Annotated in this window: 52 protein-coding genes (1 of these 52 cut by a window edge); 21 read left to right on the forward strand and 31 right to left on the reverse strand. The window is 71.7% G+C overall.

Translation table 11 applies throughout. The features are described 5' to 3' along the window. Positions 1–530, reverse strand: a 530-nt coding sequence (locus ACWEPL_RS46355) for an endo-1,4-beta-xylanase (RefSeq protein WP_452439996.1), incomplete at its 3' end; no start/stop codon positions are given. A 686-nt stretch (positions 531–1,216) separates the two neighbouring features. On the opposite strand from ACWEPL_RS46355, the gene ACWEPL_RS46360 reads away from it, so the two are divergent. From ACWEPL_RS46360 to ACWEPL_RS46370, 3 genes are all read left to right on the forward strand, one after another. Continuing rightward, positions 1,217–1,390, forward strand: coding sequence for a hypothetical protein (locus tag ACWEPL_RS46360; protein ID WP_363967140.1), 174 nt, complete (start codon positions 1,217–1,219; stop codon positions 1,388–1,390). A 99-nt stretch (positions 1,391–1,489) separates the two neighbouring features. Beyond that, positions 1,490–2,017, forward strand: a complete 528-nt coding sequence (locus ACWEPL_RS46365) for a TlpA family protein disulfide reductase (protein WP_350736651.1) — start codon at positions 1,490–1,492, stop codon at positions 2,015–2,017. After that, positions 2,014–3,897: an ABC transporter ATP-binding protein gene (locus ACWEPL_RS46370; protein WP_452439997.1), complete on the forward strand. Its 1,884-nt coding sequence runs from the start codon at positions 2,014–2,016 to the stop codon at positions 3,895–3,897. The genes ACWEPL_RS46365 and ACWEPL_RS46370 overlap by 4 nt, the downstream gene beginning before the upstream one ends. On the opposite strand, the gene ACWEPL_RS46375 is transcribed toward ACWEPL_RS46370, so the two are convergent. From ACWEPL_RS46375 to ACWEPL_RS46410, 8 genes are all read right to left on the reverse strand, one after another. Continuing rightward, positions 3,822–4,301: a S26 family signal peptidase gene (locus ACWEPL_RS46375; protein WP_452439998.1), complete on the reverse strand. Its 480-nt coding sequence runs from the start codon at positions 4,299–4,301 to the stop codon at positions 3,822–3,824. The two genes, ACWEPL_RS46370 and ACWEPL_RS46375, sit on opposite strands and share 76 nt — an antisense overlap. A gap of 161 nt (positions 4,302–4,462) precedes the next feature. Beyond that, entirely contained in the window at positions 4,463–5,209 is a 747-nt protein-coding gene (locus tag ACWEPL_RS46380; protein WP_363967134.1) for a sulfite exporter TauE/SafE family protein, read from the reverse strand. Positions 5,210–5,339: 130 nt separating this feature from the next. Continuing rightward, positions 5,340–6,236 (reverse strand): alpha/beta fold hydrolase, encoded by an 897-nt coding sequence (locus tag ACWEPL_RS46385; protein WP_452439999.1) that lies wholly within the window; start codon positions 6,234–6,236, stop codon positions 5,340–5,342. Beyond that, complete coding sequence (locus ACWEPL_RS46390; RefSeq protein WP_452440000.1) at positions 6,233–7,204, reverse strand: branched-chain amino acid ABC transporter permease; 972 nt, start codon at positions 7,202–7,204, stop codon at positions 6,233–6,235. Before ACWEPL_RS46390 ends, ACWEPL_RS46385 begins: the two co-directional genes overlap by 4 nt. Next, positions 7,201–8,061 (reverse strand): branched-chain amino acid ABC transporter permease, encoded by an 861-nt coding sequence (locus ACWEPL_RS46395; RefSeq protein ID WP_452440002.1) that lies wholly within the window; start codon positions 8,059–8,061, stop codon positions 7,201–7,203. The genes ACWEPL_RS46390 and ACWEPL_RS46395 overlap by 4 nt, the downstream gene beginning before the upstream one ends. Next, positions 8,058–8,717 (reverse strand): ABC transporter ATP-binding protein, encoded by a 660-nt coding sequence (locus ACWEPL_RS46400; protein WP_363967128.1) that lies wholly within the window; start codon positions 8,715–8,717, stop codon positions 8,058–8,060. Before ACWEPL_RS46400 ends, ACWEPL_RS46395 begins: the two co-directional genes overlap by 4 nt. Continuing rightward, positions 8,714–9,469, reverse strand: coding sequence for an ABC transporter ATP-binding protein (locus ACWEPL_RS46405; RefSeq protein ID WP_363967126.1), 756 nt, complete (start codon positions 9,467–9,469; stop codon positions 8,714–8,716). Before ACWEPL_RS46405 ends, ACWEPL_RS46400 begins: the two co-directional genes overlap by 4 nt. Positions 9,470–9,472: 3 nt before the next feature. After that, on the reverse strand, positions 9,473–10,654 hold the full coding sequence (locus ACWEPL_RS46410; RefSeq protein ID WP_363967124.1) for an ABC transporter substrate-binding protein: 1,182 nt from the start codon (positions 10,652–10,654) through the stop codon (positions 9,473–9,475). 104 nt (positions 10,655–10,758) lie between these two features. Between ACWEPL_RS46410 and ACWEPL_RS46415 the strand changes: the two genes are divergently transcribed. From ACWEPL_RS46415 to ACWEPL_RS46425, 3 genes are all read left to right on the forward strand, one after another. Further along, a complete protein-coding gene (locus tag ACWEPL_RS46415; protein WP_452440004.1) occupies positions 10,759–11,550 on the forward strand; it encodes a PaaX family transcriptional regulator in 792 nt (263 codons plus the stop codon). Between the two features lie 96 nt (positions 11,551–11,646). Then, positions 11,647–13,086, forward strand: a complete 1,440-nt coding sequence (locus ACWEPL_RS46420) for an acyl-CoA synthetase (RefSeq protein WP_452440006.1) — start codon at positions 11,647–11,649, stop codon at positions 13,084–13,086. A gap of 6 nt (positions 13,087–13,092) precedes the next feature. Continuing rightward, positions 13,093–14,205, forward strand: a complete 1,113-nt coding sequence (locus ACWEPL_RS46425) for a 5-methyltetrahydropteroyltriglutamate--homocysteine S-methyltransferase (RefSeq protein ID WP_452440007.1) — start codon at positions 13,093–13,095, stop codon at positions 14,203–14,205. Here ACWEPL_RS46425 and ACWEPL_RS46430 read toward each other — a convergent pair. Then, the gene (locus ACWEPL_RS46430; RefSeq protein ID WP_452440008.1) at positions 14,202–15,512 is read right to left on the reverse strand and encodes a Gfo/Idh/MocA family protein; all 1,311 of its coding nucleotides are present in this window, start codon (positions 15,510–15,512) and stop codon (positions 14,202–14,204) included. The two genes, ACWEPL_RS46425 and ACWEPL_RS46430, sit on opposite strands and share 4 nt — an antisense overlap. A gap of 72 nt (positions 15,513–15,584) precedes the next feature. Here ACWEPL_RS46430 and ACWEPL_RS46435 point away from each other — a divergent pair, with 72 nt between their 5' ends. From ACWEPL_RS46435 to ACWEPL_RS46450, 4 genes are all read left to right on the forward strand, one after another. Beyond that, complete coding sequence (locus ACWEPL_RS46435) at positions 15,585–16,712, forward strand: ROK family transcriptional regulator (RefSeq protein ID WP_452440009.1); 1,128 nt, start codon at positions 15,585–15,587, stop codon at positions 16,710–16,712. A 72-nt stretch (positions 16,713–16,784) separates the two neighbouring features. Next, positions 16,785–18,038, forward strand: a complete 1,254-nt coding sequence (locus ACWEPL_RS46440) for an ABC transporter substrate-binding protein (protein ID WP_355201428.1) — start codon at positions 16,785–16,787, stop codon at positions 18,036–18,038. Between the two features lies 1 nt (position 18,039). Then, positions 18,040–18,987: a carbohydrate ABC transporter permease gene (locus tag ACWEPL_RS46445; RefSeq protein WP_364259474.1), complete on the forward strand. Its 948-nt coding sequence runs from the start codon at positions 18,040–18,042 to the stop codon at positions 18,985–18,987. Next, a complete protein-coding gene (locus tag ACWEPL_RS46450) occupies positions 18,980–19,798 on the forward strand; it encodes a carbohydrate ABC transporter permease (RefSeq protein ID WP_350736700.1) in 819 nt (272 codons plus the stop codon). The genes ACWEPL_RS46445 and ACWEPL_RS46450 overlap by 8 nt, the downstream gene beginning before the upstream one ends. Before the next feature lie 57 nt (positions 19,799–19,855). Here ACWEPL_RS46450 and ACWEPL_RS46455 read toward each other — a convergent pair whose 3' ends face one another. From ACWEPL_RS46455 to ACWEPL_RS46470, 4 genes are all read right to left on the reverse strand, one after another. Further along, positions 19,856–21,178, reverse strand: coding sequence for a glycoside hydrolase family 30 protein (locus ACWEPL_RS46455; protein WP_452440010.1), 1,323 nt, complete (start codon positions 21,176–21,178; stop codon positions 19,856–19,858). Positions 21,179–21,330: 152 nt separating this feature from the next. Beyond that, positions 21,331–22,269, reverse strand: coding sequence for a thermonuclease family protein (locus ACWEPL_RS46460; protein ID WP_452440011.1), 939 nt, complete (start codon positions 22,267–22,269; stop codon positions 21,331–21,333). Positions 22,270–22,342: 73 nt separating this feature from the next. After that, positions 22,343–22,780, reverse strand: a complete 438-nt coding sequence (locus ACWEPL_RS46465; protein ID WP_350736709.1) for a VOC family protein — start codon at positions 22,778–22,780, stop codon at positions 22,343–22,345. 1 nt (position 22,781) lies between these two features. After that, positions 22,782–23,354 carry a DinB family protein gene (locus tag ACWEPL_RS46470; RefSeq protein ID WP_452440012.1) on the reverse strand — a complete coding sequence of 191 codons (573 nt, stop codon included), beginning with the start codon at positions 23,352–23,354 and terminating at the stop codon, positions 22,782–22,784. Positions 23,355–23,415: 61 nt separating this feature from the next. Between ACWEPL_RS46470 and ACWEPL_RS46475 the strand changes: the two genes are divergently transcribed. Further along, a complete protein-coding gene (locus ACWEPL_RS46475) occupies positions 23,416–24,387 on the forward strand; it encodes a helix-turn-helix transcriptional regulator (RefSeq protein ID WP_452440013.1) in 972 nt (323 codons plus the stop codon). Here ACWEPL_RS46475 and ACWEPL_RS46480 read toward each other — a convergent pair. The 9 genes from ACWEPL_RS46480 to ACWEPL_RS46520 all read right to left on the reverse strand — a co-directional run bounded on the left by ACWEPL_RS46480 (position 24,384) and on the right by ACWEPL_RS46520 (position 34,200). Next, complete coding sequence (locus tag ACWEPL_RS46480) at positions 24,384–24,992, reverse strand: GOLPH3/VPS74 family protein (protein WP_363967100.1); 609 nt, start codon at positions 24,990–24,992, stop codon at positions 24,384–24,386. The genes ACWEPL_RS46475 and ACWEPL_RS46480 overlap by 4 nt on opposite strands. Positions 24,993–25,008: 16 nt before the next feature. Further along, positions 25,009–26,388, reverse strand: coding sequence for an APC family permease (locus ACWEPL_RS46485; protein ID WP_355201412.1), 1,380 nt, complete (start codon positions 26,386–26,388; stop codon positions 25,009–25,011). Positions 26,389–26,512: 124 nt separating this feature from the next. Then, the gene (locus ACWEPL_RS46490; protein ID WP_355201410.1) at positions 26,513–27,238 is read right to left on the reverse strand and encodes a TetR/AcrR family transcriptional regulator; all 726 of its coding nucleotides are present in this window, start codon (positions 27,236–27,238) and stop codon (positions 26,513–26,515) included. Positions 27,239–27,280: 42 nt separating this feature from the next. Continuing rightward, on the reverse strand, positions 27,281–28,780 hold the full coding sequence (locus ACWEPL_RS46495; RefSeq protein ID WP_452440014.1) for a multicopper oxidase family protein: 1,500 nt from the start codon (positions 28,778–28,780) through the stop codon (positions 27,281–27,283). Between the two features lie 78 nt (positions 28,781–28,858). Beyond that, positions 28,859–30,229 carry a sulfatase-like hydrolase/transferase gene (locus ACWEPL_RS46500; protein ID WP_350736728.1) on the reverse strand — a complete coding sequence of 457 codons (1,371 nt, stop codon included), beginning with the start codon at positions 30,227–30,229 and terminating at the stop codon, positions 28,859–28,861. Positions 30,230–30,239: 10 nt separating this feature from the next. Beyond that, on the reverse strand, positions 30,240–31,046 hold the full coding sequence (locus ACWEPL_RS46505) for a carbohydrate ABC transporter permease (protein ID WP_363967094.1): 807 nt from the start codon (positions 31,044–31,046) through the stop codon (positions 30,240–30,242). Next, positions 31,046–31,921, reverse strand: coding sequence for a carbohydrate ABC transporter permease (locus ACWEPL_RS46510; RefSeq protein ID WP_363967092.1), 876 nt, complete (start codon positions 31,919–31,921; stop codon positions 31,046–31,048). The genes ACWEPL_RS46505 and ACWEPL_RS46510 overlap by 1 nt, the downstream gene beginning before the upstream one ends. Continuing rightward, a complete protein-coding gene (locus ACWEPL_RS46515) occupies positions 31,918–33,183 on the reverse strand; it encodes a sugar ABC transporter substrate-binding protein (protein WP_452440016.1) in 1,266 nt (421 codons plus the stop codon). The genes ACWEPL_RS46510 and ACWEPL_RS46515 overlap by 4 nt, the downstream gene beginning before the upstream one ends. A 15-nt stretch (positions 33,184–33,198) precedes the next feature. Continuing rightward, positions 33,199–34,200: a LacI family DNA-binding transcriptional regulator gene (locus ACWEPL_RS46520; RefSeq protein ID WP_449907865.1), complete on the reverse strand. Its 1,002-nt coding sequence runs from the start codon at positions 34,198–34,200 to the stop codon at positions 33,199–33,201. A 229-nt stretch (positions 34,201–34,429) separates the two neighbouring features. On the opposite strand from ACWEPL_RS46520, the gene ACWEPL_RS46525 reads away from it, so the two are divergent. The 3 genes from ACWEPL_RS46525 to ACWEPL_RS46535 all read left to right on the forward strand — a co-directional run bounded on the left by ACWEPL_RS46525 (position 34,430) and on the right by ACWEPL_RS46535 (position 39,783). Next, positions 34,430–37,891, forward strand: coding sequence for a serine/threonine-protein kinase (locus tag ACWEPL_RS46525; RefSeq protein ID WP_452440017.1), 3,462 nt, complete (start codon positions 34,430–34,432; stop codon positions 37,889–37,891). A 12-nt stretch (positions 37,892–37,903) separates the two neighbouring features. Beyond that, positions 37,904–38,848, forward strand: a complete 945-nt coding sequence (locus ACWEPL_RS46530) for a hypothetical protein (protein ID WP_452440019.1) — start codon at positions 37,904–37,906, stop codon at positions 38,846–38,848. A gap of 77 nt (positions 38,849–38,925) precedes the next feature. Continuing rightward, positions 38,926–39,783 (forward strand): aldo/keto reductase, encoded by an 858-nt coding sequence (locus ACWEPL_RS46535; RefSeq protein WP_452440020.1) that lies wholly within the window; start codon positions 38,926–38,928, stop codon positions 39,781–39,783. Between the two features lie 50 nt (positions 39,784–39,833). On the opposite strand, the gene ACWEPL_RS46540 is transcribed toward ACWEPL_RS46535, so the two are convergent. The 3 genes from ACWEPL_RS46540 to ACWEPL_RS46550 all read right to left on the reverse strand — a co-directional run bounded on the left by ACWEPL_RS46540 (position 39,834) and on the right by ACWEPL_RS46550 (position 44,095). Next, positions 39,834–41,777 (reverse strand): glycosyl hydrolase family 18 protein, encoded by a 1,944-nt coding sequence (locus ACWEPL_RS46540; protein WP_452440021.1) that lies wholly within the window; start codon positions 41,775–41,777, stop codon positions 39,834–39,836. Positions 41,778–41,885: 108 nt separating this feature from the next. Further along, on the reverse strand, positions 41,886–42,617 hold the full coding sequence (locus ACWEPL_RS46545; RefSeq protein ID WP_363967079.1) for an aspartate/glutamate racemase family protein: 732 nt from the start codon (positions 42,615–42,617) through the stop codon (positions 41,886–41,888). After that, the gene (locus ACWEPL_RS46550) at positions 42,614–44,095 is read right to left on the reverse strand and encodes an NCS1 family nucleobase:cation symporter-1 (RefSeq protein ID WP_452440022.1); all 1,482 of its coding nucleotides are present in this window, start codon (positions 44,093–44,095) and stop codon (positions 42,614–42,616) included. The genes ACWEPL_RS46545 and ACWEPL_RS46550 overlap by 4 nt, the downstream gene beginning before the upstream one ends. A 124-nt stretch (positions 44,096–44,219) precedes the next feature. On the opposite strand from ACWEPL_RS46550, the gene ACWEPL_RS46555 reads away from it, so the two are divergent. Continuing rightward, the gene (locus tag ACWEPL_RS46555) at positions 44,220–44,819 is read left to right on the forward strand and encodes a helix-turn-helix domain-containing protein (RefSeq protein WP_363967075.1); all 600 of its coding nucleotides are present in this window, start codon (positions 44,220–44,222) and stop codon (positions 44,817–44,819) included. Between the two features lie 3 nt (positions 44,820–44,822). On the opposite strand, the gene ACWEPL_RS46560 is transcribed toward ACWEPL_RS46555, so the two are convergent. The 4 genes from ACWEPL_RS46560 to ACWEPL_RS46575 form a co-directional block, all read right to left on the reverse strand. After that, the gene (locus tag ACWEPL_RS46560; RefSeq protein ID WP_452440023.1) at positions 44,823–45,779 is read right to left on the reverse strand and encodes a VOC family protein; all 957 of its coding nucleotides are present in this window, start codon (positions 45,777–45,779) and stop codon (positions 44,823–44,825) included. Between the two features lie 106 nt (positions 45,780–45,885). Further along, positions 45,886–47,004: a 4-oxalomesaconate tautomerase gene (locus ACWEPL_RS46565; RefSeq protein ID WP_452440024.1), complete on the reverse strand. Its 1,119-nt coding sequence runs from the start codon at positions 47,002–47,004 to the stop codon at positions 45,886–45,888. Between the two features lie 5 nt (positions 47,005–47,009). Then, positions 47,010–47,708: a 4-carboxy-4-hydroxy-2-oxoadipate aldolase/oxaloacetate decarboxylase gene (locus tag ACWEPL_RS46570; protein WP_452440025.1), complete on the reverse strand. Its 699-nt coding sequence runs from the start codon at positions 47,706–47,708 to the stop codon at positions 47,010–47,012. After that, positions 47,705–48,442, reverse strand: a complete 738-nt coding sequence (locus ACWEPL_RS46575; RefSeq protein WP_452440026.1) for a PIG-L deacetylase family protein — start codon at positions 48,440–48,442, stop codon at positions 47,705–47,707. The genes ACWEPL_RS46570 and ACWEPL_RS46575 overlap by 4 nt, the downstream gene beginning before the upstream one ends. A 112-nt stretch (positions 48,443–48,554) precedes the next feature. Between ACWEPL_RS46575 and ACWEPL_RS46580 the strand changes: the two genes are divergently transcribed. After that, positions 48,555–49,358, forward strand: a complete 804-nt coding sequence (locus tag ACWEPL_RS46580; RefSeq protein WP_452440027.1) for a DUF1932 domain-containing protein — start codon at positions 48,555–48,557, stop codon at positions 49,356–49,358. Between the two features lie 203 nt (positions 49,359–49,561). On the opposite strand, the gene ACWEPL_RS46585 is transcribed toward ACWEPL_RS46580, so the two are convergent. Beyond that, positions 49,562–50,200, reverse strand: coding sequence for a GntR family transcriptional regulator (locus tag ACWEPL_RS46585; protein ID WP_350736787.1), 639 nt, complete (start codon positions 50,198–50,200; stop codon positions 49,562–49,564). A gap of 209 nt (positions 50,201–50,409) precedes the next feature. Between ACWEPL_RS46585 and ACWEPL_RS46590 the strand changes: the two genes are divergently transcribed. The 5 genes in view from ACWEPL_RS46590 to ACWEPL_RS46610 are tightly spaced (at most 12 nt apart) and all read left to right on the forward strand, a layout consistent with a single transcriptional unit that may run on beyond the window. Beyond that, positions 50,410–50,901: a hypothetical protein gene (locus ACWEPL_RS46590; RefSeq protein ID WP_363967063.1), complete on the forward strand. Its 492-nt coding sequence runs from the start codon at positions 50,410–50,412 to the stop codon at positions 50,899–50,901. Further along, positions 50,901–52,283, forward strand: coding sequence for a hypothetical protein (locus tag ACWEPL_RS46595; protein WP_452440028.1), 1,383 nt, complete (start codon positions 50,901–50,903; stop codon positions 52,281–52,283). The genes ACWEPL_RS46590 and ACWEPL_RS46595 overlap by 1 nt, the downstream gene beginning before the upstream one ends. After that, the gene (locus tag ACWEPL_RS46600; RefSeq protein ID WP_452440030.1) at positions 52,280–53,623 is read left to right on the forward strand and encodes a VWA domain-containing protein; all 1,344 of its coding nucleotides are present in this window, start codon (positions 52,280–52,282) and stop codon (positions 53,621–53,623) included. Before ACWEPL_RS46595 ends, ACWEPL_RS46600 begins: the two co-directional genes overlap by 4 nt. Positions 53,624–53,635: 12 nt before the next feature. Next, positions 53,636–54,751 (forward strand): ATP-binding protein, encoded by a 1,116-nt coding sequence (locus tag ACWEPL_RS46605; RefSeq protein ID WP_363967057.1) that lies wholly within the window; start codon positions 53,636–53,638, stop codon positions 54,749–54,751. Further along, positions 54,748–55,867, forward strand: partial view of a DUF5682 family protein gene (locus ACWEPL_RS46610; protein ID WP_452440031.1) — the 5' portion only. Its footprint extends 1,613 nt past the window's final position; the window shows 1,120 of its 2,733 coding nt (coding positions 1–1,120); the start codon lies at positions 54,748–54,750; the stop codon falls past the right edge of the window. Before ACWEPL_RS46605 ends, ACWEPL_RS46610 begins: the two co-directional genes overlap by 4 nt.

A 55,867-nucleotide genomic window follows, 5' to 3' on the forward strand; every position in this document is an offset into this window, starting at 1 on the left:
CCGCCTCCGCTGTCGGAGTAGGCCTCGTTGACCACGTCCCAGGCGTAGATCTTGCCCTTGTAGTGGGCCATGACGCCGTTGATGTGGTCGATCATGGCCTGGCGCAGCGTGCTGCCGGACAGGGACTGCATCCAGCCGGGCTGCTGGGAGTGCCAGGCCAGGGTGTGGCCGCGGACCCGCTTGCCGTTCTGCACGGCCCAGTTGTAGACGCGGTCGCCGTTGGTGAAGTTGAACTGGCCCCGGTTCGGCTCGGTGGCGTCGATCTTCATCTCGTTCTCGGCCGTCACCATGTTGAACTCGCGGGCGGCGATGGTGGTGTACTGCGAGTCGCCGAGCCTGCCCGCGCTGATGGCGGCGCCGAAGTACCGGCCGCTCTGCGCGGCGGCCGCGCCGAGCGTGCTCGCCGCCGCACCGGCCGGCGTGATCGGTACGGTCACCGCGGTGACCACGGCGATAGCGCCGACGGCGGCGGCGATCAGAACCCGCGGGCGCCTGAGGGGCCGCGGCGGAAGTTTGGCTGTGTCGCCCATGACTGAGTGCTCCAGACTGAATCACGGAAAAGCGGACACGCGGGGTCATCCCCACGCGATCGACGCCGCGTCCCGTGATCGGGGAACGCACACCACCAGGGCATCGTGAACGCGGTCCTCGCCGCGCACCACCACATGGCGGGAGGAAGCCTTCTCGGACACCCAGTCTGGAAACCGCTCCGAAAGTTGTCAAGTAACGGCGAAAGTTTCAGAGTGGCGCTCTCGCCGTCACGTCAGGCGTCCCCTGATAACGCCTGATGAGCCGCACGCGCGTCCGTCGCCCCGCCGCGGGCGCGAGGTGCCCTCCTTGACGTCGCCTCTTCGTCTCGTATTGGCTCGACCTGCCACCACAGCCATCTGACAGAGAAGGAAACGCGACAGGGAAGAAGACATGTGAGCGCTAACAGCCGGCCCGGGGCCACCACCCGGCGGCCATGGCGCGGGGCGGTCCGGCGGACAGACACCACGTCCCTGGAGCCGCCCCTCTCGGAGAGTCGCCGATGAGGAGGTACGCCGAGGCAAGGCGCCGCCGTAATATCCAGCGCCTGGTCACCTGGCCAAGTGGGCTCTGTCAAGATCCTGAACCGCCGAACGATGTTCCGGAGTGTCGGCCAATCTCTCTATTAACACGGTGCTCTTGCTGGGTGACGGTGAGCGCGTAAAGATCCCCATGCAAGGAGGTCGCCATGATCCGCGCACTCAACAAGCTGGGAGACCGCCTCCTCGACAAGTTCCTGCCGTCGGCCAACGCTTCGGCCGCGTGCTGGACCGACTGGTGCTGCCAGGGCAAGTTCTGCCGGACCTGCTGCTACCACGACTCCACCGGCACGACCAGCTGCGGCAGCTTCGACTACTGCTGACGCCCTACCGACAGCCCCCAGGACAGTGCGGGCCGACACCGGGCCGGCACCGTCCTGGTGGGTTTTCCGTGCTTCGCCGCCCACCCCTGAGGAGCTCGCATGCCGTATCTCGTGGCCGCCGTCGTCGTTGTCGGATTGCTGTGCCTGGTGGATCTGGTGCTGACCCTGGCGGTGATCCGCCGGCTGCGCGTGCACACGCTGCGGCTGGCCGAGCTGGCGCCGACGGGTGCCCCGATGGTGCAGCCGGGAACGACGCTCGGCGATTTCAGCGCGACCGCCCTCGGCGGCGAGACCGTGTCGCGCGCGTTCTTCTCGGGGCCCTCCGTGGTGGCGGTGTTCTCCACCGAATGCGCGTCCTGCCACGAGCGGCTGCCGGAGTTCGCGTCCTACCTGGCCGACACCCGTCCCGAACGCGTGCTGGCCGTGGTCACGGGCGACCCCGACGAGGCCCGGCTGTTCACCGGTGAGCTGACCTCGGCCACCGTCGTGGTCGAGCCGATGGGCGGCCCGGTGAGCAGGGCGTTGCAGGTCTCCCGGTTCCCCAGCTTCTACCTGGTCGACGGGGACGGGGTGGTCGTCGCGGCCGACACCGCCCCGGGCAGGCTGCCGGCGGCCACGCGCCGATGACCTCTCCTGCCGGGCACGGCGGCGCCACGCCGCGACGGCGCTTTCGCGCGGCCGCGGCGTCGGCCTGGCGGGCGCACCCGGCCGCCGTCCTGGCATCCGGGATCACGGTGCTGCTCATGGGCCTGGTCCCGGTGGTCACCGCGTGGCTGACCAAGCTCGTGCTCGACGGGCTGGCGGCCGGGGCGGGCCTTGCCGAGCTGCTCCCGTACGGCGTGGCTCTCGGCGTGACCGGCCTGGCGGGCGCGGCCCTGCCCGCGGCCGCGGAGTACGCCCAGGAGCAGCTGCGCCGCGCGCTCCAGGTGCTGATCCAGGACCGGCTCTTCCAGGCCGTCAACGCACACCCGGGGCTGAGCCGATTCGAGAACCCGGCCTTCCACGACCGGGTACGGCTGGCGCAGGACGCCGGCCAGAACGCGCCGCAGCGGATCGTCCGCTCCTCCCTGGGCATCGCCCAGGGAGCCGTCACCCTCGCCGGGTTCACCGCGGCGCTGGCCGTGCTGGCGCCGGGGATGATCCTCGTCGTGGCGCTCTCCGCGCTCCCCTCGGTCCGCGCCCAGCTCGACCTGTCCCGGCGCCGCGCCGGGATGATGTGGGGCGTCAGCTCGAGGACCCGGCGGCAGATCTTCTTCGCCGGCCTGCTCACCAGCCCCGACGCGGCCAAGGAGATCCGGCTGTTCGGCCTCGGCGACTTCCTGCGCGCCAGGATGCTGGGCGAGCTGCGCGCGGTCAACGCCGCCGAGCAGGGGCTCGCCCGCAGGACACTGCGTACCCAGGGGACGCTGTCGCTGCTCGGGGCGGCCGTCGCCGCGCTCGGCCTGCTCTGGGCGATCAGCGGCGCCGCGTCGGGCACGCTGAGCGTCGGCGACGTCGCCGTGTTCGTCGCGGCCGTCGCCGGGGTGCAGTCCGCGCTCGCTTCGATCGTCGGCCAGTCCGCCGACGCGCACAACGCGCTGCTGATGTTCGGGCACTACCTCGACGTCGTCGCCGACGCGCCGGACCTGCCCGTCCCGCGGCGTCCGCGCCCCGTCCCCGCGCTGCGCCAGGGCATCGAGGTGCGCGACGTGTGGTTCCGGTACGACGACGCGCATCCGTGGGTGCTGCGCGGAATCGACCTGTTCATCCCGCGCGGCGGCTCCCTCGCCCTGGTCGGGCTGAACGGCGTGGGCAAGAGCACCCTGGTCAAGCTGATCTGCCGGCTGTACGACCCGGTACGCGGGTCCATCCGCTGGGACGGCGCCGACCTGCGGGAGATGGACCCCGCCGAGCTGCGCGGCCGCATCGGCGCGGTGTTCCAGGACTACATGTCGTACGACCTGACCGCGGCCGAGAACATCGGGCTCGGCGACGTCGCGGCGCTCGACGACCGGGACCGGGTCGAGGCCGCCGCCAGGCTGGCCGGTGTCCACGAGACGGTCGCCGGGCTGCCGCGGGGCTACGACACGCTGCTGAGCCGGATCTTCTTCGGCGACCGGGACGACCCTCAGGCCGGAGTGGTGCTGTCCGGCGGGCAGTGGCAGCGTCTCGCGCTGGCCCGCGCCCTGATGCGGAAGGGGCGGGACCTGCTCGTGCTCGACGAGCCGAGCTCCGGCCTGGACGCGCAGGCCGAGCACGCCATCCACCAGAGCCTGCGCCGCCACCGCGCCGGGCGGACCAGCCTGCTGATCTCGCACCGGCTCGGGGCGGTGCGGGAAGCGGACGTGATCGTCGTGCTCGCCGAGGGGCGGATCGCCGAGCGCGGCTCGCACGCGGAGCTGATGGCGCTGGGAGGGGAGTACGCGGGGCTGTTCACCCTGCAGGCGCAGGGCTACGAGCCGACGGAGTCGGAGGAGGGGGCGAGCCGGCGGACGACGACGCCGAGCACGCGGTCGAACGGCACGTAACCCCATGCCCGCGAGTCCTCGCTGACCGGCCCGTCACCGAGGACGACCAGCCGGCGTGCCGGCACCGTGTCGCCCGGCGACGCCTCCACCCGGGCCATGACCTGGGCGGGCACCGGGTCGCCCGGCACGGCCACCGCGCGCTTGATGAACCACATGGCCGCCCCCGGCCGAGGCAGCGGCCCCTTACGCCACTTCCCCCCGGGCAGCGCGGTCTGCAGCACCACGACCTGGCCGCGCCTGACACCCGAGCCCGTGGTCCTGCGGACGAGCACCCGGTCGCCCGTGCGGTAGGTCGGCAGCATGCTCGCCCCGCTGATCCGTACGACGACGAACCGTCGCCGGGCGACGGCCAGAGCGGCGGCCAGGGCCGCGATCGGGGCCAGCAGGATCATGACGCGCCGCACGGCGCCCTCCAAAGTCGATCACCATGGGTGGACTGCCGACACTAATGCCCGATCGCCTCCGCTGGGGCGGGGGTTCGGCGCACCCGTACCGCCGGCACGATCAGGACGACGGGGAGGAGCGTGACCGGATCCGCAGACTTGCGGAGGCGAGGCGGCCCGCTTCAGCGGACGAGCAGATGGACGAGGGCGACCCCGCCGACGGCCACGATCAGGAAGCGTAGCGTCGCAGGGCTGAAGCGGCGGCCCGCCTCGGCGCCGAGCCGGCCGCCGAGGGCGGAGCCGGTCGCGATGAGCGCGACGGCCGTCCAGTCGTAGTCCGCGACGAACAGGAAGAGGAGCGCGGCTGCGGCGTTGACCACGGCGACCAGGACGTTCTTGGCGGCGTTGAGGCGCTGGGGCGTCTCGTCGAGGAGCATGCCCATGAGGGACATGTAGATGATCCCCTGGGCGGCGGCGAAGTAGCCGCCGTAGACGCCGGCGAGCAGCAGCCCGGCGAAGAGCCCGCGACCGGGCGTTTCACGGTGGCGGCGGCGCAGGTACGTGTTGATGCGGGGCTGCAGGATGACCAGGACGAGGGCCAGGGCCACCAGGACGGGGACGATCCGCTCGAACGCCGCGGCCGGCAGGGTCAGCAGGAGCACGGCGCCGCACAGGCCGCCGAGCAGGGCGGCGACGCTCAGTTTCAGCAGGCGCCGGGACTGGCCGCGGAGCTCTCGGCGGTACCCGATGGCTCCGCTGATGGAGCCGGGGATCAGGCCGAGCGCGTTGGTGACCGTGGCGGTGACGGGTGGGAGGCCGATGGCGAGCAGTACGGGGAAGGTGATGAGGGTTCCGGAGCCGACGACGGTGTTGAGTGCGCCGGCGCAGATGCTCGTCACGAAGACGGCGAGCATCTCCCAGGGGGTCACGACGTTCCCGACGGACAGCGGTCAGGGGAGGCGCTGCTCATGGCCGGCGGGGTCGTCGTCATGCGGCCGACGTTAGACGGGAAAAGCTTCGATGCCCGGCGAAGTGTCGGCGCTCACAGGGGGCGAGCGGCTATCGGGTGGCGTCGGCGTGGTGGGCGAGGGTGGCGATGCGGGAGGCGAGGTCGGGCCAGAGCGGCCTGGGCAGGTCGTGGCCCATGCCGTCGATCATCACCAGCTCCGCGCCCGGGATGGCGGCGGCGGTCGCGCGGCCGCCGCTCGGGTCGCACATGGCGTCCTCGGCGCCGTGGATCACCAGCGTGGGGACGTCGACGGAGCGGAGCCGGGAGGTGCGGTCGCCCGAGGCGACGACCGCGACGGCCTGGCGGGCGACGGCGACCCGGTCGTGGTCGCGGTCGTACGAGAGGCCGGCGCGTTCGCGCAGCGCGGCCTCGTCGAACGCGAAACCGGGCGAGCCGGCCAGGCGGAAGATCAGGACCGACCGCTCGACCGCCTCCTCGCGGGTCGTCGGCGGCGGCCCCGCGAACGCGGCCATCGCCTCGGGCCGGGCCTGGCCCACGGACGGGTCGCCCGTGGTGGACATCATCGACGTCAGCGACCGGACCCGGCCGGGATGCTCGATCGCGATCGTCTGGGCGATCATCCCGCCCATCGAGGCGCCGACCACGTGGGCGCTGTCCAGGCCGAGCGCGTCGAGCAGGCCGACGGTGTCGGCCGCCATGTCGGAGAGCGTGTAGGAGGCCGAGGACGCGTCGCCCGCGAGCGCCGCCGGCAGGTCGGGCGGCGGCGCGTCGTGGAGGTGCGTGGACAGGCCGGAGTCGCGGTTGTCGAACCGGACGACGTGCAGGCCGCGGTCGACGAGCTCCGCGCAGAGGCCGTCCGGCCAGTTGATCAGCTGCCCGGCGAGGCCCATCACCAGCAGCACGGGCGGGGCCTGGGGGTCGCCGAGGCGCTCGTACGCGACCTCGATGCCCGACGGACCGACGTTCGACGCCTTCTCAACGGTCACCGATGAATCATTCCCCGGCGCTCCCGGTCGATGCGGCCGGAGACGGCGGGGAGCAGGCCGCGGGGCAGGAAGAGCACGACCAGGATGAGGACGAGCGCGTACACGGCGTACGACAGCACGCCGGGCGCGTACGACGGCATCCCCGGCAGCGCGGCCAGGCTGTTCAGCCCCTGCACGAGCAGCGTGATCGCGGTCGCGCCGACCACGGCGCCCCAGATCGTGCCCAGCCCTCCGACCACGGCCATCACGATGTACTGGATCGAGATGAGCACGGGGAACGAGCCCGGCGCCACGTACCCCGTGTAGAAGCAGTAGATCCCGCCCGCGAGCCCCGCGAACGCCGCCGACAGCGCGAACACCACCAGCTTGTACCGCCCGACCGGGATCCCCGAGGACGCGGCGGCGGTCTCGCTGGTGGCCAGCGCGCGCAGGGCGCGGCCCGGCCGCGAGGTGATCACGTTCCGGGTCACCAGCATCACCAGCGCCAGCCCGATCCAGGTCAGGTACGCGTACGCGGACGCGCCGCCCGCCTCGAACGACCCCACCGAGAACTGCGGGATGGCCTGCAGCCCGATGTCCCCGCCGGTGACCTCCAGCTGCCCGGCCAGCGAGAGCAGGATGAGCTGCATGGCCAGCGTCGCGAACGCCAGATGGTGCCCGCGCAGCCGCAGCAGCGGCACGCCGATCACCAGCGCCGCCGCGGCCGCCACCACGGGTGCGGCGATCAGCCCGGCCAGGGGCGGCACGCCGTGCAGGGACAGCAGCGCGGCGGTGTAGGCGCCGACGGCGTAGAAGGCGCCCTGGCCCAGCGACACCTGCCCGGCGTAGCCCATCAGCAGCGACACCCCGACGGTGACCATCGCGGCCAGCCCGAGCAGGATGTACACGGCCAGCGCGCTGTCGTCGAGCACCGCGGGCAGGGCCAGGGTCACGGCCGCGACCAGCAGCCCGGCCACCAGGCGGATCATGTCTGCTCCTGGGAGATGGCCGAGCGCCGGCTCGCCTGTACGATCATGACGACGATCATGAGACCCAGCGCCACCTCCAGCTGGTGCGATCCGTAGCCGTACCCGGCGGCCATGGTCTCGGCCACGCCCAGCAGCAGCGCTCCGGCCAGCGTGATCATGGGCCGGGTGAGCGCGCCGAAGACGGCCGCGGCGAAGGCGTTCACGATGAGCGTGACGTCGGTGTCGAACGAGATCGGCCGCAGCGGCGTCACCAGCACCCCGGCGATCCCGCCGAGCAGCCCGCCCAGCGCGAACGCCAGCAGCCCCATCAGCCGCGTGTCGATCCCGACCACGCGGGCGGCGTACGGATTGGAGGCGCACGCTGTCAGCGCCTTGCCCAGGTAGGTGCGCCCGAAGAAGAGCGCCAGCAGCGCGAACGCGGCCGCCGTCACGCCGATGACCAGCAGGTGCTGCGTCTGGACGCGCGCGCCCGCCAGCGTCACCGAGCCCGCCAGGCCGGGCGCCGAGCGCGGCTGGTCGCCCCACAGGACGATCTCGACGGCGTACGCGAGCACGCCCACGCCGAGCGTCACGATCAGGGACGACAGCGGCGTGGTGCCGCGCCGGCCGATGGCGGCCAGGCCGGTCAGCAGCCCCGCCAGCGCCGCGACCAGGACGGCGGCCAGCTCGCTCAGCCCGTGCGGGAACCCGAGCCCGAGCAGCGACGACGCGCACAGCCCGGCCACGACCGCGAACGTGCCCTGCGCGAAGTTCACCACGCCCGTGACCCGGTGGATCACGACCAGGCCGCTGGCGATGAGCGCGACCGCGCACCCGACCGCGAGCCCGTTCAGCAGGTACGTGAGGAAGGCGCTCATGTGATCGCCCCGCCCAGGTACGCGCTGGCGACCCGAGGGTCGCCGGCCAGCTCCGCGCACTCGCCCTCGGCCACGATCCGGCCGGACTCCAGCACGTACGCCCGCCCGCAAAGGTCGAACGCCAGCCGCGCGTTCTGCTCGATGAGCAGCACGGTCAGCCCCTGCTCCCGGTTCAGCTCGGCGAGGTGGCCGGCCAGGTCGGCGGTCACGTTCGGGGCCAGGCCCAGGGAGAGCTCGTCCACCACGAGCACCTCGGGCCGTGACATCAGGGCCCGCCCGAACGCCACCATCTGCTGCTCGCCTCCCGACAGCACCCCGGCCTGCCGCCCGGCCAGCTCCGCCAGCCGGGGGAGCAGGTCGTACACGGACGAGGGATCCCGCAGACCCGACCGCCACCCGCCCAGGGCCAGGTTGTCGGCGACCGACAGGTCCGGGAAGAGCTGGCGGCCCTCCGGGATGAGCGCCAGCCTGCCCCCGATCCCGACCGTGCCCGCGGCGGGCCGGAGCAGCCCGGCGAGGGTGTTGGCCAGCGTGGACTTGCCCGCGCCGTTCGGGCCGAGCAGGGCGACCATCTCGCCCCGCCCGACCGTGAGCGTGACGTGGTCGAGCGCGGTCGCGGTGCCGTACGAGACGATCAGGTCCTTGACGTCGATCATGCGGTCTGCCCGAGGTAGGCGGCGAGCACCAGCGGATCGGCCCGCACCTCGGCGGGCGAGCCGTCGGCGATGACCCGGCCCAGGTCGAGCACCACCACGCGGTCGGCCAGCCGGGTCACGAACGCGACGTCGTGCTCCACGAGCAGGATCGTCAGCCCGTCCGCGCGCAGCTCCTCCACCAGCGCCGCGAGCCGCTCGCGCTCCTGGCCGCGCAGCCCCGAGGCGGGCTCGTCGAGCAGCAGCAGCCGGGGCCGGGCGCACAGGGCGCGGGCGAGCTGGAGCGCCCGCTGCTGCCCGATGGGCAGCAGGTCGGCGGGCCGGTCCGCCCACTCGGCCAGCCCCACGCGGCTCAGCACGGCATCCGCCTCGGCGGTGATCTCGCGCTCGTCGCGCCGGTGCCGCGGCAGCCGCAGCGCCGCCGACACGAACCCCGCACCAGTACGGCCGTGCATCCCGACCATGACGTTCTCCCTGACCGTCATGCCGCGGAACACCCTGGCCGCCTGGAACACGATCGACATGCCGAGCCTGGCCCGCCGGTGCGGCGCGAGCCGGTCCACCCGGTGCCCGCGGAACGAGATCTGGCCGTGGTCGGCCGCCAGATGCCCGGTGATGAGGTTGAACAGCGTGGACTTGCCCGCCCCGTTCGGCCCGATGACGCCGCAGACTTCGCCGTCCGCGACGGCCAGGGACACGTCGCGGACGGCGTAGACGCCCCCGAAGGAGCGGGAGAGCCCGGTGACCGTCAGCACCCGCTACCCCGCGCCGACGGTCTTGGTGAGCTGCTCCTTGGCCCAGTCGGTCGGAACGAATTTCCCGTTCTGCACCGTGTTGACCGAGATGAACTCGGGGGAGAGCCCGGAGTGGTCGGTGGGGGAGTAGCGGAAGCGGCCGTTGGGCGTGACCAGGTCCATGCTCTCCAGGGCCTGCTGCACCTTGGCCTTGTCGGTGCTGTTCGCCTTCCTGATCGCCTCGAAGAGCAGCAGGCTCGCGCTGTAGCCGTCCTGCGCGAACTGCGGTGGCGGATAGCCGTGTTTCTGCTGGTACGGCTTGGCCATCTGCTCGATGACCTGCTTCTGCTTGCCGTCGGGCAGATATTCGCCGACGACGCCGATGGCGCTCTGCACCGTCATGCCCTCGGCCGCGCCGCCCATCGGCTCCAGCCACAGCTTGCTGGCCTGCGACGCGGTCAGGAACAGCGGCGTCTTGAGCCCCGAGGCCACGTACTGCTTGGCCGCCGTCACGCCGGGCGCGCCCGAGCCCCAGAACACCAGCGCCTCGGCGGCGGAGTCGCGCACGTGGGTGAAGAGGGGGCTGAAGTCGGAGGTGGTCGTCTCGTACGGCTCGTCCACGGCGACCTTCACGCCGTACTTGGACGCGAGCGCGATCATCGACTTGTGGCCGGAGACCGAATAGGCGCTCTTGGAGTCCCAGGCCACGGCGATCGTCTTGATGCCCTTGGCCTGGATGTACTGCAGGTAGCGCTCGGCGTACATACCGGACAGGGCGGGGGTGACGAAGATGTACGACTTGATCGGCTCGACCTGCTCCTGGGCGGGGGCCAGCGACAGGTACGGCATCTTGTCACGCTGCGCGAGCGGCTCGACCGCCAGCGCCGAGTTGGAGAACACCGGGCCGATCAGCACGTCGATGTCGCCCTTGATCTGGTTGTAGGCCACGATGCCCTGGTCGGGGGCGGTCTTGTCGTCGCGCGCGACCAGCTCCACCTTGCGGCCGAGCAGCCCGCCCTGCCCGTTGACCTGCTCGACGGCCAGCTCGACGGCCTTCTTGTCCTCGCTGCCCAGCGGCGTGTAGTTGCCGGTGAGGGAGACGATGAGGCCGACCTTGATCGGGTCTTGAGCACCGCCGCCTGAATCACCGCCGCAGGCGGTCGCGGCCAACGCGAGACAAACCAGAGACGGGAGCAGCCTGCGCATCAGGACCCTCCAAGCCGGGATGTGGCCCTGAATGTAGGCAGATATATTACGGGTGTCAAGAGAATGCCCAAGATGCGGGGAGGGCTGAGATGCGGCCTCAGTCGGTGATTCTGACGTTCCTCGGCGATCACGTGTACGGCCGCGGGATCTGCGTGTCCTCGGGCAGCTTCATCGAGGCGTTCGCCAAGGTCGGGATCTCGGAGGAGGCGACGCGTTCGACGCTGACCCGGATGGTCCGCCGCGGCCTGCTGCGCCGCCAGCGCTCGGGCCGCCGCATGTACTTCGGCCTCACCCCGACGAGCACCGAGGTGCTCAAGGACGGCGAGCGGCGCATCTGGCACAGCGGCGTCGTCAACGACGCGGACGAGGACCGCTGGACGCTGATCGGCTTCTCGCTGCCCGAGTCCTGGCAGCGGGAGCGGCACGAGCTGCGCTCGCGGCTGGTCTGGGCCGGGTTCGGGCCGCTGCAGAACGGCCTGTGGATCGCTCCCGGCGACGTGGACGCCGCCCACGTGATCGAGGACCTCGGCGCGAACGTGAAGGTCTTCTCCGCCGAACCCCGGCACCCCACCGACATGCAGGCGCTGGTCGGTGACGCCTACGACCTGTCGGGCCTGGGCGAGCGCTACCGGGAGTTCCTGCGCCGCTGGGACCGGGCCGACCCGGCGGCGGACGCGCCCGACGACCTGGCGCGCTCGCTGACGCTGCTGACCGGCTGGCTGCAGATCATCAGGGCCGATCCGCGGCTGCCGCTGCGGTACCTGCCGCACGACTGGCCGGCGGAGAAGGCCCAGCGGGTGTGCCACACGCTGCACGAGCGGTTCAGGCCGGAGGCGGGGCGGATCGCGGAGCGGCTCCTCGACGTTGTGCCGGATGAAACTTGGGCAGAACGGTGACAGCCATCGCCCAGTGGCCTAACTTGATGGCTTGAGCGTCAAGGAGCGCCGATGCGGAATCAGGGGATTGGCTCATGGCCCGCACGCCGGGCCCGCATGACGCCCGAACGGGTGGCGGTGACGTACCGGGGACATGACCGCACGTACCGTGAGCTGAGCGAGCGGACGTACCGGCTGGCCTCGGCGCTCGGCGTGGGGCGCGGCGAGCGGGTCGCCTTCCTCGGGGTCAACCAGCCCGCGCTGGTGGAGACGTTCTTCGCGGCGGGGCTGGTGGGGGCCGTGTTCGTGCCGCTCAACGCCCGGCTGGCCCGGCCGGAGCTGCGCTACATCCTGGAGGACGCGCAGGCGTCGGTCCTCGTGCTGGGCGAGGAGCAGGACGGCGAGGGGCTGCCGGGGCGGCACGTCACCGACTATGAGGCGCTGCTCGCCTCCGGCTCGCCCGAGCCGATCGACGAGCCGGTGCGCCAGGACGACGTGTGCCTGATCATGTACACGTCCGGGACGACGGGACGCCCCAAGGGGGCCATGCTCACCCACGCCAACCTGACCTGGAACACCTTCAACCTGCTGGTCGACGTGCCGCTCGCGCACGACGAGGTCACGCTGGTCAGCGCGCCGCTGTTCCACATCGCGGCGCTGGCCCAGACGCTGGTGCCGACCGTGCTCAAGGGCGGCCGGGTCATCCTGGAGCCCTCCTTCGACGTGGACCGGACGTTCGACCTGATCGAGGCGGAGCGGGTGACGGTGATGTTCGGGGTGCCGTCGATGTTCGGCTTCCTCACGCGGTCGCCGCGCTGGGCGGGCGCGGACCTGTCGAGCCTGCGGCACCTGCTGTGCGGGGGAGCGCCGGTGCCCGAGCCGCTGATCCGGATTTATCAGGATCGGGGGCTGACGTTCCTGCAGGGGTACGGCATGACCGAGACGGCGCCCGGCGCTCTCTTCCTCGGGGCCGAGCACTCGATCGCCAAGGCGGGCTCGGCCGGGGTGCCGTGCTTCTTCTCCGACGTACGGCTGGTCGCGCCCGACGGCTCCCCGGCGGGTCCCGGTGAGCCGGGCGAGGTGTACGTACAGGGGCCCAACGTCATGACCGGCTACTGGCGGCGGCCGGAGGAGACCGCGAAGGTGCTGTCGGCGGACGGCTGGTTCCGCTCGGGCGACGTCGGCGTCGCCGACGAGGACGGCTACGTGCGCATCTCCGACCGCCTCAAGGACGTGATCATCTCCGGTGGCGAGAACATCTATCCCGCCGAGGTGGAGAGCGTCCTGTTCGGGCACGAGGCGGTCGCCGAGTGCGCGGTGATCGGCGTGCCGGACGACATGTGGGGCGAGGTGGGCAAGGCGCTGGTCGTGCCGGCCCCGGACGCCGCGATCGAGCCCGATGAGCTGCTGGCGTACCTGGACGGCCGCCTGGCCCGCTTCAAGATCCCGAAATATCTGCAATTCGTCCCTGAGCTGCCGAAGAACGCGGCGGGCAAGCTGCTCAAAGCCCACCTCAGACAGCTCTACGGGCACAACCTTGACGACCAGAGGAGATGATCTTCGATGCGCACCTCGCCACCGTTCCGCGCGGACCACGTCGGCAGCCTGCTCCGCCCGCCCGCGCTGCTCCGCGCCCGCGAGACCCTCACGGGCGACGCGCTGCGGGAGGCCGAGGACGAGGCCATCAGGGAGGTGGTACGCCGCCAGGAGGAGGTCGGGCTGCAGAGCGCCACCGACGGCGAGTTCCGGCGGGCCTCGTGGCACATGGACTTCATCTACCGGCTCGGCGGCATCGGCCAGGCCAGTGACGAGCACATCACGGTGCGCTTCCACAGCGAGCAGGGGGACATCGAGTTCACCCCGGCGGCGCTGCGCGTGCACGAGCGGATCCGGCTGAACGAGCCGATCTTCGCCGACGACTTCACGTTCCTGCGCGACACCGTCACCAGCCGTAACAGCGGGGTCGTGCCGAAGCTGACCATCCCCTCGCCGAGCATGGTCCACTACCGGGGTGGTCCGGCCGCCATCGACCCCGAGGTCTACCCGGACGTGGAGGAGTTCTGGCGGGACCTGAGCGCGGCCTACGCCGAGCAGGTGCGCAGGATCGGCGCGCTGGGGTGCACGTACCTGCAGTTCGACGACACGAGCCTGGCGTACCTGAACGACCCGGCCCAGCGGGCGGAGCTGAGCTCGCGCGGGGACGACGCCGAGCACATGCACCTGCGCTACATCAAGCAGATCAACGCCGCCCTGGCCGCCAAGCCCGCCGGGATGACGATCACCACCCACATGTGCCGGGGGAACTTCCGCTCCTCCTGGGCCGCCTCGGGCGGGTACGACTTCGTGGCGGAGGCGCTGTTCGGCGAGCTGAAGGTGGACGGGTTCTTCCTGGAGTTCGACGACGAGCGGTCCGGGGGCTTCGAGCCGCTGCGTTTCGTGCCGCCGGGGAAGATGGTGGTGCTGGGGCTGGTCACGACCAAGCGGGGCGAGCTGGAGTCGAAGGACACGCTCAAGCGGCGGATCGACGAGGCCGCCAAGTTCGTCGACCTCGACCAGATCTGCCTGTCGCCGCAGTGCGGGTTCTCCTCGACGGTGGAGGGCAACCAGCTCACGGCCGACGAGCAGTTCGCCAAGCTCCGCCTGATCGTCGAGACGGCCCAGGAGGTCTGGGGCTAGCCCCCACCCGCCCCCAGCAGCGCTTCACGCGTGGGGGCGAACGTGACGACCGAACCCGTGCGGCGGGCCTGCTCGGCGGCCCACACCACGCGATGGGTCATGAGGCTCTCGAACGCGTCCGAGCGCAGCGGCGACGGGTCGCCCGAGGCGACGGCGGCGAGGAAGGCGTCCACCAGGCCCTCGTCCCCGCCGCCGTGCCCGTCCGCCGCCGAGGCCCCCGCCGAAGCTTCCCGCGCGTCCGCGTGGGCGGCGGTCGTGTCGACGATTTCCTCCTCGCCCGTGCGGAAGTCCACCACGCGCAGGGTGCGGCCGTCGCCGTCGACGTAGCCGTGGGTGCCGAACAACCGCGTCCGCCGGTCCTCCATCGGCGTGAACGCGCTCATCGTGAACGAGCACGTCGCCCCGTCGTCGAACTCCATCACCACCTCCTGGTGATCGACCACGTCGTTGTCGCACGCGTACACGCACCGCCCGTACGGCCCCACCCGGAGCGCCTCCAGCACGGCCTCCCGCGTGCGCCCGGGCGTGACGGCCGACAGCGGCCAGAACTCGCTCGACGGGTCCCCGAGGCACCCGAGATAGAGCCGCGGCGCCGAGTACGGGCAGGACGGCTCCAGGGGGCAGTCCACGCACCGGTCCGCGGCCGACGCGGGTCGGTCCTCGGCGCGGAAGTGGGACAGGGAGCCGAACGACGACACCCGCGCGGGCGGCCGGCCGAAGAGGTGCACGAGCCAGTCGATGTCGTGGCACGCCTTGGCCAGGAGCATCGGCGCCGAGGTGTCCTGGCGGCGCCAGTGGCCGCGGACGAAGGAGTGCGCCTGGTGCCACCACCCCACCGGCTCGAGGTGCTGGGCGCTGATCAGCCGCCCGATCCGGCCGGAGTCGAGCAGGTCCCGCACGGCCCGCGTGTAAGGCGTGTACCGCAGCACGTGGCACACGGCCAGCATGATCCCGTTGCGCCTGGCGGCCTCGGCGATCCGTGCCGCCTCCCGCTCGTCCGGCGCCATCGGCTTCTCCAGGAGAATGTGGTAACCGAGGTCCGCCAGCGCCACTGCGGGGTCGGTGTGCAGCTGGTCCTGCGTGGCGATGACGACCGCGTCGGCCAGCCGATCCGCCGCCGCCAGCTCCTTCCACCCGGGGAACGCCGACCCGGCCGGGACGCCGAACTCCGCCGCGAACGCGGCGCGGCGCCGCGGGTCGGGCTCCGCGACCGCCACCACCCGCCCCGCGCCCGTGGCGTGCGCGTGGCGGGCGTAGGTCAGCCCTCGCAGGCCGCCGCCGACGACGGCTAGAGTCACCTCAGTCATGGAACCTTCCCGGCGAAATATCATGGAGACCATCATTATTAGGAGTCGGCTGGCTGACGGCAAGGGGCGTCCATGGGCGAGGATCTGAGCGGCGGTGACCTGTCGCGGCTCAGGCAGCTCAACGCGCTCGCCGTGATCAAGGCGCTGCGGGGCGGGCCCTCGCTCACGCTCACCGAGGTCGCCAAGCGCACCGGCCTGTCGCGCGCGTCCGCCGAGGACGTGGTCCGCGAGCTGCTGCAGAAGGGCTGGGTGGCGGAGGCGGGCGCCACCGCGGGCAGCGTGGGCCGCCCGGCCAGGCGCTACCGCTTCAGGGCGGACGCGGGGCGGGTGCTCGGCGTCGACATCGGCGGCCACAAGATCCGCGCCGTCGTCGCCGACCTCGACGGGAACGTCGGCGACCGGGCCGCCGTCCCGGTGACGCCGGAGATGGGCAGGCCGGAGCGGCTGGAGGCGGTGGACGCCGCGGTGGCCGCGTGCCTGGAGGGCGCCGGCCTGGCCGCGGGCGACGTCTGGGCCGCCGGCGTCGGCACGACGGGCCTGGTGGACGGCGCGGGCCGGGTGATGCTGTCGGAGGCGCTGCCCGAGTGGACCGGCGTCGACCTGGCCGCCCACGTGCGCCGACTGGTCCCCGGCCCCGTCCTGGTCGAGAACGACAGCAAGCTCGCCGCCAGGGCCGAGTGCTGGCGCGGCGTGGCCCGCTACGCCAAGGACATGGTGTTCCTGCTGGCCGGGCTCCGCACCGGCGCCGGCCTGGTCATCGACGGCAAGGTGCACCGGGGCTTCGCCAACGCCTCGGGCGAGATCGGCGCGCTGCCCGCGCTCGGCTGGATCCGCGCCCAGGAGCACCTCAAGGCCGCCAGCGGTGAGGCGGGCGACGTGTTCGCGGCGGCCCGGGCGGGCGAGCGGGCGGCCGTCACGGCCGTGCGCCGCTACGTCAGGGACCTGGCGCTCGGCGTGTCCGCCCTGGTCCTGGCGCTGGACCCGCAGATGGTCGTGGTCGGCGGCGGCTACTCCCGCTCGGCCGACGTGCTCATCGAGCCGCTCAAGCGCGAGCTGGACCGCTGGTGCATCCGCACGCCCGAGGTTCTCATGTCCGCGCTGGGCGACGAGGCCGTGGTGCTCGGCGCCGTACGGATCGCGCTCGACGACGTCGAGGACCGCCTGCTCGACGGCCGCACCCCGCTCGTGAGCCATCTGTAACAAAGGAGGCCCTTGAAGAAAATTTCACTGGACTCCATCATTACTCCCACGTTCTAGGAGAGGACACGGGAGATGTGGAAGTCGGCACGGAGCGGTGCGGCGCTCCTTTGCGCGGCGTTGCTGGCCTCCGCGTGCGCGGGCGGTGAGCAGGCTGGCACGGGTGCGCGGTCGCAGGAGAAGGTGACGCTGTCCTACGGCGTCTGGGACGCCACCCAGCAGGCGGTCATGCAGGAGCTGGCCGCCGAGTTCACCAAGACGCACCCCAACATCGCCGTCGACGTCCAGGTCACGCCATGGGCCGACTACTGGACCAAGCTCAAGGCGGCGGTGACCGGCGGCGCGGCCCCCGACGTCTTCTGGATGAACGGCCCCAACTTCCAGCTGTACGCCTCCAACGGCGTCATCAAGCCCATCGAGGAGCAGGTCGACAGCTCCGTCTACCCCAAGCCGCTGGTCGACCTCTACACCTACGACGGCAAGCTGTACGGCCTGCCGAAGGACATGGACACCATCGGCGTCTGGTACAACAAGACGCTCTTCGACGCCGCCAAGGTGAAATATCCGGCAGCCGACTGGACCTGGGCCGACTTCAAGGCCGCCGCCGCCAAGCTCACCGACGCCAAGAAGGGCGTCCACGCGATCGGCGCGGAGCTCACGAGCTTCCAGGAGTACCAGTACAACACCATCTACCAGGCCGGCGGCCACGTGATCTCGCCCGACGGCCGCAAGTCCGGCTACGACGACCCCAAGACCATCGAGGGCCTGCGGTTCTGGACCGACCTGATCGCCGGCGGGCAGTCGCCCGACCTCAAGACCATGACCGACACCGCCCCGATCCAGCTCTTCGAGGCCGGCAAGCTGGCGATGTACTGGGGCGGCTCCTGGGACGTGGCCGAGTTCACCAAGAACGACTACACCAAGGACAAGGTGGACGTGGCCCCGCTCCCCAAGGGCGAGAAGCAGGCCACGATCATCCACGGCGTCGCCAACGTCATGTCGGCCAAGACCGAGCACCCGGCCGAGGCGTGGGAGTTCGTCAAGTTCCTCGGCTCCAAGCCGGCCGCCGACCTGCTGGGCAAGAAGGGGCCGATCCCGGCGTACAACGGCACGCAGAGCGCGTGGGCGGCCGCCCATCCCGAGCTGAAGCTGCAGGTCTTCCTCGACGCCGTCGCGTACGCGGTGCCGTACCCCGTCTCCAAGAACACCGCCGCCTGGCAGGAGGCCGAGCTGACCCACCTCACCAAGGCGTGGACCGGCGAGGTGCCGATCGAGAAGGCGGCCGCGGACCTCGCGGCCGGGATGAACGAGCTGCTGGCCAAGGAGTGACGTGACCGCCACCGCCGAGAAGCGCCTCACCAGGGCGGCTCACGCGGCGAGGAGACGTCCGCCGCGCACCGAGGCCCTGTGGGGGTACGTGTTCATCGCCCCCACCGGGCTCGGGCTCGCGATCTTCTACCTCTGGCCGGTGCTCCAGACCGCGTACTTCTCCTTCACGGAGTGGGGCGCGTTCGGGGGCCACACCTGGACGGGTCTGGACAACTACGTCCGGCTCGTCGCCGACCCGGAAGTGGGCCGGGCCGTGCTCAACACGCTCGCCTACACCGGGCTGGGCCTGGTGGGGATCCCGCTGGCCATCGTGTTCGCCGCGCTGCTCAACCTGCCGGGGCTGCGGGGCGTGGCCGTGTACCGGACGGCCTTCTTCCTGCCCGTGGTCACCATGCCGGTCGCGGTCGCCATGCTCTGGCGGTGGCTCTACAACGGCGACTACGGCCTGGTCAACCAGGTGCTCGCGGTCGTCGGCGTGGACGGGCCCAACTGGATCGCCGATCCGGACACGGCCATGTACGCGCTGGTCGTGGTGGGGATCTGGAGCAGCATCGGCTACAACCTGATCATCTTCCTGGCCGGGATGCAGGCCATCCCGAAGGAGCTGTACGAAGCGGCGAGCCTGGACGGGGCCGGTCGCGTCCGGCAGTTCTTCTCGGTCACGCTGCCGATGTTGTCGCCGACCGCGTTCTTCATCTCGATCGTGTCCGTGATCGGCTCGCTGCAGCTGTTCGACCTGGTCTTCGTGATGACCGGGTCCGGGCAGGCGGCGCGGGCCAACCCGGCGTACTCGCGGCTCCAGACGGTGGTGCAGCTCTTCTACGAGCGCGCCTTCGTCACCGACGACCGCGGCTACGCCGCCGCCATCGTGATCGCGCTGCTCCTGCTCATCGCGGCGCTGACGGTCCTGCAGTTCCGGCTCCAGCGCAGGTGGGTGCACTATGTCTGAGCGTCGTCGGTCGTTCGGGGTGCACGCGGTGCTGGCCGCGGCGTCGCTGGCGATGGTGGCCCCGTTCGTGTGGCAGGCCGTCACCTCGCTCAAGACGCTCAGCGGCGCCACCCGGGTGCCGCCGAGCCTGCTGCCCGAGTGGCGGTGGGACAACTACGCGAAGGTCTTCGAGCTGCTGCCGTTCGGCGACCAGTTCCTCAACACGGTGGTGATGGCGGCGGGGCGGGTGGCGGGGCAGGTGCTGTTCTGCTCGATGGCCGCCTACGCCTTCGCCCGGCTGCGCTTTCCCGGCAGGAACCTGCTCTTCGGCGTCTTCCTGTCGGTGCTCATGGTGCCGCCGCAGCTCTTCGTGATCCCGCAGTACCAGATCATGTCGTCGCTCGGCTGGCTCAACAGCCTGCAGGCGATCATCGTGCCGGGGCTGTTCAGCGCCTTCGGGGTGTTCCTGCTGCGGCAGTTCTTCCTCGGTCTGCCGCGCGAGCTGGAGGAGGCCGCCCGGCTGGACGGCGCCGGGCCGGTGCGCATCTACTGGTCGATCATGCTGCCGCTGGCCCGGCCGGGCCTGGTGGCGCTGGCCATCCTGGTGCTGCTGTGGGCCTGGAACGACCTGTTCTGGCCGCTGGTGGTCAACACCGACCCGGACAAGATGACGCTGTCGGCGGGGCTGGCCGCGCTCCAGGGCCAGTACCAGACGGACTATCCGGTGCTGATGGCCGGCTCGCTCATCGCCTCGCTCCCGGTGATCGCCGTCTTCGTGTTCCTGCAGCGGCAGTTCATCCAGGGCATCGCCACCACGGGCTCGAAGGGCTGACCGCCCCGCTCGTGACGGGAGCCCGGGCCGGCACCTGCCCGGGCTCCCGCGGCCTCCTCAGCGGATGACGATCGTGGTGAGCGCCCGCGGCTGCAGCGTCACCGTGCGGCCCGTCACCGCGGACGGCGTGAGCGAGTTGGCGCCGTCGGTGAGGTACGCGGTCGCCCGGCCGCGCACGCCCTGCCACGTGACCGGCGCGGTGCCCGTGTTGAGCACCTCGACGACGCGCGAGCCGTCCGGGTTGCGGAAGGCGGAGACCTTCAGCGCCGGATCCGCCGCCGCAGTCTCCAGCCTGACCGCGCCCGGCCGGATGAACCTGCTGTACGCCGCCAGCGCCCACAGCCGCTTCGACACGCGATACGTCTTCGCCGTGTCGTCGAGCTGCAGCAGCGCCCGGGTCGCGCCGCGCGAGCCGCCCAGCCAGTAGACGTAGCCGCTGACGTTCCCCAGCGTGAGCGCGTCGTGGACGGCCTGCGCGATCGCGAAGCCGTCGTAGCCGCTGCCGTCGTCCCAGCTCTCGTTCCAGGTGCTGCCGTTCGGGTTCCACTCCGACATCCAGGTCTTCCTGGTCGTCGGCAGCGGCGCGTCCACGGGGCTGGCGTAGGTGTGCCCGGTGTGGGTCTTCACCCAGCGGCGGGCCTCGGGGTCGGCCTCGATCGCGGCCGTGTACGCCTTCGCCTGGTTCCAGCCGAAGGAGTCGCAGCAGGTCACGTGCACGCTCTTGGCCGCGGGGCCCAGCACCTTGGCGAACTGGGCGGCCTGCTCCGGGGTGAAGCGCATGGAGGCGTACGTGGCCGTCCAGTCGGGCTCGTTCGTGAACCCCAGGTCGGTGATCTTGATGCCTTCCTTGGCGTAGAACTTCGTGTACGCCACCAGGTAGTTCGCGTACGCCCGCTGCCACTCCGGCTTCAGCGTGCCGCCGCCCTTGTCGTCGCCGTTGTCCTTCATGTAGCCGGGCGCGCTCCAGGCGTCGGCGAAGAACCGCTTCACGCCGTACGCCTGGGCCGCCTTGGCCACCCACACCTGGCTGTTGTCGTCGCCGTCCCACACGTACCTGGGCGGGGCGTCCGGGCCGCCGGGGTCCTCGGGCTGGATCGACACCATGTGGTCGTACGGGCTCCCGGCGGGGGAGGAGCCGATGCCGAGCCGCAGGATGCTGAGCCCGGCGCCCTTCTCGCGGTCGAACCACAGGTCCAGGACCTCGCGCTGCTGCGACTCCGGCAGCGCCTTGAGCAGCTCGTTGCGCCGGAACGCCTGGGAGATGCCGAAGCCGTCGATCTCCTGGTGCCTGACGTGCTCGTTCACGGTGATGGCGGGGGGCTGGGAGGGGTTCACCGCAGGGAGGCCGAGCAAGGCGACCGCGACGACTCCACGAAACATGACGCCTCCGAAAGTTTCGGATACATATCGATATATTTCACCGATATCGCCGGAACCGTAAGCGGTCCGGAGGCCTCCCGTCAACCGATGTTCAGCGCGCGGACACGGCAGGGCCGGGGCGCTGTGCGCGCCCCGGCCCCCACTCCGGTGCGTCAGCGGCTCGCGACCGGCGGCGGATTGACGACGGTGCCCGGCGGCGCCGGGTCCGGGGCGATGATGAACTCCTCCGGCCACACCGTGAGCTGGATCTGCTGCCCGGCCCCCTTGATCACGTCGTGCAGGTTGCCGCGTTCGAGCTTGGTGAGCAGGAACACCTCGTCGTCCCGGTTGACCGGGTCCGCGCGCAGCCAGGCGTCGAAGCCGTCGAAGTCCGTGAAACCGGCCGCGAGGTACGGCACGAGGCGGCGGAACAGCTTCGGCCACGTCACCAGGCCCTCGGCGTCGGCCAGGCCGGTGACGGTGGCGGCGCCGTCGGGGTCGGCGGTCGAGCCGGGCCAGATGCCGGCGGCCTTCCCCCTGGCCGCCTGCGACACCTCCGCCAGGTGCGTACGCAGCTGCGCCGGCAGCGTCGCGTAGAACGCCGGATAGACCAGCCCGCCGGCCAGCAGCGTGCCGTTGGCGGACGCGTCCACGAGCGCCGGGTCCAGGAACACCGAGGTCCCGTCGGCCCCCGGATGCTCACCGGCGTAGGCGAACCCGATCAGCCGGCCGTTCGCGTCGACCCCGTTCGTGAGCACGTGCCCGCGGATGGAGTCCTGGTCCGCCGACTGCACCTTGTTGGGCAGGTCCTCCCAGTAGCGCACGTTCGTGAACCCGAGCAGGCGCAGCAGCTCGTCCCTGGCCGCGTTGGCCCCGGCGAGCTGCTGGTGCGTCTCCTCGAAGTGGGTCTCCAGCGCGTCGATGGCCTCCAGGCGCACGGAGACGCCGCGGCGATTGATCTTCGGCGGGTGGCCGGAGCGCCGCGGCAGCCCCTCCACCAGCGCGGGTGAGTCGGGCAGGAACTTCACGGTGTCGCCGTCGGGCTCGGGGCCCTGCCGCGGGAGATCCGCGTACCGGATCACGAAGTTCCCGCGTAAAAGCGTGTAAGTCATGGATTGCCCCCCATCATGTGGCGAGCGGAGCGTAACCCGCGCACCTCGCGCCGTCCATGGGGGGCGCGGCCGATCAGTCGAGGCAGAACTCGTTGCCCTCGGGGTCGGCCATCACGATGTGACCGGCGCCGAGCGGGGGAGCGGGCTCGTGGCGCTGGAGCCGCGTGGCGCCGTGGGAGACGAGCCGCTCGGCCTCCGCCTCCAGGGCCGCCATCCGCGCGTCGCCCTCGAACCCCGGGGCGGCCCGCACATCGAGGTGCACGCGGTTCTTGACCTGCTTGCCCTCGGGCACTCGCTGGAAGAACAGCCGCGGCCCGGCCCCGTCGGGGTCGATCACCGCCGAGGCGTCGTTGCGGCGCTCGGGCGGCACGCCCATCGCCTCCAGGGCCTGCTCCCACGACTCGAAGCCCTTGGGCGGGTCCTGCACCCGGTAGCCGAGGGCCTCGGCCCAGAACGCGGCCAGCCCGGCCGGATCGGCGCAGTCGAAAGTGATCTGAACGTCGCGGGCCATGTCAGCTCGCCTCCCGGTGGTTGTGCAGGTAGAGGTCGCGCAGCAGGCAGACCTCCGCCAGATGGTGGATCAGTTCGCGGTTGATGTGCAGCACCAAGGCCGCCAGCGGAAACTCGGCGTACGGCCCCTCCGCCTCCCCGCACGGGCGGGCGAGGCCGGCCTCGCCGAGGGACTCGACCCCGGCCAGCCACGTGGCGTATTCGGCGTCGAGCTGGGCCAGCGCCGCGTCCGCGGTCGGAGCGTACTCGAACGACCCGTAGTCGGTCGGCGTGGCGCCGAAGTGCGAGGCGTTGCGCATCGCCAGCACGCCGACGATCACGTGCCCGAGCCGCCAGGCGATCGTCGTCAACGGCGGCGGCTCGGGCATCGGGAACTCGAAGTCGATGGTCATCGCGCCGGCCCCGGCCTGCACCGGCGCGGCGCCGGTGCCGCGCGGCCGCACGCTCCAGCAGCCGGGCGCCGGCTCCCAGAAGTACTCGTCATCGGTGAGCCCGTCGAGGCGATCGCGCAGCTGATGGGTCCAGTGCCAGTCGGTCTGATCTCGGAGCAGGGTGTTCCAGGGCAGGTCGTTCATGGCTCAAGCCTCTCGCATATAGCGGACAGGATCGGTCCGTGATCTGTGGAACGATGAGCGCGTGTCTGTTGAGTCGACGACCGAGCGGGTGCTGCGGCTGCTGGCGCTGCTGCAGCGCCGGCCGTCCTGGACCGCTGTCGAGCTCGCCGCCGAGCTGGGGGTCACCGACCGCTCGGTGCGCCGCGACGTGGAGCGCCTACGCGCGCTCGGCTATCCCGTGCACGCGACGGCGGGCGTCGGAGGCGGCTACCAGCTCGGCGCGGGCACCCGGCTGCCGCCGCTGCTCCTCGACGACGAGGAGGCGATCGCGACGGCGGTGTCCCTGCGGCTGGCGGCGGGAGGCACGGTCGCCGGGGCGGGCGAGGCGGCGCTGCGGGCGCTCGCCAAGCTCGACCAGGTGATGCCGCCCCGGCTGCGCGCCGAGGTCCGGGCGGTGTACGGCGCCACCGAGACCCTCGTCGACCCCGGGGTCGAGATCGACGCGGAGCTGCTGATGATGCTCGCGCGGGCCTGCCGCGACGCCGTGCGGGTGCGGTTCCGGTACGCCACGCACGACGGCGGGGAGCGCGAGCGCACGGTCGAGCCGGTGCGGATGGTCTCCACCGGCCGCCGCTGGTACCTGATGGCCTGGGACGTCGACCGCGACGGCTGGCGCACCTTCCGGCTGGACCGGATGCACGAGGCGGAGGCGACGACCTGGCGCTTCCGGGCGAGGGAGCATCCTGACCCGGCCGCCTACGTGCAGCGGTCCGTGGCCGAGGCGCCCTACCGCTATCTCGCCCGGGTGCGCCTGCACGCGCCGCCAGACCGCGTGCGGGAGCTGGTGCCGCCCCAGGTGGGGCGCGTCGAGGACGATCGCGACGGGTGGTGCGTGCTCGTCGCCGGCGGGCAGGACCTCGACTGGCTCGCCGTGCACGTTGCCCGGCTGGGCTTCGAGGCGGAGGTGCTGGAGCCCGCCGAGCTGCGGGAGGCCGTCGCCCGGCTCGCCCGCCGCCTCGCGGCGATGGCCGGGCCCGGCTCAGGTCGCGGCTAGCGGTACACCGCCACGGCGGCCTCCCCGACCAGGGTGTCCACGACCGCGACCAGCTCACCCACCACGGGCGGGGCGGCCGAGGCGATCTCGCGGAGGCGGCCGACCAGCCGGTTCGCCGGCTGGTCGAGGTAGAGCTCCGACTCCAGCCGCAGCACCGCCACCAGCCCGCAGAGCGCGGCGCACCGCGCGTCCGGCGGCTTCCAGCCCTCGACCGCCGAGCGCACCCCCGAAGAGGCCCGGACGACCGAGGCGATGTCGGCGAGCTGGTGACGCGTGTACGGCAGCATGCCCAGGCGGCGCCTGCTCACCCTGACGAGCACGCCCGAGGCGACCAGGGCCTCGCGGGTACGGTCGTAGAGGCCGTTCGCCGCCTTCTTGATCAGGAGCCTGACGTCGCCGTCCGCCAGGGAGACGGGGGTGTCGCCGGCCGGAGGGCGGGAGACGGTCGCCCGGCCGTCGGCGACGGTGACGCGACCGCTGACGGCCAGTTCGAGCACCACCGCGCCGGCCAGCCCGAGAGCCATCGACGACTGGTGGATCAGGGGCTTGCCGGACTGGTCGTGCGCGATGAGATACAGGTCCTCGTGGAGCGGCAGCCGGTTCATGGTGTCCCCTCGCCCGTCAGAGACGTCCGGTCAGGCCCTGGAGGGTGGGCCGGCGGCCGAGCGCGTACAGGCCGGCCAGCACCAGGCCGCCGACGCCGAGCCAGATCAGGCCCACCAGCTGCGCCATCACATGGGCGTTGATCACGACGAAGACGAGGATCCCCATCCCGATCAGCGGCGCGACGAGGTGTGTCCACATGGCGTCCGAGCCGAGGCGCAGCGAGTAGTGCACGATCACCGACGCGTGCAGGACGATGAACGCGACCATGGCGCCCATGCTGATCAGGCTGCTGAGGAGGTCGACGCCGTCGGAGCGGGTGGACATCCAGACCCCGAGGCCGACGGACAGCAGGGAGACGAGCGCGATGGCGTTGGCCGGCACCGACTGCCTGACCGACACCTTCGCCAGGAACGACGGGAGCTGCCGGTCGCGGGCCATCGCGTACAGCAGGCGGGAGGCCGCGACCTGGGCCACCATGGTGTTGGCCACGCCCCAGGAGAGCGCGGTGGCGGTCGAGGTGAGGTGCCTGAGCCACTGGCCGCCGGCCACCGCGGCCGCGTCGTAGAACGCGGTGTCGCCTCCATGGCGCAGGAGGCCCGCCGGGTCGGGCACCAGCAGCGCGGCCACCCACACCTGCACGATGAACAGCACGCCCGCCAGCACCAGGGCCAGCCGCATGGCCCTGCCCACCTGCTCGGACCCGCCGGTGGACTCCTCGACCAGCATGCTGATCCCGTCGAAGCCGATGAACGACAGCACGGCCACCGACACCGCGGCGAACACCACCGGCCAGGAGAACGTCTCCAGGTTGAACAGCGGGGAGAGGCTGAACCCGCGGCCCTTGCCCTGGAGCAGGGCCCAGACGCCGACCACGAGGAACAGCGCCAGCACGACCAGCTCGAACACGATCATGATCCGGGTGAGCTTGACCGTCATCCGGATGCCCCGGAGGTTGATCGCGGTGTTGAGCGCCACGAAGGCGATCAGCCAGACCCACACGGGGATCTCCGGCACGATGGCGTGCATGGCGATCGAGGCGACGAGGTAGAGCAGGCACGGGACGAGGATGTAGTCGAGCAGCACCATCCACCCGGTCAGAAACCCGGCCGGCGGCGCGATGCCGCGGCCGGCGTAGTTGTAGACCGAGCCGGACAGCGGGAACGCCTTGACCATCTGCGCGTACGAGGCTGCCGTGAACAGCAGCGCGATCATCCCGACGAGGTACGCCAGGGCCGGCATGCCGCCCGAACGGGCGTAGACGGAGCCGAAGATCGCGAAAGGGGAGATCGGCACCATGAACACCAGGCCGTAGGACACGAGGTCGGTCATCCCGACCCCGCGACGTAACTCCTGCCGGTATCCGAACTGCTCGACGTTCGCGTGCTGTGTGGGCACGACGGCCACTCCAAGGTCATGCGGGAACGGGGGGTTCGATTGGGCGATCCTTCCGTAGCCCGAGGCCGCGTCGCAAGACCGATGGCAGGCTTATGTCACACGTGAGCAGGGCTCGAAATGGGGTTCAGCCGAGGCGGGACTGGAGACCGTCGAGGACCCGCTGGAGGCCGTACTCGAAGCCGTCCTGGTCGGCCTGGGAGGAGAGCTGGCCGCGCTGCGCGGCGTAACGGGCGCGCAGCCGCGGGTAGTCCTGCACGGCCCGCTCGGCCGCCGGCCACAGGTGCTCCACCCACTCTTGCTCGGTCTGACCGCTGCGGGCGATCATGGACAGGATCGCGGCCTCGCTGGTGGTGACGCCGAGCACGTACGCGACGAGCGTGCTCATCGCCTGGTCGGCCTCGTCGAGCGGGAACCCGGCGGACTCGAAGACGCCGAGCATGTGCTCCGTCTGGCGCAGCATGTTGGGCCCCAGGTAGGCCAGCCCCACCTCGCCGAGCTTGGCGGCCATCCACGGGTGGCGCAGGATCGTGGCGCGCAGGCCGTGGGCGATGCGCGCGATGACCTCCCGCCACCGGGTGGCGTCGGTCTCCTCGGGCAGGGGCAGCTCGCCGTAGACCGCGTCCACGGCGAGCTCGATCAGCTCGTCCTTGTTGGCCACGTGGCGGTAGAGCGAGGTCGCCCCGGCGTTGAGCCGGCTGCCGAGGCGGCGCATGCTCAGGGCGTCGATGCCCTCCTCGTCGAGCAGCCGGACGGCCTCGGCCACGATCTGGTCGCGGCTCAGCGCCGGCTGCTCCCGCTCGCGGCGGGGCCGCGCCCACACCGAGGGGATGGACTGCTCGTCTTTCGCCATGCCCCTCACCATAGCGCACGTTGTACGCATGTGCGGACAGTGTTAGCGACGACGCTTCCGCTTGCGGTCGTGCTGCTGGGGACGGTGGCCGGCGTGGGCCGGGGCCGGGGTCCGGGCGGGGCCGTAGCCGATGGCGCCCATCATGCCCTGCTCCTGGTGATACAGGTTGTGGCAGTGGAACATCCACTCGCCGGGGTTGTCGGCGAGCACGTCCAGGTGGAGCCGCTGGCGCGGCTTGATGTTCACGGTGTCCTTGCGCGGCCCGCTGCCGTCGGCCAGGCGCAGCTGGAACGTGTGGCCGTGCAGGTGCATCGGGTGCCACATGGGCGACTGGTTGTCCAGGATCAGCCGGACCGTCTCCCCCCGGTCCACGCGCAGCCGCAGGTGGTCGCCGGCGACCTTGTCGTTCATCGTCCACTCGTTGCCGGACGGGCGCATGCCGAGCGTCACCGTGATGGCCCTGGACGGGCGGGGGAGATCGAGGGACGACGGGGCCTCCAGGTCCCGGTACGCCAGCATCCGCTCGGTCAGCTCCGGCACCTGGACGGTGCTCGCCGGCGCCTCCGCCCGCCGATCCGTCCGCACCACCGCGAACGCCCGCCCCCGCTTGCCCTCCGCTATCGCGACCAGCGGGAACGCGCCCGAGTCGAGCCGGGTCAGGAAGTCGTAGCGCTCGCCCATGCCGATGAGGAACGTGTCCACGTCCACGGGCCGGCACGGGAACCCGTCGGTGTGGGTGACGGTCATGCGATGCCCGCCGAGCGCCACCCGGAAGGCGGTGTCGGACGCCGCGTTGATCACCCGGAACCTGACCGTGCGGCCCGGCGCGGTGCGGAAGGTCATGGGGGCGTCCGGCGCCTGGCCGTTGACCAGGTAGAGCGGGTGCACCATCTCCGCCGCCACGCCGCCGAGCGCCTCGCTGCGCAGGGTGTCGTCGTGGTCGGTGGAGGCGTTCAGCCGGGCCAGGGCGTCGTCGGGAGTCCCGTCGATGCCGTCCAGCCAGTCGTCGAGCACGACGGTGAACTCCTCGTCGTAGTCGAGCGGCTCCCGCGGGTCGAGGACGACCAGGGTGCCGTACAGGCCGCGGTCGGGCTGGGTGCCGACGTGCGAGTGGTAGAAGTACGTGCCGGGATCGGGCACGGTGAAGTCGTAGTCGAACGTCTTGCCCGGCTGGGTCGCCTCCTGGCTGAACCCCGGCGCGCCGTCCATGGGGAAGTCGAGCCTGATGCCGTGCCAGTGCACGGTGGTCGCCGCGGGCAGGTCGTTGACCAGCTTCGCGCGGACCCGCTCACCGGCCATGACCCTGATCTGCGGGCCGGGGACCTCGTCGTTGTACGTCCAGGTGCGCACCGTGCGCCGCCCCAAGGTGACCGTCGCGGGCCGGGCCCGCAGCACCATCGCCCGGGGCCGCGGCTGCGCCGCCGCGGGCGGGCCCCCCAGCAGGGGAACGGCGCCGGCCAGCGCACTGGCGAATGTGCCGGTGACGAACGCCCGGCGGGACACCCGCCCGCCCGTACCCCACGAACTCGACCAACCACCCACGACACCTCTCCCTCCGCTCACCAGGCGAGATTACGGAGGGTAACGGGCGAAATCCCCTCGCCACGCCGATGGAGATCCCTAGCGCGTGCCGGGCGGGCGCTGGTGGCCGAAGCGGACCGGCTTGGAGCCGCTCAGCCGCACCTCCGGGTCGGTCATCGCCTGCGGCGGCGCCGGTCGCTCGACGGCCGCTTCGATGACCGGCTCGGCCCCCTCGGCCTCCGCGATCCGGCGGACGAGCCGCTCCCGCAGCTCCGCCGCCACCCCGGCGTGCGACGGGAACCCCGCCAGGTTGACCAGCTCGTGCGGGTCGTTCTCCAGGTCGTACAGCGCCTGCTCCCGGTAGCGGTCGGAGGCGGGGTCGTCCCACGGGTGGGCGTCCTCGGCGACGGCGTAGTACTTCCAGCGCGAGGTACGGATCCCGCGTCCCACCTCCGACTCGCTCACCTGGAAGAACACCTCCTCGGGCCACGCCGCCCCGGGGTCCCGGACCAGCGGGAGGAACGAGCGGCCCTGCATCCCGTCGGGGACGGGCAGCCCGGCGGCCTCCAGGAGCGTGGGAGGCAGGTCGATGGTGCTGACCGGCCGGGAGACGGCACCGCCGCCGTCGAAGCCGGGGCCGCGCAGCGCCAGGGGCACGCGCAGCGAGGCGTCGTGGCACGAGCGCTTGTACTCGCCGTTGCGGGTCTTGAAGTGGTTGCCGTGGTCGGAGGTGTACGCCACGATCGTGTCGTCCAGCAGGTCCATGCTGCGCAGCGCGTCCAGCAGCCGCCCGAGCCCCTCGTCCAGCCGCTTGACCTGCCCCAGGTAGCCGCCCATGTGCTGGTGGGCGGTGCCGCCGAGGGCGGCCAGGTCCGGCGGCATCCAGCGGCCCTGGTAACGCTCCTCGTAGCCGTCGGGGGCCGGGTAGTTGTCCACCTCGTTCTGGTGGTGCGGCTCCAGGAACGACAGGAACAGGAAGAACGGCTCCTCGTGGTGGTCGGCGACGTACCTGATGGCCGCGTCCACGAGGGCGTCGGAGCGGTAGCCGGGCAGCATCACGGGCTCGTTCGCCTCGTCGTACACGATCGTTCGGTAGGCGTCCGAGGTGTGCTCCAGCGCGTTCGCGGCCAGCCACGACCGGTAACCACCGCGCCGGTCGGCCGGGACGGGCTCGCCGCCGCCGAGGTGCCACTTGCCGATGTAGCCGGTGGCGTAGCCGGCCGCGCCGAAGTGGTGGGCCAGCGTGCGCTCCTCGGGCGGCAGCACGCGGCCGTTGCGGTGGACGCCGGTCGTGGTCGGGTAGCGGCCCGTCTGCAGCGCGGCGCGGGCGGGCGCGCACACCGGCTGCGGCGTGAGCGCGACCGTGGCCTGCGTGCCGTGCCTGGCCATCCTGTCGAGGTTGGGGGTGAAGGGGCCGACGGTGTCCCACCGCTGCTGGTCGGTGAAGACGACGATCACGTTCGGACGCAAGAAATGACTCCTATTTGAGGCCGGTCAGCGCGATGCCGCGCACGAAGTATCGCTGGGTGAAGATGAAAAGGACGGCGGTGGGGACGAAGAGGATCACCGAGCCCGCGGCCGTGAGGTGCCACAACGTGAAGTACTCCTGGTTGAACAGGGTGAGCCCGACGGGAATGGTGCGCATCTCGGGCGTCGTGGTGGCGACCAGCGGCCAGAGGAACTCGTTCCACTGGAAGACGAACGTGAACAGCCCGAGCACGGCCAGCGCGGGCCGCGTCTGCGGCAGGATGATCCGCCGGTAGATGCCCAGCTCGGAGGCGCCGTCGATGCGGGCCGCGCTGATCAGGTCGTCGGGGATGGGCTGGATGAACTGCCGCATGAGGAAGATCCCGAACGCGTCCATGAGGAACGGCGTGATCAACCCCTGGTACGTGTTGAGCCATCCCAGGTTGGCCATGAGCACGTACAGCGGGATCATCCGCACGAAGAACGGCACCATGAGCGTGGCCAGCAGCGCCACGAACAGGGTGTTGCGCAGCGGGAAGCGGAACTTGGCGAACACGTACCCGACCAGCGGGTCGAAGATCAGGTGCGCCAGCGTGATGGCGCCGGCCACGACGAGGCTGTTGACGATGAAGTTCCCGAACGGCGCGCGGGCGAACAGCTCGGCGTAGTTGCCCCACTGCGGCGACTCGGGCCAGACCACGGCCTCGGCCGACAGCGTCTCGGCCTCGGTCTGGAGCGACAGCGACAGCATGTAGAGCAGCGGCACCACCATGACCAGCGAGGCCGGCCCGAGCAGGAGGTAGAGCAGCGTCCTGCGCATCAGTACACGACCTCCCCGCGCCGCCCCGCCCGGAGCTGGACCAGCGTGAACGCCACGATCACGATCAGCAGCAGCACCGACTGCGCCGAGGAGTAGCCGAAGTCCCTGGTGCGGAAGGCCACGTTGAAGATGTGGAAGACGGACAGGTCGGTGGCGTCGCCTGGCCCGCCGCCCGTGATGATGTACGCCTGCCCGAACGCCTGCAGCCCCGAGATCACCGCCATCACCGACACGAACAGCGTCGTGGGAGCCAGCAGCGGCAGCGTGATGCGCCAGAAGCGCCGCCACGAGTCGGCCCCGTCGATCTTGGCGGCCTCGTGGTACGTCTCGGGGATGCCCTGCAGCCCGGCCAGGAACAGCACCATCGTGTAGCCCACGCTCTGCCACAGCGTCACCGCGGCGATCGTGAGCAGCGGCGCGGTGTTGAGCCACTGCTGCGCGGGCAGCCCGGCCGCGAGCAGCACCCGGTTCAGCACGCCCAGCTCGGGGTCGAGGATGTTGCGCCACAGCAGGCCGACGATCGCCACGGAGGTCAGGTACGGCACCAGCAGCAGCACCCGGAACGCCACCCGCCCCTTGAGCGGCTGGTCGAGCGCCATCGCCAGGGCCAGACCGAGCACGATCGAGCCCACGACCACGGCCACCGCGAAGGCCACCGTGACCAGGAACGAGTGCCGCACCGCCGGGTCGGCCAGCGCCTGCGTGTAGTTGCCCAGCCCGGCCCACTGGTCGGCCTGCGGCCCGGAGCGCAGGCTGGTGGCCACGACGTTGCCGATCGGCAGGTAGAAGAAGGCCGCGAAGAACAGGATGGCGGGAAGGAGGAACAGGTAGGCCGTCCGCGCGTAACGACCGGCGAGCGTGCGGGGCCTGATCACCGCAGGAAGCCCTCGGCCGACTTGGTGAACGCGGCGAGCGCCTCGGCGGCCGGCTGGTTCTGGATGAGCACCTGCTGGTACATGACCTTGAGCTGCTCCTCCCACTTGCCGAGCTGCCCGGTGAGGCGCACCTGCTGGGAGGAGTCCTTGGCGTACGGGAGAGCGTCGGCGAAGACCTTGGTGACCTCGTTCGACGCCACCTCGGGCAGCTTCGTCCAGGAGACGCGCGGCATGAGCATGCCGGTCTCCTTGGTGGCGGCCTGCTCGACCTCGATGGCGGTGATGCGCTTGATGAAGTCCCACGACAGGTCGGGCCTGGCGGCCTTGGCGGGTACGAACATGCTGACCCCGGCCGCCTGCGTGGCCTGCGTCTTGTGCTTGAGCGGCGGCGCGACACCCACCTCGATGTCAGGGCTGGTCTTCCTGATCGGCTCCAGGTCCCACGGGCCGGTGAAGATCATCGCGGCGCGCTTGGCCGAGAACAGCTTCTGCGGGCCCGAGTAGTCGGTGCCCGACACCGGCACCGGGGCCACCTTGTGCTTGTGGACGAGGTCGGCCTGGAACTGCAGGGCTGCGACCGCGTCCTCGACCGGCGTCATGACCTTGCCGGTCGACGGGTCGTAGGGGGTGACGCCGGCCTGGGTCAGCCAGGGCCACAGGTAGGTGTAGTCCTGGTTGAGCGCGACGCCGTACACGCCGTCCTTGGTGAGCTTCTTGGCGGCGGCCAGGAACTCCTCCCACGTGGCCGGCACCTCCACCCCGGCGTCCCTGAGCATGGCCTTGTTGTAGAAGAGCGTGTTGCAGGTCAGGTGGAGCTGCACGCCGTACACCTTGCCCTGGTACGAGTTGCGCTCCACGGTGACCGGCTGCCAGTCGGAGGGGAAGCCCATCGCCTGGCCGTCGCGGTCGACGTACTCCTGCAGCGAGCGGGCGTTGCCGGAGACGGCGAACTCCTGCACCCACCCGCCGGGCTCCTCGACCAGGTCGGGCACGGTCCCGGAGGCGAAGTCCGCCAGCAGCCGCGTGCGCAGGTCGGGCCACTGGTACTTCTGCAGGTTGACCTTGACCTTGTTGGCCTGCTCGAACTCGGTGATCACCTTCCGGTAGGCCTGGTAGTCGTGGCCCGCGTTCCAGTAGACGGTGAACGTCCCGGGCGCGGCGGCCTGGGTGGTCGGCGCGCCGGCGCAAGATGAAAGGACGGGTACGGCGGCGGTGGCGGCGGCCAGGCGGAGCAGGTCACGGCGAGACAGAGGGGAGGACATCTCGGGTTTTCCCTTCTACGAAGAGCCCCGCCGCAGGAAGGTCCAGGAGCGGACGATCTCGCGGGCGGGTGGCTGCTCCTCGGCCTGGAGGCGGTCGAAGAGCAGGCGTGCGACGTCGGTGTAGTCGTGGCGGAGCGGGCCGACGGTGCTGAGCTGCGGATTGCTGATGAGACCCTCGTCGATGTTGCCGGCGCCGACGATCGCGACGTCGCCGGGCACGCTGAGCCCGGCGTCCCTGGCTGCCCAGATCGCGCTGATCGCGGCCCGGTCGGAGGCCGCGAAGATCGCGTCGGGGCGGTCGGGCGAGCGCAGCAGCTCGGCGGCGGTCTGGTAGGCCGCCACGCGGTCGTCCGCGCCCGTGGTGATGATCCGCTCGCTCACGCCGTGCCGGTCGAGGGCGGTCGTGTAGCCGAGCAGCCGGCCCGCGGGCTGCTCCCGGTGGAGCTCGTGGCGGTGCGCCAGGAACGCGATGCGCCGCCTGCCCTGGGCCAGCAGGTGCTCGACCGCCTCCGCGCACGCCTCCGTCTCCGGAGTGCGTACGACGTCGCAGCCCTCGAGCCCGTCCTCGTTGCTCAGGACCACCATCGGCAGCCCGGTGCCGGCGAGCCCGGTGACCAGGTCGCGGGTGAGGTGGTCGCCGGCGAGGTTGATCAGCGCGCCGTCGGCGACGCCGCCGCGCAGCACGTCGACGGCGGCCTTCGCGCGGGCCTCGGAGTAGACGGCGAGCGTCACCACGGAGTAGCCGCGGGCGTCGGCCATCTCGTGCAGGTCGGTGGCCAGGCGCTCGTCGCTCGGCACGCCGCCGAGCGAGCTGAGCACCAGGCAGATCCGCTGGGTGCGGCGCTTGCGCAGGCTCCTGGCGGCCTGGTTGGGGGTGTAGCCGAGCTGCCTGGCTGCCTCGAGCACCCGCTGCCTCGTCTCGGCGGCGACGGGGCGATCCCGGCCGCTGAGCACGTAGGAGACGGTCGCCACTGACACGTTCGCCAGCTCGGCCACTTGTCGCGCTGTAGGTCTCATGTTAGTCGTATAACCTAGCATTCCCTATAGAAATAAAGGGAAATCTCTGGCCGCTGATGTGGATAGGAAGGTCGGCGCGTCGATGATTCTCACCGAGCAGTGCGACGACGTGTTAATCGATTAGCACCGTATGCCTCCGACGTTCGCCGGATCAACCCCATCGGCTCGGGTTTTCCCTAGGGACTACCCGGTGGCGCGCGATCGTGGGCAATCGCTAGCTTGGGTTCCTGTGACGCCTCTTTTGCCGGGCGACCCGGCACAACTGGGCGAATACTGGCTGGCGGGCCGGCTGGGCGCGGGCGGGCAGGGGGTCGTGTACGACGCCTACGACGACGCCGGCCGGCGGGTGGCGATCAAGGTCATCCGCCCGGAGTTCCTGGAGCACGCCGGGGCCCGGGCCGACTTCGTCAAGGAGGTGACGGCCGCGCGGAAGGTGGCCTCGTTCTGCACGGCCCGCATCATCGACGCCGACCTCGACGGGCCCGCGCCGTACATCGTGAGCGAGCACATCGAGGGGCCCAGCCTGCGCACGGCCGTCGAGCGGCACGGGCCGTTCGACGCCGACCGGCTGCACCGGCTGGCCGTCGGGGTGGCCACGGCGCTGGCCGCCATCCACGACGCGGACGTGGTGCACCGGGACCTGAAGCCGGGCAACGTGCTGCTCGGGCCCGACGGGCCGCGCGTGATCGACTTCGGGCTCGCCAGAACGGGCGAGATGTCGCAGACGACCGAGGGCGGGTTCGCGGCGGGCACGCCGCCGTACATGGCGCCCGAGCGGCTGGCCGGGCAGCGCGGCGGATCCGCCGTGGACGTGTGGGCGTGGGGCGCGATGATGCTGTACGCGGCCACCGGGCGGTCGCCGTTCTCCGGCGACCTCGCCCTCCTGCGTTACCAGGTGACCGGCACGCGGCCCGACTTCACCGTGCTGGCGGAGCCGCTGCGGCGCCTGGTCACCGAGGCGATGTCGGCGGACGCCCAGGCTCGCCCGCCGGCGCGTTCCCTCCTGCTCGACCTCATCGCCATGAACAGCGCCGTCAACGGGCCGGGCCTCTCGCAGGGCGGGCTCTCCGGGCTGCTCAGCAGCGGGAGCCGGGCCGCCGTCGAGGTCAGGCCCCCCGTCGATTTGGCCGCCGATCCGGCCGAGCCGCCGCCGGCCGAGGTCGCCGAGACCGTCTACGGGCGGCTCAGCCCGGAGGACCAGGCGCTCGTCCCCTCGGCGCTGCTGCGCATGGTCCGCTCCGACGAGAGCGCCGAGACCGCGCTCAGGGACGCGGCCACCCGGGATCTCGTCGACGGCGCGCTGGACCCGGCCGGCGTGCAGCGGGTGCTCCAGGCGTACACGGACGCGGGCCTGCTCGTCCACAAGGGCGAGTCGATCACGCTGGCGGGGGCGGCGCTGCTGCGGGCGTGGCCGCGCCTGCGGGACTGGGTGGAGGCCGACCGCGCGGCGCTGAGCGTCCACGACGCCCTGAACAGGGCGGCCACCGTGTGGCACGCGAACGGCCGCCGCCCCGACGACCTCTACCGCGGCACGGTCCTGGACGAGACTGTCGAATGGGCCGCGAACGGGCGCGGGCCGCTCCGGCCGAACCAGCGCGAGCAGGCGTTCCTGGACGCCTCCCGCGAGCGCACCCGGGAGCTGGCCAGGCGGCGCCGGCGCGTCCGGGGCACGATCGCGGCGCTCGTCGCGGTGCTGCTGGCCGCGGTGGGGGTCGTGGTCGTGCAGGACGTGCTGGGCACGCGCCAGCGGGACACGTCGGCCGCCCGCCGGGTGGCCGCGCTCGCGAACCGGACCCGGGCCGGCGACCCGCTGACGGCGCTGCTGCTGAGCGTGGCCGCGTGGCGGATCGCGCCGGTGGCCGAGGCGCGCTCCGCCATGTACGCCTCGCTGGCCCAGCGCGAGCGCTCGGCCTTCCGCCCCGGCCCGGTCTCCGGCTCGGCCCGCTTCGACCTCGGCGACGACGGCACGCGGCTGGCCGTGCTGGACGACGGCAGGTTCACGCTGTGGGACGCGACCACCGGGCGGCCCGCTCGAGCCTTCGGCGGGGTGAGCGGGCCCGTGAGCGCGATCGCGCTGAGCGCCGACGGCCGCAGGCTGGCCGTGGCCGGCGAGCGGTCGATCTCCGTCTGGGACACCGAGCGCGGGGTGCGGGTCGCCGAGTTCGGGGAGGGGGCGCAGCGGCTGGCGTTCAGCCCCAGGCGGCTGCTGCTGGCGGCCACCACGGCCGAGGGCCGCGTGCGGGTGTGGGACCTCACCAGCCAGCGCCCGCTGGCCGTCGGCGACGCCACCGAGGTCGCCTTCTCCGCCGACGACGCCCTGATGGCCACGACCCTGCCCGGCGGCCGGATCGAGCTGCGCGACTGGCAGGGCGTGCTGGCCCGGCTCCCCGGCGCGGCGCTCGCGTTCGACCCGGCGCGGCGCGAGCTGGCGGTACGGGCGGGCGGCGAGGTCCGCTTCTGGGACCTCGTCGCGCGGCGCTGGCGGGAGCCGGTGCTGAAGGGATTCGGGGCCCGCGCGCTGCGCTTCAGCCAGGACGGCCGCCACCTGGCCGCCTACGACGGCTCCGACCTGGCCCTCTGGTCGCGGAACGGCACCCGGCTGCTGTCCCATCCGGTCGGCGAGCTCGTGTCCGGCCTCCGGCTGGGCCCGGGCACGCTCGCCTTCGGCCTGCTCGACGGCACGGTCGTGACCCTGGACGTCTCCGACCTCACCCGCCCGCGCACGCTGGCCCCCGGGGTCGAGGCCGGGCTGATCGACCCCGCGCGGCGGACGGTGATAGTGCGGCGGCCCAGGGTGGAGGTCTGGCGCCTGGATGAGCCGGCGCGGCCGGCGGCCCTGCCGGTGTCCCCGACCGCGATGGCACTGAACCCCGGTGGCACGCTCCTGGCCGTCGGGACGGCCGATCCCGCGCGGGTGACGCTCTGGAACCTGACGACGGGCGCGAAGGACCGGACGTTCCCCGTCAAAGGCGCGAGCGAGGTGGGCGGGCTCGCGTTCGCCCCGGACGGTACGACGCTGGCGGTGGCGCCCTTCCAGGAGACCGTCACCCCGCCCGCGAACAACTGGCGCGACGTCCAGCTCTGGGACGTCCGCCGCGGGGTCAGGACGCGGACGCTGAGCGTCCCCGGCGGCTCCGGGATGATCTTCCGCCCCGACGGGCGGGAGCTGGCGGTGAACGGCGCGGACGGCGCGCTCGCGTCGCTGGGCGGCGCCGAGGCCGTCACCAGGCCGTTCGGGGAGAGCGCGGACGGCGTGCGGGCCATCGCGTACAGCCCGGACAGCAAGGTCATCGCCACCGGCGCGCTGGCCGCCGGGGTGACGCTCTGGAACGCCGCCGACCGCCGGCAGCTGGCCCACCTGCCGCTCAAGGGGTTCGGGGCGGTGGACGTGCTGGCGTTCTCGCCCGACGGGCGGACGCTGGCCGTCGGCGGCTCGAACCGCGTCCAGCTCTGGGACGTCGCCGAACGCGCCCCGCTCGGCTCGCCCGCCGTGTACCCGGCGGGCGAGGTGGTGGCGCTGGCCTTCGACGCCGGGCAGCTGCGCTGGCTGCGGACCGACGGCACGCTCGGCGACCAGCCCGCCACCGCCGCCGGCGTGGCCGCCGCCCTGTGCGCCAGGGCCGGGCGCTCGCTCTCCCGGAGCGAGTGGGACCGGCTCATCCCCGGCACGCCCTACCGCGAGATCTGCTGACAGGAGGAGACAATGCAGGCTTCGCCCGACATCGTCGCCATCCAGGTGACGCCACAGCCGGTCGTCCTGGACACCGGCGAGGTCGCGCTCCGGATCGAGGTGTCCACCGCGAACGCCACCCGGTTACGCGGCCGGCTGCTGAGCCCGGACGGGACGCGCGTACCGCTCGACTTCGCCGCCCAGCCGCCGCCGTGCGACTGGCTGGCCACGCACACCCTCCGGCCCGCCGACCCGGAGGGAACGTGGCAGGTCGAGGCGCGGGCCGGCCGGGCGACGGCCGTGCACGAGTTCGACGTGGACCGGCGCGGGGCGAAGGCGGAGGCGCGGTTCGAGTCCTTCGACGCGCAGCCCCGGCAGGTCCCCAGGGGCGACCTGATCCGGCTCATCGGCCGGCTGGAGCTGGTCAAGAACGGCGCCTCCGGCCCGGCGGCCGGCCTGCCCGTCGTGATCGCGTACCAGGAGCAGGAGACGTGCGGCTGGCGCGAGCTCGCCGACGCGGTCACCGACGACCTCGGCCGGTTCCTCGCCCAGGCGCCCGTCATGGAGAGCGGCGAATGGCGGGCCGAGGTCCGCAGCGGCCCCGAGGTGATCGGGGCGGTGAGCGCGGCGGTGTTCGTGGAGGCGACGGCCGAGCAGCGGTACGCGACACAGCTCGACTACGCGGTACGGCGGGCGGGCGGCAGCACCGTCCACTCGGGACGGCTGCGCGGCAGGCCGGGAGCCTCCTGGGAAGGGCTGGGGAACCAGCGCATCTGGGTCTTCTACCGCAAGCCGGGCGCGCCGTCCGGGGCTTTCAACTCGGTCAACAAGAGCACCCTGACCCGGGACAGCCCGGTCCTCAGCCAGGGCCGCTTCGAGGCCCGCACCGGGTCGAAGAGCGGGGGAGCGTGGCGGGTGCAGTACTTCGGCACCAACCTGGCGGCGGGCGTCGTCAGCGACGCCAAGCCCGCGCCCTGATGGGGGAGACGTGTGGTGTCCACGGGAAGATGGGAGGTGCGTAAACGGCCCAGACGATAGCGAACGGGGAACCCCGCATGTCCATAGAGCTCCAGTCCACCGGCACGTTCGCCATCGGTGACAAGACCGTTCACCGGCTCGGTTTCGGGGCCATGAGTCTCACCGGGCCCGGGGTCTGGGGGCCGCCGCGCGATCACGACGAGGCCGTGCGGGTGTTGCGGCGGGCCGTGGAGCTGGGCGTCGATCTCATCGACACCGCCGACTCCTACGGGCCCTACATCAGTGAGGAGATCATCCGGGAGGCGCTGCACCCGTACCCGGAGCGGCTGCTGATCGCCACCAAGGCCGGGTTCGTGCGGCCGGGGCCGGGGCAGTGGGTGGTCGTGGGGCGGCCCGCGTACCTGCGGCAGGAGGTCGAGATGAGCCTGCGGCGGCTCGGGGTGGACCGGATCGACCTGCTGCAGCTGCACCGCATCGACCCGGAGGTGCCGCTGGAGGACCAGCTCGGCGAGCTGAAGGCGCTGCGGGACGAGGGCAAGATCGGCAGCATCGGCCTGTCGGAGGTGAGCGTCGAGGAGCTGGAGCGGGCGCGGCGCATCGTCGAGATCGTCACCGTGCAGAACCGCTACAGCCTCACCAACGCGTTCTCGGAGGGCGTGCTGGAGCACTGCGAGGAGCAGGGGATCGGGTTCATTCCCTTCAGCCCCATCGCCAAGGGGGCGCTGGCGGTGGCCGGGAGTCCCGTGGACCACGTGGCCAAGGCCGTCGGGGCCACGCCCGCGCAGGTCAGCCTGGCCTGGTTGCTGGCGCGTTCGCCGGTGATGATGCCGATTCCGGGCACGTCGTCGGTCGCCCATCTGGAGGAGAACCTTGCCGCGTCCACCGTGGAGCTGACGGGTGAGCAGGTGAGCGAGCTGACGGCGGCCGCCCGCTGACGGGCTCCACGGCGGGCTCCTGGTTCCAGGGGCCCGCCGTGGGGCGGTGGTCAGTTCAGGCCGGACTTCATGGCCGTGAGGAGTTCGGCGTTCGTGGTGTCGCCGCTGAGCTCCCAGAAGAAGGCGCCGCCGAGGCCCTGGCTCTTTGAGTAGCTCATCTTGCCGCCGATCGTGCTCGGCGTGTCATAGCTCCACCACTGGCCGCCGCAGTACGCGTACGCCGTGCCCGCGACCGTGCCGGTGGACGGGCAGCGCGTCTTGAGCACCTTGTAGTCCTCGATGCCCTGCTCGTACGTGCCCGGCGCGGGTCCCGAGGCGGTGCCGCCGGGCGCGGCCTGCGTGACGCCGGCCCAGCCGCGGCCGTAGAAGCCGATGCCGAGCAGCAGCTTGCTCGCCGGCACGCCCTTGCCCTTGAGCTTCTGGATCGCGGCGTCGGAGTAGAAGCCCGGGGTCGGGATCCCGGAGTAGGAGGTGAGCGGGGAGTGCGGGGCGGTCGGGCCCTGCGGCGCGAAGGCGCCGAAGTAGTCGTACGTCATGACGTTGTACCAGTCGACGTACTGCGCGGCGCCCGCGTAGTCGGCCGCGTCGATCTTGCCGCCGTTCGTGCCGTCGGCGGTGATGGCCGCGGTGACCAGGTTGCCGGAGCCGAAGCGGGAGCGCAGCGCCGACATGACGTTCCTGAACGCCGCCGAGCCGCTGGAGTCGCAGGTGAGGCCGCAGGCGTTCGGGTACTCCCAGTCGATGTCGATGCCGTCGAACACGTCCGCCCAGCGCGGGTCCTCGACCAGGTTGTAGCAGGAGTTGGCGAAGGCCGTGGGGTTCTGCGCGGCCTGGGTGAAGCCGCCGGACCAGGTCCAGCCACCGAAGGAGAACAGCACCTTCAGGTTCGGGTACTTCTTCTTGAGCTTGCGCAGCTGGTTGAAGCTGCCGCGCAGCGCGCCCGCGTCCCAGGTGTCGGCCACGCCGTCCACGCTCTCGCCCGCCTGGTAGAAGCGGTCGTAGTCGGCGTAGCTGTCGCCGATCGTGCACTGGCCGTTCTGCACGTTGCCGAACGCGTAGTTGATGTGGGTCAGCTTGGCCGCCGAGCCGCTCGTGTCGATGTTCTTGACGTGGTATCCGCGCTGGTAGACGCCCCACTGCACGAAGTAGCCGAGCACCTTGTTCCCGCCGCCTCCGCCGCCCGTGGTCGTGGCGGTGGCGGTGTTGCTGTTGGCGGAGCGGTTGCCGGCGGCGTCGCGGGCGCGGACGGTGTAGCTGTAGGCGGTGTTGGCGGCCAGTCCGGTGTCGGTGTGGGTGGTGCCGGTGACGGTGGTGATGAGGGTGCCGCCTCGGTAGATCTCGTAGCCGGTGACGGCGACGTTGTCGGTGGAGGCGTTCCAGGCGAGGGAGACGGTGCTGCCGCTCACGCCGGTCGAGCGCAGGTTGCCCGGCACGGTCGGCGGGCTGGTGTCCGTGCCGCCGCCGCCCGTCGTGGTGGCGGTGGCGGTGTTGCTGTTGGCGGAGCGGTTGCCGGCGGCGTCGCGGGCGCGGACGGTGTAGCTGTAGGCGGTGTTGGCGGCCAGTCCGGTGTCGGTGTGGGTGGTGCCGGTGACGGTGGTGATGAGGGTGCCGCCTCGGTAGATCTCGTAGCCGGTGACGGCGACGTTGTCAGTGGAGGCGTCCCAGGCCAGGGAGACGCTGCTGGCGGTCACACCGGTCGAGCGCAGGTTGCCGGGCACCGACGGGGCGGTGGTGTCGGTGCCGCCGCCGGTCGAGGGCTTCCACAGAGCGGGCACGTTCGGGGGCTCCCAGCCGGGCTGGGAGGTGTGGCTCTGGATGCACTCGTACTCGACGCCGTTGTACGTGACGTGCGTGCCCGCCGTGTACGCCGTCCACGGGGCCCACTCGGCGAGGGCGGCGTACGCCGAGGCGGAGACCGGCGGCGGGGCGACCGCCACGGCGGTGAGGGGCAGGAGTAACGCCACCAGGATCTTGCTCAGGACACTGTGTCTCATGACTCTCCGACATCCGGTTGGGGGTGTACGAGGGGTGGGATGTCAGGAAACTATTAGGAAAGTTTCCTTTAAGTTATGAGACGACGTTAGCCTCTGCCTGTGGAGGCGTCAATGAGTGAAATCCCGGAGTAAACCTGAGTACCGCTTCGACGGCGGCGGGGCGTACTCGCCGCGCGTGCTCGTCCGCAGCCCGAGCGACACCAGCGACTCGACGAGCTTGGTCGCCGCCGTCACCCCGTCGATCACCGGCACGCCCGTCTCGCGCGACACCTCGGCGCAGAACGACGCCATGCCCGCGCAGCCGAGCACCACCGAGTCGCTCCCGTCGCGCTCTACCGCCGCGGCGCACAGCTCGGACACGGTCCTGCGGGCGGCCGGTTTCTCCAGGTCGAGCACGGGGATGTCGCAGGCGTACACGCCTCGGCAGGCGGCGGCGAAGCCGTACCGGTGGGCCAGTTCCCAGGCTCGGCCCACGGTCCTGGACAGGGTCGTGACCACGCTGAACGAGCGCCCGACCAGGGTGGCGGCGTGCATGGCGGCCTCCGCGATCCCGACCACGGGGCCGATGGCCAGCTCGCGGGCCGCGTCCAGGCCCGGGTCGCCGAAGCAGGCGATCACGTACCCGTCCACGCCGTCGTGCTCGCCCGCCGCGACCTCGGCCAGCACCCCCGGCACGGCGAGCGCCTCGTCGTAGTGGCTCTCGATCGACTCCGGCCCCATATTCGGGCTGACGGCCGTGACGACGGTGCCCGGCGACGCCACCGCCCTGGCGCATCGACCGATGGACTCGGTCATGGCCAGGGCGGTGTTCGGGTTGATCACTTTGATGCGGTACGTCATGCCGCGGCGATCCTTGGCACGCGCCGCTCCAGGGCCACCAGCGCCACGAAGCCCAGCCCGCAGCCGATGAACCAGCTGTAGTCGGCGATCCACGACAGGTCGGCCGTCGTGACTCCGAGGTCGAGCAGCATCTTGGGCACGAGCACGGAGGCGATGGCGGGCACGCCGCTCGCGACGGTGGCCCAGATCGCGTTGGGGTTGTAACCCTTGCTGAACCAGTAGCGGCCGGACTGATCGAGGCTGAACAGGTCGTCCACCGCCACCCGCTGCCGCGCGCACACGTAGAAGCCCGCGATGAGGATCCCGAATAGCGGGCCGATCAGCGCGCCGAGCAGGCCGAGGGTGTAGTGGATGGCGTCGGGGTTGCCGTACCAGTTCCACGGCGTGAGCACCACCGAGCCGACCGCCGCGATCATCCCTCCGGTGCGCCAGCTGATCCGCTGCGGGTTGACGTTGGAGAAGTCGAACGCGGGCGAGATGAAGTTCGCGACGATGTTGATGCCCACGGTCGCGATCACGAAGGTCAGGCCGCCGAGGAGGATCGCGAACGGTGTGTCGATGCGCTGCACGGTGTGGATCGGGTCGGTGATGAGCTCGCCGAAGACGGGGACCGTGGCCGAGGCGGTGATGACCGTCAGAATCGAGAAGAACAGGAAGTTGACCGGCAGGCCGAGGAGGTTGCCCTGCTTCACCGCCCGGAATGACCGGCCGTACCTCGAAAAATCGCCGAAATTCAGCATTGGCCCGGAGAAGTACGACACGACCAGGGCGATCGCGCTCAGCATGACCGGGATCGACTCGCCGAACCCGAGGCTGTCGCCCTGCGACAGGTCCAGGCTGATGTTCTCCCAGCCTGCCTTGCTCACCAGGTAGATGGCCAGCACGACCATGACCACGTACACCGCAGGCCCGGCCCAGTCCACGAACCGCCGGATCGCGTCCATGCCCCGCCAGAACACGGCCGCCTGCGCGACCCACAGGATCGCGTAGCAGATGTACCCGAGCGCGGACAGGCCGAGGAAGCTCGGCTCGTTCAGCGCGGCGGTGGCCGGCCAGAACTTGAGGAAGACGATGATGAGCGACTGCGAGGCCAGGTACGTCTGCACGCCGTACCACGCGATGGCGATGGCGCCGCGCACGATGGCGGGGATGTTCGCGCCGAGCACGCCGAAGACGGCGCGGTTGATCACCGGGTACGGCACCCCGGTGACCTGGCTGGGCTTGGCCACCAGGTTGCAGAAGACGTTGACGATGACGATGCCGGCCAGCAGCGCGAAGAGCACCTGCCAGCTCGCCAGCCCGAGCGCGAACAGGCTGCCCGCGGTGACGTAGCCGCCGACGCTGTGCACGTCGGACATCCAGAAGGCGACGATGTTGTACGACGACCAGGTCTGCTCGCGCAGCGGCGCGAGGTCCTCGTTCGTCAGCCGCGGGTCGTAGGGAGGGGACTGCGTTACCGAGACGGTGGGCTCTGTCATGTGCGGCATCCTTGGGGGGTGACCTGCATCCGAGTGTTAAGTGACCACTTAACACCTCTTGTTAATGTATGCCTTGACGGCCGGGTGATGATTGCGCCTGTGTTAATCCCGTGTGACGGAGACGATGGACAGCCGAACTGACCTGGAAGCGGTCGGCAACGAGCGCCTCGGTCAGCGGCTCCGCGAGCTGCGCACCCGCTCGGGGAAGTCGCTGCGGGCGGTGGCGCGCGAGCTGGGCATCTCGGCCAGCGCGGTGTCGCAGATCGAACGGGGGACGATGCGCCCCTCGGTGAGCCGGCTCATCGCGTACGTCTCCGCCATCGGGGTGCCCCTGGCGGCCGTCTTCGACGCGCAGGAGGAGCCCCGCACGAGCTCCGCGTCGCCCGGCTTCGCGATCAGGCGGGCCTGGGAGGTCGCACCGATACAGCTCAGCGGGGGAGTGACGTTCCGCCGACTGTCACCGGGGCCGACGCCGGACGTGGAGTTCTTCGAGTCCACCTACCCGCCGAACGCCGTCTCCACGGCGCACGGGCAGTTCCTCAAGCACGAGGGGTACGAGGTGGGCACGGTCACGGAGGGGGAGCTGACCATCGAGTTCGAGTCGGAGGTCATCACCCTGTCCAAGGGCGACTCGATCACCTTCCCGTGCAGCCGGCCGCACATCATCGGCAACCGCTCCGGCACCGTCACCGCCGTCGCCACCTGGCTGATCGTGCACCGCTGAGCATCATCCGGGGGGGATGGGCGGGGTGCCGTGCGTGTGGAAGGAGGCGATGGTCTTCAGCCCCCACGCCTGGCCCTTGGCCCGCTCGGCCTCCGTCCACGTGACCGTCCGCCAGTCGGGCGCCAGGATGAGTCTGGTCAGCGGGTTGCACAGCTCGACGCGGTTGCCGCCGGGCTCGTAGACGTACAGGAAGAAGGTCTGCTGGATGGCGTGCTTGTGCGGGCCGGTCTCGATGAACACGCCGCTGTCCAGGCAGAGGTCGGCGGCCCGCAGGATGTCCTCGCGGGTGTTCGTGGCGAACGCGAGGTGGTGCAGCCGGCCCGAGGCGCCCGACCAGTCGTCGGTGTAGACGAGGTCGTAGGACTTGTTCGCGAAGTGCAGCCATTGGGCGGAGATCCGGCCGCTGTCCAGCATGATCTGCTCGGTCACCCGGGCGCCGAGCACGTCGCGCACGAAGGCCCCGGCGGTCGCGGCCTCGGCGGCCAGGAAGTTGACGTGGTCGAGGCGGCGCACGCCCACCCCGCGGGCGGGGAACGCCTGCGGCTGGTTCTTCAGCGCGGGACGCAGCTCCTCGGGCGCCTCGTACCACTGCGACTCCCAGTAGAGGCGCAGCTCGTGGCCGTCGGGGTCGCGGAAGGCGTACGTCGGGCCGCGGCCCGGGGCGCCGTCGCGCCAGCCGATGCCCAGCCCGGCGTCCTTGATCGCGCGCACCCGGCGCTCCAGCGCCTCCTGGCTGCTCGCCCGCAGTCCGGTCGAGCCGATGCCCGAGGTGCGGTGGGCCGTCAGCGTGAGGCTGTGGTGCTCGTAGTCGTCGTACGTGCGCAGGTGGACCGAGTCGCCGTCCTGCCCGGCGGCCGTCATGCCGAGGATCTCGGTGAAGAACCACAGGCTCCGCTCCGGCTCGGGAGTGAGCAGCTCGACGTGGCCGAGGTGGGCGATGTCGTGCAGCAGAGCGTTCATCTCAACCTCGGGGGCATCTCAACCTCGGGGGCATCTCGGCCTCGGGCGGTATCTCGATCTTGCGGCCATCTCCACGTCGGGCGGTATCTCCACGTCGGGCGGCATCTCAATCTTGGGGGCGGGGGAAGACCGTGCCATCGAAGAGCTTGCGCGCGGTGCGTACGTTCGCCGCCCGCACCGCGGTCGGCGGGCTGGTGGACAGGTCGAGCTCCACCTCGACCTCCAGGTGGCCGGTGGGGTGCTCGACGTCCACGCGGGCGCCCCCGGGCAGCCGGGCGAAGCGCCGGGCCACGCCGTGCGGGAGCAGCGCGGCGGTGACGACGCTGACCGCGCCGAGCACCCCGATCGCGGTGTGCGGCCGGACCGGGATGAACGTGCGGGTGCACAGCGCGCCGCCGTCGCGGGGCGGCGCGACCAGCGTGGTCTTGGGCACGGCCTCGCCGGTGACGTCGCCGAGCCCCATGAGCTTGCCCGCCTGAACGCGCAGCGACTGCACGCGCTCGCGGAGCCCGGCGTCGGCCGCGAGCGTCTCGTACCGCTCGTAGCCGGTGATGCCGAGGTCCTCCGCGGCCGCCACGACGACCGGCATGCCGTTGTCGACGCAGGTCACCTCGATCCCGTCGATCACGTCCACCTCGCGGCCGGTGGGCAGCAGCCGCCCCGTGCCCGAGCCGGCGGTGTCCTCGAACCCGAGCACCACGGCCGCGGCCGTGCCCGGAACACCGGAGATGGCCGTGCCGCCGCGGTAGTCGACGCGGCCACCCGGGGTGGGGAAGCGGGCGGTGGCGAGGCCGCCGGTGTTCACCAGGCGGATGCGGACCTCGGTGTCGTCGCCTCGCGGACGGACGAGGCCGCGCTCCACGGCGAACGGGCCGACGCCGGCGAGCAGGTTGCCGCAGTTCTGCCGCCCGGAGACGGCCGGCTCGTCCACCGCGACCTGGAGGAAGAGGTAGTCGAGGTCCGCGCCGGGATCGGCGCTGGGCGACACCACGGCCACCTTGCTCGTGAGCGGGTGGGCGCCGCCGATGCCGTCGATCTGGCGCGGGTCGGGGCTGCCCAGGACACGCAGGAGCAGGTCGTCGCGCTCGCGGGGATCGTCGGGGAGGTCGTCGGCCAGGAAGTAGGCGCCTTTGGAGGTGCCGCCGCGCATCAGCATGCACCGCACGCCGCCGTCGTCGCCGATGCTCGTCGCGCTGGTCCGTGGTCGGCGGTCGTCGTCGCCCACGCCCGTCACATCGGTCCGTAGTCGGAGGCCGTCACGTACGTGATGCCGAGCCCGGGCAGGCGCTCGCGCAGGCCGTAGCGGTCGAGCCCCAGCTCGCCCTTGGCGAACGCCTCGCGGGCCGCCGCCTCCTTCGCGGCCCTGGCGGCGGAGGCGGAGATGCCCCGCTCCAGGTCGCCCCGCGGCACCACCAGCACCCCGTCGTCGTCGCCGAGGATCGTGTCGCCGGGCCGGACGAGCTGCCCGCCCACGGTGACGGGCACGTTGACCGCGCCGGGGGTCGCCTTGACCGTGCCCTGGGCGCTGACGGCCGCGCTCCACACCGGGAAGCCCATGGCCCGCAGCCCGGCGACGTCGCGCACGCCCGCGTCGATCACCAGCCCGCGCACGCCCCGGGAGCGCAACGAGGTGGCCAGCAGCTCACCGAACATCCCGTCGGTGGACGGCGAGGTCGTGGTCACGACCAGGACGTCGCCCTCCTGGCACTGCTCGACCGCGACGTGGATCATCAGGTTGTCGCCCGGCCAGCACAGCACCGTGACCGCGTTGCCGCCCGCGCTGCACCCGGGCCATGCGGGGCGCAGCCCGGGCCCCAGGTAGCCGGTGCGGCCGAGCGCCTCGTGGACGGTCGCGACGCCGTACGCGGCCAGGGTGTCGATCCGGTCGAGGCTCGCCCGCGGCGTGCCGGTGACGATCACGTGTCTCATGCCAGCACGTCCGTCACCTGCGGGTAGAGCCGCATGTAGGCCTCGCCCATGGTGTCGTGCGGCAGGCCGAGGTTGGGGCCCGCGTTGCGGCGCAGCTGCACCCCGCGGCGCTTGGCGAGGTCGGTGTAGTAGTCCCACATGTGCTGCTGGGCCGGCAGGCACTCCATCGCCTTGCGCTTCCTGTCGAACACCGGGGTGATGTCGAGCAGCACGTCGGGCTTGAAGTCGCACTGCTCGGGCTGGTGCGGCTCGAAGAAGAACACGGGCGGCGCGCCGAGCGGCTCGCCCGGCGCGTCGTAGCCCGCGGCCTGCGCCAGCACGCGCGCCTGCAGCGCCATGCGGGCCGCGGCGGGGTGGTCGCCGTTGTACGGGTCGGCCAGCGGATGCGTCAGCACCACGTCGGGCTCGACCTCCCGGTAGATCCGCACCAGCCGGTCGACCAGCTCCGGGGTCTCCACCAGGGGATAGTCGCCCGCGTCGAGGAACTCGACCTCGGCGCCCAGGGCCGCGGCGGCGTTCTGCGCCTCCTCGCGGCGGATCGCCTTGATCTCGTCGAGAGTGCGGCCGGCGCGCCACGCCTTCGCGGACTCGCCGCGCTCGCCGAAGCTGAGACAGACCACCTTGGCCCGCTCGCCGCGGCCGGCCGCGAGCGCGATGGCGCCGCCCGCGCGCCAGACGAAGTCGCCCGCGTGGGCGCTGATCACCAGAAGTGTGGGGGTCTTTGCCGAGGTCACTCGCTGACGCTACGAGTCGATCGATCAGATTGTCAACAGTTTCATCGGCAATCTGCCTCTAGCGCAACATCTGGCCTGGTCGAGCGTGGACTTCGACAATATTGTCAACGATATGGCTTCTCTCATGCAGGTGGCGATGCTCGGCTACGGCGAGGTCGGCCACATCCTCGCCCGCGGCCTCGCCCCGCGGGTCCCGCTCCGCGTCTACGACCCCGCCCACCCGCCGTCGCCGTCCGGCGGGCCGCCGCTGGTCGCGTGCAACGCCGAGGCCGTACGCGGGGCCGACGTCGTCATCGCCGTGACCACCGGCGCCGACAGCCTGACCGCCTGCGAGGAGTCGCGCCCCAACCTCAGGCCCGGCGCGCTCTATGCCGACCTGTCCACGAGCGCGCCCGGCGACAAGCTCCGCATCGCCGAGCTGGTGGCGTCGGCGGGCGCGTCGGCCGTGGACGGCGCGATCATGGCGCCCATCCCGCTGCGGGGCCTGGCGACCCCCATCCTGGCCAGCGGCGACGACGCGGCCCGCTTCGCCGACTTCGCCGGCCGCCACGGCATGGACGTGACGCCGATCGGCGGCTCGCCCGGCGACGCGGCGGCCCGCAAGCTGCTGCGGAGCGTGCTGGTGAAGGGGCTGAGCGCGCTCGTCATCGAGTCCCGGCGCGCCGCCGAGGCGGCGGGGCTGGGGGAGTGGTTCTGGGAGCACCTGCTGGAGACGGTGTCCGCGGCCGACGAGCGGTTCGTGGTGCGGTTGCTGGAGGGGGCGGGGCAGCACAGCGTGCGCCGGGTGCACGAGATGCACGCGGCCACCCGGATGCTGGAGTCGCTCGGGGTGCCGCACGCCATGACCGCCGCCACGGCCGCCACCCTGGAAGAGGTGACCCGCGCTGGCGTCCCACCCTCCCCGGGCAGGTCGTGATGGCGGCCCGCCCGTCGGTGGCCTCCAAGGCGAAGGTGGCCCGTCGGTCGGTGGTCTCTCCGGGGTGGTGGTGGTCTGTTGGGTGGCCGCCGGGGTGGTGGTGGCTCGTCGGTCGGCGGTCTCCGGGGTGGTGGTGGTCTGTTGGGTGGCCGCCGGGGTGGTGGTGGCCCTCGGTTGGTGGTCTCCGGGGTGGTGGTGGCTCGTCAGTCGGTGGCCTCGAGGGCCTTGGCGACGCTGCGCAGGTGCTGCTGCATGGCCGTCTGCGCCGCCTCGGGGTCGCGGGCGACGATGGCGGCCACGATCAGCTCGTGCTGCGGCAACGACAGCGCCGCTCGCCCCGGCTGCCGGGCCAGGCGAAACTTGTGCCGGATCACCTGCGCCCCCAGCCGTTCGATGATCGACGCCGAGGTCTGGTGGGCGGCGATCTCGCGGACCTTGGCGTGCAGCGTCGCGTTGAGCTCGGAATATCGGTCGAGGTCGTTGCGCTCCACGGCGGCGCGCATCTCGGCGACGATCTCCCGCAGCCGACCGGCCTGCTCGGGGGTGACGCGCTCGGCGGCCTTGGCGGCGGACAGGCCCTCCAGCACCATCCGCACCTCCGTGATCTCGATGGCCTCCGCCTTGGAGATCGCCCGGACGCGGGCGCCCTTGTTGCGTAGGATCTCGACCAGCCCCTCCGAGGCCAGCTCTCTGAACGTCTCGCGCACGGCCGCGCGGGTGGCCCCGAACTGCTCGCACACGTCGGCCTCGACCAGCCGCTGGTTGGGCACGAAGTCCCCGCCGAGCACGGCCGCTCTGAGCCGGTCGGTCAGCGTCTCCTCCAGCGGGGACTCAGGGGTCACGGAATCCTCCCGTAGTTGAGCTTCGTTGACAATATTATCGACAATTATCCCAGGAGGCCTGAACCCGCGCGGACCTTGGGCTTTGATCGTTTAGACCCGGTCTGTCGGTGAGCTCCGGTAAGTTCCCGGATCATTGATCAGCCGGTCGCGAAGGCGCGGGCATTCCCGCCTGCGCCCGTGAACCGGCCGGGGCGGGAGGGTTCGAGGTCGTGGACGCGGACAGAGCCGCGTGGGAGCAGCACAGCGTGGTACGGGTGGTGCCGCCTGTCGAGCCGAGGAAACTGGCGAAGGTTCCCTTCGTCGAGCTGGCCGACGGGCGGTTGCAGGGGGTCGTGTCGAGCGGATCCGACATCGAACGGGTCTACGTCTCGTCCATCACCGCCGGCACCCACGCTTTGAGCTGCAGCACCAACAACAACCGGCCGTGCGGCGCGCTGCACGGCTACGCCTGCAAGCACATCCACCAGCTGGCCGACGAGGCGGTCCTGCAGTACGGGCTGGACCGGGTGGCCCGTTACCTGGGGGTGGAGGTGCCGGAGGGCCAGTTCCTGATGTCCTCCATCAAGGGGCCGGTCGAGCGCACCCCGGCCGCCGTGGTGTTCAGCAGGTTCCTGCGCCACCTGGCCTACCTGGAGGTGCCCGACAGCACGGAGCCGCTGGCCGAGCTGCACTGGTTCCCCGCGACGAGGGTGGTGCGGTGATGCTCGACGTACAGCTCGGAGAGCTGCAGGGCGACGCCCCGGCCGGGGCCGGCGAGGCGCTCGACCTGGTGACGGGGTTCGACGACGCGCTCACCCACGGGTTCGCCCGGCTCGGCGAGGAGGCGTCCGGGGCGCTGGCCGCCCTGGCGGGCGCGCTGGCAGGCAGCCCGCTCGGCGACCGGCTGGCCGAGGCGGCGGAGAAGGTGAGCGCCGGGTCGGTCGGCGACGAGCACCTGGCGGCGCTGGCCGGCGGGCGGGCCGCGCTGCTCGGCGCGGTGCACGACGCGCTGCTCGCACGGTTCGACACGGCGCTGGGCCGCACCCGCGCGGCCTGGGAGCCCGCCGGAGACGCGGGCGACCCGGCGGGCGTGCTGGCCGCGTGCCGGGGCTGGCTGCGCGAGCTGGCGATCACCGGCTGGCGCGGCGTCGACCACGACGTGGTCTCCTCCGCAGATCCGGCCATCGAGGCGCTGCTGGCCACGCCCGGGCTGCGCGGGCTGGCGGTGCTGCTCGACGGCCTGGCCGCGGAGCTGCGGGCATCCTGCCCGGTGGGCACGATGGACCGGCTGCCCGTGCGCAGGTGGGCCGACCTGTGGACGCGTGCCCTGCTGCTGTCCCAGAAGGGCACGTGGCACGGCGCGGCCGAGCCGGTCTCGGGGCGGCTGCTGATCCTCGGCGCCGACGTGCACGAGCACGCCACCGTGGTGCGGGTGCAGGTCCACGGCATCCTCGAGCCCGCGGGCGGCGCCCCCTCCCGGCTGGTACGCACGAGCGTGGCGGCCGCGAAGGTGGACACGATCTCCGGCCCGTCCGTGTGGCGGCTGATGGGTGACCACCCCGTGCTCATGGGCGCGCTGGCCGGGCACCTCAGCCTGGAGCTCACCGACATGCCATTGCTGCCGGGCGGCGACCTGGTGTGGCACGACGGCAAGGCGAGCGCCGGCGCGGCGGCCGACCCGTTCGCGACCGCGCGGGTCCAGCTCGCCGAGGCCGTGGCCCCGGCGAGCCCGCCGCTCGACCGCCATCCCGTACGCATCGCGGAGCCCGTCTTCCTGGAGGGCTACACGATCCGCGACGAGACGCTCGACCTGGGCGGCAGCTCGCTCCCGGTGACCCTAGACCGGCTGCCGGCCTGCGGGCCGCTCACGCCCGAGCTGGTGTCGGCCTCCTCCGCCTGCATCGGCCTGATGCGCTGGGACGGCGGGCAGTGGCTCCTGCAGCCGCTCGCCGTGCAGGCCACGGTCAAGAAGAAGGCCGTCACCGCGCACAACGGCGACTGGGCCATGGGCCCCACCGACCCCAAGGTGGTCAAGGCCGAGGCCAAGGCCGGCGACGTGGTCGCCGTGCTGCGCGAGCGAGCAGGGCGGTTGCTGCGGAAATGACCGACACCGCAAACGACACCGACAACGACACCGACAACGACACTGACAGCGTGCAGGACGCCGACGCGACCCGGCGCCAGGTGCTCTACTGGCGCCTGCTGTCGCGCGTGTTCGGCGCCGACGAGCAGCCCACTCTGGAGCGGGCGAGCGTGGCCATCGTCGACGACCTCGGCCTCCCCGCCGCCCTGCTCGACCCGGGCGTCTCGATCGACAACCTCGTGCAGCGCTTCCCCGGCCTGGCCGACGAGCTCCAAGATCTCATGGCCGAGAAGGAGCACGAGGACGGCGGCGAGGTCCGCCGCGCGGCCCTGGTCTCCAAGCTGCTGCTCAACGTGTTCTCGACGGGCACCGGCAACGTCACCGCGGGCCGGCTGGAGAGCTGGAAGAAGGACGCCGGCTGGTTCGAGCGCGGCATGGGCAGCGAGCCCGGCGGGCTGCGCCACAGCCCCGGGGACGAAGAGGTGGCCGCGGTCCTGGCGGGCATCGAAGGCGACCTGGTCAAGCGCATGCACCTGCGCGAGGTGCTGGCCGACCCGGCGCTGTCCAGGCAGCTCACGCCCAGCATGTCGCTCATCGAGCAGCTGCTGCGTGACAAGTCCAACCTGTCGGGCGTCGCGCTGGCCAACGCCAAGGCGCTGATCCGCAGGTTCGTGGACGAGGTCGCCGAGGTGCTGCGTACCCAGGTGGAGAAGACCAGCGTGGGCGTCATCGACCGGTCGGTGCCGCCGAAGCGGGTCTTCCGCAACCTCGACATCGAACGCACCATCTGGAAGAACCTCACCAACTGGAGCCCGGAGGACCAGCGCCTCTACGTCGACCGGCTCTACTACAAGCAGACCGCCCGCCGCACCACCCCGGCCCGCCTGATCGTGGTCGTCGACCAGTCGGGCTCGATGGTGGACGCGATGGTCAACTGCACCATCCTGGCGTCGATCTTCACCGGGCTGCCCAAGGTGGACGTGCACCTCATCGCGTACGACACCCGGGCCATCGACCTGACCCCGTGGGTGCACGACCCGTTCGAGGTGCTGCTGCGCACCACGCTCGGCGGCGGCACCGACGGCACGGTCGCGATGGCCCTGGGCCGACCGAAGATCACCGATCCGCGCAACACCGTGATGGTGTGGATCTCCGACTTCTACGACAACCGATCGCTGATCAACGACTTCGAGGCGATCCACCGCTCGGGGGTCAAGTTCATCCCCGTCGGCTCGGTCAACAGCTCCGGAAACGCGAGCGTCGACCCGTGGTACCGCCAGAAACTCAAGGACCTGGGCACTCCCGTGATCTCAGGCCATATCCGGAAGCTCGTCCTCGAGCTCAAGAACTTCCTCGCTTAGGAGACCTCACCCATGAGTGACGACATGCTGCGCGCCCCCGCAGAGGTGAAGTACGCGGAGGAGCTCGACTGGCTGGAGTCGATCGACGACGGCCCCAAGCCGTTCTCGTGGCGGCTGAGCCCCCGCATGATCAGGCTGTTCATCCTCGGCTCCGAGCGCTCCGACGGGCTCGACCGGGAGATCTCCCAGAAGTGGTTCGGCGACCGCAGCTTCGTCGAGCGCAGCATCGTGACCCTGGCCTCCGACCGGGGCCTGCTGCTGATCGGCGACCCGGGCACCGGCAAGAGCTGGCTGGCCGAGCTGCTGTCCGCGGCCATCTGCCGCAACTCCACCCTCGTGGTCCAGGGGACGGCAGGCACGACGGAAGACCACATCAAATACTCCTGGAACGTCTCGATGGTCATCGCCAAGGGCCAGTCCCGCGAGTCGATGATCCCCTCGCCGATCATGACGGCGATGGAGACGGGCGTGATCGGCCGCTTCGAGGAGCTGACCCGCTCGACCAGCGACGTGCAGGACGCGCTGATCTCGATCCTGTCGGAGAAGTACGTCTCCATCCCCGAGCTCGACGACGACAACATCGTCTTCGCCCAGCCCGGCTTCTCCATCATCGCCACCGCCAACAGCCGCGACCGGGGCGTCAACGACCTGTCCTCGGCCCTCAAGCGCCGCTTCAACTTCGTCCGCATCCCCGTCGTGACGAACAAGAAGAGCGAGGCGGAGATCGTCCGCTTCCGCACCGAGGAGCTGCTGCGCCGGCACAAGATCGAGCTCGACCTGCCGCCGACGCTGCTGGACATCCTGCTGCAGAGCTTCGCCGACCTGCGCTCGGCCGCCGCGTCGGCCACCAGCGACGACGAGAAGCTCGAGTCGGCGCTGTCCACGGCCGAGCAGATCGGCGTGCTGGAGGACGCCATCCTGCACAGCAACTTCTTCGGCGACCGCGTGCTGCGCGCGCAGACCCTCGCCGGCTCGCTGGTCAGCTCGCTGGCCCGGCGCAGCCCCGAGGACCTCGCGATCCTCAACAAGTACTGGCACGGCGTCGTCGAGCCCCGCAGCAAGAAGGACGGCGGGGAGTGGCCGGAGTTCCTCGAGGGCGGCCGCGAGGCCATCGCCACCCTCTCATGACCGGCCAGACGAGCCCGTTCGGCGCGCTCCGCGAGCAGCTCCTCGACGCCGCCGGCGCGTTCGCCGGCAGTCCCGTGGCCGTGTCGGACATCCTGTCCGGCCTGGTGGACGACGTGGACCGGGCGCTGCGCGAGGAGCTGGAGATCTTCCCGGTCTGCCACCACTCGCCGGCCTCGGCGCTGGCCATGGTGCGCAGGCTGCGCGAGAAGCAGCCGAAGGTCATCTACCTGGAGCTCTGCGAGGACCTGCGGCCGCTGCTGACCGAGCTGCGCAACTGCCGGCTGCCGGTGGCGGTGCAGGCGTTCGCGACCGACATCGACGGCTTCCCGCCGTCGTGGGCGCCGCTCAGCGTGGTGGCGCCCATCACGGAGGCGTCCGCCGAGTACCAGGCCATCTCGTACGCGCTGGAGACCCCGGGCGTCGAGCTGGTGCTGGTCGACCGCTCGACGGACCACGTCTTCCAGTGGGCGCCGAAGGAGGAGCCCGGCAAGAAGGAGCACGCCGAAGAGGCCGGCCTGCACGGCGACGCGGTGGGCGTCGAGCTCGGCGACCTGCGCCCGCGCTTCGCCGAGCTGGAGGAGCACCTGCTGCACCACGGCAAGGTGCGCCACTGGTCCGAGTGGTGGGACCAGTACGTCGAGCAGCCCCTGTCGGGTGCCGACTACGACACCTACCGCCAGGTCATGGTGCTGATCGGCAGCCTGTTCCGCCGCCTCGACCGCGACGGCGGCCGGCGGACCGTGGACGAGGACCGCGAGCGCTACATGTGGACCAGGATGCGCGAGCACCTGGCCACCTCGGGCGCCGACCCGGCCGACTGCCTGTACGTGTGCGGCGCCTTCCACGCCGCCAGCCACGTCGAGCAGTTCGGGCTGAAGTCCACGGCGACGTTCGAGATCACCCCGCGAACCGGCACGAAATGGGTGTACGGCCTCATCCCGTCCAGCCACTCGGCCATCGAGGCGCAGTTCGGGCTGGCCTCCGGCTCCGTGTCGATCGCGGCGGCGACCTGGGACAAGGCGCTGACCCGCGGCAAGCTGACCCCGTTCCAGCTGGCCGGGCAGAGGGGCGCGCGCAAACGCGTGGCCAAGCTGCCCGCGCCCGTCCCCCAGGGCG

The sequence above is a fragment of the Nonomuraea sp. NPDC004186 genome, from assembly GCF_053603495.1.

What these genes read in the sequence shown, in the direction of transcription:
- ACWEPL_RS46570 (WP_452440025.1), bottom strand. Translation starts at nt 47,708, where the DNA reads ATGAGACACGTGATCGTCACCGGCACGCCGCGGGCGAGCCTCGACCGG.
- ACWEPL_RS46465 (WP_350736709.1), bottom strand. Translation starts at nt 22,780, where the DNA reads ATGGCCCGCGACGTTCAGATCACTTTCGACTGCGCCGATCCGGCCGGG.
- ACWEPL_RS46545 (WP_363967079.1), bottom strand. Translation starts at nt 42,617, where the DNA reads ATGACGTACCGCATCAAAGTGATCAACCCGAACACCGCCCTGGCCATG.
- ACWEPL_RS46560 (WP_452440023.1), bottom strand. Translation starts at nt 45,779, where the DNA reads ATGAACGCTCTGCTGCACGACATCGCCCACCTCGGCCACGTCGAGCTG.
- ACWEPL_RS46365 (WP_350736651.1), top strand. Translation starts at nt 1,490, where the DNA reads ATGCCGTATCTCGTGGCCGCCGTCGTCGTTGTCGGATTGCTGTGCCTG.
- ACWEPL_RS46455 (WP_452440010.1), bottom strand. Translation starts at nt 21,178, where the DNA reads ATGTTTCGTGGAGTCGTCGCGGTCGCCTTGCTCGGCCTCCCTGCGGTG.
- ACWEPL_RS46410 (WP_363967124.1), bottom strand. Translation starts at nt 10,654, where the DNA reads ATGCGCAGGCTGCTCCCGTCTCTGGTTTGTCTCGCGTTGGCCGCGACC.
- ACWEPL_RS46430 (WP_452440008.1), bottom strand. Translation starts at nt 15,512, where the DNA reads ATGACTGAGGTGACTCTAGCCGTCGTCGGCGGCGGCCTGCGAGGGCTG.
- ACWEPL_RS46440 (WP_355201428.1), top strand. Translation starts at nt 16,785, where the DNA reads ATGTGGAAGTCGGCACGGAGCGGTGCGGCGCTCCTTTGCGCGGCGTTG.
- ACWEPL_RS46400 (WP_363967128.1), bottom strand. Translation starts at nt 8,717, where the DNA reads ATGATCGACGTCAAGGACCTGATCGTCTCGTACGGCACCGCGACCGCG.
- ACWEPL_RS46505 (WP_363967094.1), bottom strand. Translation starts at nt 31,046, where the DNA reads ATGCGCAGGACGCTGCTCTACCTCCTGCTCGGGCCGGCCTCGCTGGTC.
- ACWEPL_RS46490 (WP_355201410.1), bottom strand. Translation starts at nt 27,238, where the DNA reads ATGGCGAAAGACGAGCAGTCCATCCCCTCGGTGTGGGCGCGGCCCCGC.
- ACWEPL_RS46600 (WP_452440030.1), top strand. Translation starts at nt 52,280, where the DNA reads ATGACCGACACCGCAAACGACACCGACAACGACACCGACAACGACACT.
- ACWEPL_RS46460 (WP_452440011.1), bottom strand. Translation starts at nt 22,269, where the DNA reads ATGACTTACACGCTTTTACGCGGGAACTTCGTGATCCGGTACGCGGAT.
- ACWEPL_RS46515 (WP_452440016.1), bottom strand. Translation starts at nt 33,183, where the DNA reads ATGTCCTCCCCTCTGTCTCGCCGTGACCTGCTCCGCCTGGCCGCCGCC.
- ACWEPL_RS46395 (WP_452440002.1), bottom strand. Translation starts at nt 8,061, where the DNA reads ATGAGCGCCTTCCTCACGTACCTGCTGAACGGGCTCGCGGTCGGGTGC.
- ACWEPL_RS46390 (WP_452440000.1), bottom strand. Translation starts at nt 7,204, where the DNA reads ATGATCCGCCTGGTGGCCGGGCTGCTGGTCGCGGCCGTGACCCTGGCC.
- ACWEPL_RS46370 (WP_452439997.1), top strand. Translation starts at nt 2,014, where the DNA reads ATGACCTCTCCTGCCGGGCACGGCGGCGCCACGCCGCGACGGCGCTTT.
- ACWEPL_RS46595 (WP_452440028.1), top strand. Translation starts at nt 50,901, where the DNA reads ATGCTCGACGTACAGCTCGGAGAGCTGCAGGGCGACGCCCCGGCCGGG.
- ACWEPL_RS46580 (WP_452440027.1), top strand. Translation starts at nt 48,555, where the DNA reads ATGGCTTCTCTCATGCAGGTGGCGATGCTCGGCTACGGCGAGGTCGGC.
- ACWEPL_RS46540 (WP_452440021.1), bottom strand. Translation starts at nt 41,777, where the DNA reads ATGAGACACAGTGTCCTGAGCAAGATCCTGGTGGCGTTACTCCTGCCC.
- ACWEPL_RS46550 (WP_452440022.1), bottom strand. Translation starts at nt 44,095, where the DNA reads ATGACAGAGCCCACCGTCTCGGTAACGCAGTCCCCTCCCTACGACCCG.
- ACWEPL_RS46605 (WP_363967057.1), top strand. Translation starts at nt 53,636, where the DNA reads ATGAGTGACGACATGCTGCGCGCCCCCGCAGAGGTGAAGTACGCGGAG.
- ACWEPL_RS46450 (WP_350736700.1), top strand. Translation starts at nt 18,980, where the DNA reads ATGTCTGAGCGTCGTCGGTCGTTCGGGGTGCACGCGGTGCTGGCCGCG.
- ACWEPL_RS46520 (WP_449907865.1), bottom strand. Translation starts at nt 34,200, where the DNA reads ATGAGACCTACAGCGCGACAAGTGGCCGAGCTGGCGAACGTGTCAGTG.
- ACWEPL_RS46425 (WP_452440007.1), top strand. Translation starts at nt 13,093, where the DNA reads ATGCGCACCTCGCCACCGTTCCGCGCGGACCACGTCGGCAGCCTGCTC.
- ACWEPL_RS46480 (WP_363967100.1), bottom strand. Translation starts at nt 24,992, where the DNA reads ATGAACCGGCTGCCGCTCCACGAGGACCTGTATCTCATCGCGCACGAC.
- ACWEPL_RS46555 (WP_363967075.1), top strand. Translation starts at nt 44,220, where the DNA reads ATGGACAGCCGAACTGACCTGGAAGCGGTCGGCAACGAGCGCCTCGGT.
- ACWEPL_RS46530 (WP_452440019.1), top strand. Translation starts at nt 37,904, where the DNA reads ATGCAGGCTTCGCCCGACATCGTCGCCATCCAGGTGACGCCACAGCCG.
- ACWEPL_RS46535 (WP_452440020.1), top strand. Translation starts at nt 38,926, where the DNA reads ATGTCCATAGAGCTCCAGTCCACCGGCACGTTCGCCATCGGTGACAAG.
- ACWEPL_RS46470 (WP_452440012.1), bottom strand. Translation starts at nt 23,354, where the DNA reads ATGAACGACCTGCCCTGGAACACCCTGCTCCGAGATCAGACCGACTGG.
- ACWEPL_RS46420 (WP_452440006.1), top strand. Translation starts at nt 11,647, where the DNA reads ATGACGCCCGAACGGGTGGCGGTGACGTACCGGGGACATGACCGCACG.
- ACWEPL_RS46360 (WP_363967140.1), top strand. Translation starts at nt 1,217, where the DNA reads ATGATCCGCGCACTCAACAAGCTGGGAGACCGCCTCCTCGACAAGTTC.
- ACWEPL_RS46435 (WP_452440009.1), top strand. Translation starts at nt 15,585, where the DNA reads ATGGGCGAGGATCTGAGCGGCGGTGACCTGTCGCGGCTCAGGCAGCTC.